The 57,163-nt window shown below is 72.7% G+C and carries 50 protein-coding genes and 1 tRNA gene (1 of these 51 cut by a window edge); 29 read left to right on the forward strand and 22 right to left on the reverse strand.

The genetic code is table 11. The features are described from left to right. The first annotated feature begins 190 nt into the window (after positions 1-190). Together ABZX67_RS11250 and ABZX67_RS11255 are read left to right on the forward strand one after the other, a co-directional pair. A complete protein-coding gene (locus ABZX67_RS11250) occupies positions 191-622 on the forward strand; it encodes a hypothetical protein (protein WP_355357300.1) in 432 nt (143 codons plus the stop codon). A gap of 31 nt (positions 623-653) precedes the next feature. Next, on the forward strand, positions 654-1,103 hold the full coding sequence (locus tag ABZX67_RS11255; protein WP_355357302.1) for a hypothetical protein: 450 nt from the start codon (positions 654-656) through the stop codon (positions 1,101-1,103). Between the two features lie 60 nt (positions 1,104-1,163). On the opposite strand, the gene ABZX67_RS11260 is transcribed toward ABZX67_RS11255, so the two are convergent. Then, the gene (locus tag ABZX67_RS11260) at positions 1,164-1,967 is read right to left on the reverse strand and encodes a helix-turn-helix transcriptional regulator (RefSeq protein ID WP_355357304.1); all 804 of its coding nucleotides are present in this window, start codon (positions 1,965-1,967) and stop codon (positions 1,164-1,166) included. Positions 1,968-2,081: 114 nt separating this feature from the next. Here ABZX67_RS11260 and ABZX67_RS11265 point away from each other — a divergent pair, with 114 nt between their 5' ends. Beyond that, positions 2,082-2,387, forward strand: a complete 306-nt coding sequence (locus tag ABZX67_RS11265) for a 4a-hydroxytetrahydrobiopterin dehydratase (RefSeq protein ID WP_355357306.1) — start codon at positions 2,082-2,084, stop codon at positions 2,385-2,387. 105 nt (positions 2,388-2,492) lie between these two features. Beyond that, entirely contained in the window at positions 2,493-3,368 is an 876-nt protein-coding gene (locus ABZX67_RS11270; RefSeq protein WP_355357308.1) for a class I SAM-dependent methyltransferase, read from the forward strand. 25 nt (positions 3,369-3,393) lie between these two features. Here the strand turns inward: ABZX67_RS11270 and ABZX67_RS11275 are convergent, their stop codons facing one another. Together ABZX67_RS11275 and ABZX67_RS11280 are read right to left on the reverse strand one after the other, a co-directional pair. Then, positions 3,394-4,155, reverse strand: coding sequence for a TIGR03943 family protein (locus ABZX67_RS11275; RefSeq protein ID WP_355357310.1), 762 nt, complete (start codon positions 4,153-4,155; stop codon positions 3,394-3,396). Beyond that, positions 4,152-5,186, reverse strand: a complete 1,035-nt coding sequence (locus tag ABZX67_RS11280; RefSeq protein WP_355357312.1) for a permease — start codon at positions 5,184-5,186, stop codon at positions 4,152-4,154. The genes ABZX67_RS11275 and ABZX67_RS11280 overlap by 4 nt, the downstream gene beginning before the upstream one ends. 114 nt (positions 5,187-5,300) lie before the next feature. Here ABZX67_RS11280 and ABZX67_RS11285 point away from each other — a divergent pair, with 114 nt between their 5' ends. Together ABZX67_RS11285 and ABZX67_RS11290 are read left to right on the forward strand one after the other, a co-directional pair. Beyond that, complete coding sequence (locus ABZX67_RS11285) at positions 5,301-5,843, forward strand: hypothetical protein (protein ID WP_355357314.1); 543 nt, start codon at positions 5,301-5,303, stop codon at positions 5,841-5,843. A gap of 11 nt (positions 5,844-5,854) precedes the next feature. Then, on the forward strand, positions 5,855-6,358 hold the full coding sequence (locus ABZX67_RS11290; protein WP_355357316.1) for a hypothetical protein: 504 nt from the start codon (positions 5,855-5,857) through the stop codon (positions 6,356-6,358). Positions 6,359-6,411: 53 nt separating this feature from the next. Here the strand turns inward: ABZX67_RS11290 and ABZX67_RS11295 are convergent, their stop codons facing one another. The 3 genes from ABZX67_RS11295 to ABZX67_RS11305 form a co-directional block, all read right to left on the reverse strand. Next, positions 6,412-7,245, reverse strand: a complete 834-nt coding sequence (locus ABZX67_RS11295) for an aldo/keto reductase (RefSeq protein ID WP_355357318.1) — start codon at positions 7,243-7,245, stop codon at positions 6,412-6,414. An 88-nt stretch (positions 7,246-7,333) separates the two neighbouring features. Continuing rightward, positions 7,334-9,133, reverse strand: coding sequence for a long-chain fatty acid--CoA ligase (locus ABZX67_RS11300; protein WP_355357320.1), 1,800 nt, complete (start codon positions 9,131-9,133; stop codon positions 7,334-7,336). A 262-nt stretch (positions 9,134-9,395) separates the two neighbouring features. After that, positions 9,396-10,268, reverse strand: a complete 873-nt coding sequence (locus ABZX67_RS11305) for a LysR substrate-binding domain-containing protein (RefSeq protein WP_355357322.1) — start codon at positions 10,266-10,268, stop codon at positions 9,396-9,398. Positions 10,269-10,422: 154 nt separating this feature from the next. Here ABZX67_RS11305 and ABZX67_RS11310 point away from each other — a divergent pair, with 154 nt between their 5' ends. Further along, the gene (locus tag ABZX67_RS11310; RefSeq protein WP_355357324.1) at positions 10,423-11,451 is read left to right on the forward strand and encodes a bile acid:sodium symporter family protein; all 1,029 of its coding nucleotides are present in this window, start codon (positions 10,423-10,425) and stop codon (positions 11,449-11,451) included. 10 nt (positions 11,452-11,461) lie between these two features. On the opposite strand, the gene ABZX67_RS11315 is transcribed toward ABZX67_RS11310, so the two are convergent. Then, a complete protein-coding gene (locus ABZX67_RS11315) occupies positions 11,462-12,385 on the reverse strand; it encodes a zinc-binding dehydrogenase (RefSeq protein WP_355357326.1) in 924 nt (307 codons plus the stop codon). 90 nt (positions 12,386-12,475) lie between these two features. Between ABZX67_RS11315 and ABZX67_RS11320 the strand changes: the two genes are divergently transcribed. Both ABZX67_RS11320 and ABZX67_RS11325 read left to right on the forward strand, forming a co-directional pair. Beyond that, on the forward strand, positions 12,476-12,922 hold the full coding sequence (locus ABZX67_RS11320) for a MarR family winged helix-turn-helix transcriptional regulator (RefSeq protein ID WP_355357329.1): 447 nt from the start codon (positions 12,476-12,478) through the stop codon (positions 12,920-12,922). A gap of 28 nt (positions 12,923-12,950) precedes the next feature. Continuing rightward, complete coding sequence (locus ABZX67_RS11325; RefSeq protein WP_355357332.1) at positions 12,951-13,352, forward strand: (2Fe-2S) ferredoxin domain-containing protein; 402 nt, start codon at positions 12,951-12,953, stop codon at positions 13,350-13,352. 19 nt (positions 13,353-13,371) lie between these two features. Here ABZX67_RS11325 and fdhD read toward each other — a convergent pair whose 3' ends face one another. Then, on the reverse strand, positions 13,372-14,220 hold the full coding sequence (fdhD, locus tag ABZX67_RS11330; protein ID WP_355357335.1) for a formate dehydrogenase accessory sulfurtransferase FdhD: 849 nt from the start codon (positions 14,218-14,220) through the stop codon (positions 13,372-13,374). A 233-nt stretch (positions 14,221-14,453) separates the two neighbouring features. On the opposite strand from fdhD, the gene ABZX67_RS11335 reads away from it, so the two are divergent. From ABZX67_RS11335 to ABZX67_RS11410, 16 genes are all read left to right on the forward strand, one after another. Further along, a complete protein-coding gene (locus ABZX67_RS11335; protein WP_355357338.1) occupies positions 14,454-15,392 on the forward strand; it encodes a beta-ketoacyl-ACP synthase III in 939 nt (312 codons plus the stop codon). Between the two features lie 159 nt (positions 15,393-15,551). Continuing rightward, positions 15,552-16,733: an ROK family transcriptional regulator gene (locus ABZX67_RS11340; RefSeq protein WP_355357340.1), complete on the forward strand. Its 1,182-nt coding sequence runs from the start codon at positions 15,552-15,554 to the stop codon at positions 16,731-16,733. Positions 16,734-16,876: 143 nt separating this feature from the next. Further along, positions 16,877-18,391, forward strand: a complete 1,515-nt coding sequence (locus ABZX67_RS11345) for a sugar ABC transporter ATP-binding protein (RefSeq protein WP_355357342.1) — start codon at positions 16,877-16,879, stop codon at positions 18,389-18,391. Positions 18,392-18,410: 19 nt separating this feature from the next. Further along, a complete protein-coding gene (locus ABZX67_RS11350; protein ID WP_355357345.1) occupies positions 18,411-19,424 on the forward strand; it encodes an ABC transporter permease in 1,014 nt (337 codons plus the stop codon). A 50-nt stretch (positions 19,425-19,474) separates the two neighbouring features. Further along, positions 19,475-20,512 (forward strand): substrate-binding domain-containing protein, encoded by a 1,038-nt coding sequence (locus ABZX67_RS11355; RefSeq protein ID WP_355357348.1) that lies wholly within the window; start codon positions 19,475-19,477, stop codon positions 20,510-20,512. A gap of 129 nt (positions 20,513-20,641) precedes the next feature. Then, positions 20,642-21,790 (forward strand): Gfo/Idh/MocA family oxidoreductase, encoded by a 1,149-nt coding sequence (locus ABZX67_RS11360; protein WP_355357657.1) that lies wholly within the window; start codon positions 20,642-20,644, stop codon positions 21,788-21,790. A gap of 10 nt (positions 21,791-21,800) precedes the next feature. Further along, positions 21,801-22,805: a sugar phosphate isomerase/epimerase family protein gene (locus ABZX67_RS11365; RefSeq protein WP_355357350.1), complete on the forward strand. Its 1,005-nt coding sequence runs from the start codon at positions 21,801-21,803 to the stop codon at positions 22,803-22,805. 274 nt (positions 22,806-23,079) lie between these two features. Next, positions 23,080-26,784, forward strand: coding sequence for a ThuA domain-containing protein (locus tag ABZX67_RS11370; protein WP_355357353.1), 3,705 nt, complete (start codon positions 23,080-23,082; stop codon positions 26,782-26,784). Between the two features lie 73 nt (positions 26,785-26,857). After that, entirely contained in the window at positions 26,858-27,988 is a 1,131-nt protein-coding gene (locus ABZX67_RS11375) for an inositol-3-phosphate synthase (RefSeq protein ID WP_355357356.1), read from the forward strand. An 89-nt stretch (positions 27,989-28,077) separates the two neighbouring features. Further along, positions 28,078-29,085 (forward strand): SCO3242 family prenyltransferase, encoded by a 1,008-nt coding sequence (locus ABZX67_RS11380; RefSeq protein ID WP_355357660.1) that lies wholly within the window; start codon positions 28,078-28,080, stop codon positions 29,083-29,085. Then, positions 29,082-29,954, forward strand: coding sequence for a sugar phosphate isomerase/epimerase family protein (locus ABZX67_RS11385; RefSeq protein ID WP_355357359.1), 873 nt, complete (start codon positions 29,082-29,084; stop codon positions 29,952-29,954). The genes ABZX67_RS11380 and ABZX67_RS11385 overlap by 4 nt, the downstream gene beginning before the upstream one ends. After that, positions 29,951-30,574, forward strand: coding sequence for an EboA domain-containing protein (locus ABZX67_RS11390; protein WP_355357362.1), 624 nt, complete (start codon positions 29,951-29,953; stop codon positions 30,572-30,574). The genes ABZX67_RS11385 and ABZX67_RS11390 overlap by 4 nt, the downstream gene beginning before the upstream one ends. After that, on the forward strand, positions 30,574-31,422 hold the full coding sequence (locus ABZX67_RS11395) for a TatD family hydrolase (RefSeq protein ID WP_355357365.1): 849 nt from the start codon (positions 30,574-30,576) through the stop codon (positions 31,420-31,422). The genes ABZX67_RS11390 and ABZX67_RS11395 overlap by 1 nt, the downstream gene beginning before the upstream one ends. A gap of 12 nt (positions 31,423-31,434) precedes the next feature. Beyond that, on the forward strand, positions 31,435-32,604 hold the full coding sequence (eboE, locus tag ABZX67_RS11400) for a metabolite traffic protein EboE (protein WP_355357368.1): 1,170 nt from the start codon (positions 31,435-31,437) through the stop codon (positions 32,602-32,604). Further along, entirely contained in the window at positions 32,601-33,980 is a 1,380-nt protein-coding gene (locus ABZX67_RS11405) for a nucleotide pyrophosphatase/phosphodiesterase family protein (RefSeq protein WP_355357371.1), read from the forward strand. Before eboE ends, ABZX67_RS11405 begins: the two co-directional genes overlap by 4 nt. A gap of 47 nt (positions 33,981-34,027) precedes the next feature. Then, positions 34,028-35,071, forward strand: a complete 1,044-nt coding sequence (locus tag ABZX67_RS11410; RefSeq protein WP_355357374.1) for a sugar phosphate isomerase/epimerase — start codon at positions 34,028-34,030, stop codon at positions 35,069-35,071. Between the two features lie 33 nt (positions 35,072-35,104). On the opposite strand, the gene ABZX67_RS11415 is transcribed toward ABZX67_RS11410, so the two are convergent. After that, on the reverse strand, positions 35,105-36,403 hold the full coding sequence (locus ABZX67_RS11415) for a DUF2254 domain-containing protein (RefSeq protein ID WP_355357663.1): 1,299 nt from the start codon (positions 36,401-36,403) through the stop codon (positions 35,105-35,107). A gap of 196 nt (positions 36,404-36,599) precedes the next feature. Between ABZX67_RS11415 and ABZX67_RS11420 the strand changes: the two genes are divergently transcribed. After that, a tRNA-Leu gene (locus ABZX67_RS11420) sits at positions 36,600-36,687 on the forward strand. 100 nt (positions 36,688-36,787) lie between these two features. Here the strand turns inward: ABZX67_RS11420 and ABZX67_RS11425 are convergent. The 10 genes from ABZX67_RS11425 to ABZX67_RS11470 all read right to left on the reverse strand — a co-directional run bounded on the left by ABZX67_RS11425 (position 36,788) and on the right by ABZX67_RS11470 (position 49,335). Continuing rightward, positions 36,788-37,027 (reverse strand): hypothetical protein, encoded by a 240-nt coding sequence (locus ABZX67_RS11425; protein WP_355357377.1) that lies wholly within the window; start codon positions 37,025-37,027, stop codon positions 36,788-36,790. A gap of 127 nt (positions 37,028-37,154) precedes the next feature. Then, the gene (locus tag ABZX67_RS11430) at positions 37,155-39,998 is read right to left on the reverse strand and encodes an NHLP bacteriocin export ABC transporter permease/ATPase subunit (protein WP_355357380.1); all 2,844 of its coding nucleotides are present in this window, start codon (positions 39,996-39,998) and stop codon (positions 37,155-37,157) included. 1 nt (position 39,999) lies between these two features. Further along, positions 40,000-42,174, reverse strand: coding sequence for an NHLP family bacteriocin export ABC transporter peptidase/permease/ATPase subunit (locus ABZX67_RS11435; protein ID WP_355357666.1), 2,175 nt, complete (start codon positions 42,172-42,174; stop codon positions 40,000-40,002). Positions 42,175-42,230: 56 nt separating this feature from the next. Then, a complete protein-coding gene (locus tag ABZX67_RS11440; RefSeq protein ID WP_355357383.1) occupies positions 42,231-43,037 on the reverse strand; it encodes an HlyD family efflux transporter periplasmic adaptor subunit in 807 nt (268 codons plus the stop codon). A gap of 101 nt (positions 43,038-43,138) precedes the next feature. Further along, the gene (locus ABZX67_RS11445) at positions 43,139-43,360 is read right to left on the reverse strand and encodes a type A2 lantipeptide (RefSeq protein ID WP_355357386.1); all 222 of its coding nucleotides are present in this window, start codon (positions 43,358-43,360) and stop codon (positions 43,139-43,141) included. 495 nt (positions 43,361-43,855) lie between these two features. Further along, positions 43,856-44,707, reverse strand: a complete 852-nt coding sequence (locus tag ABZX67_RS11450; protein WP_355357389.1) for a geranyl diphosphate 2-C-methyltransferase — start codon at positions 44,705-44,707, stop codon at positions 43,856-43,858. Next, on the reverse strand, positions 44,700-46,130 hold the full coding sequence (locus tag ABZX67_RS11455) for a family 2B encapsulin nanocompartment shell protein (protein ID WP_355357392.1): 1,431 nt from the start codon (positions 46,128-46,130) through the stop codon (positions 44,700-44,702). The genes ABZX67_RS11450 and ABZX67_RS11455 overlap by 8 nt, the downstream gene beginning before the upstream one ends. Positions 46,131-46,349: 219 nt before the next feature. Beyond that, positions 46,350-47,006 (reverse strand): LUD domain-containing protein, encoded by a 657-nt coding sequence (locus tag ABZX67_RS11460; RefSeq protein ID WP_355357669.1) that lies wholly within the window; start codon positions 47,004-47,006, stop codon positions 46,350-46,352. A 197-nt stretch (positions 47,007-47,203) separates the two neighbouring features. After that, on the reverse strand, positions 47,204-48,628 hold the full coding sequence (locus ABZX67_RS11465) for a LutB/LldF family L-lactate oxidation iron-sulfur protein (RefSeq protein WP_355357395.1): 1,425 nt from the start codon (positions 48,626-48,628) through the stop codon (positions 47,204-47,206). After that, a complete protein-coding gene (locus ABZX67_RS11470; protein WP_355357398.1) occupies positions 48,625-49,335 on the reverse strand; it encodes a (Fe-S)-binding protein in 711 nt (236 codons plus the stop codon). The genes ABZX67_RS11465 and ABZX67_RS11470 overlap by 4 nt, the downstream gene beginning before the upstream one ends. 337 nt (positions 49,336-49,672) lie before the next feature. On the opposite strand from ABZX67_RS11470, the gene ABZX67_RS11475 reads away from it, so the two are divergent. Continuing rightward, positions 49,673-49,993: an L-rhamnose mutarotase gene (locus ABZX67_RS11475; protein ID WP_355357401.1), complete on the forward strand. Its 321-nt coding sequence runs from the start codon at positions 49,673-49,675 to the stop codon at positions 49,991-49,993. 18 nt (positions 49,994-50,011) lie between these two features. Here the strand turns inward: ABZX67_RS11475 and ABZX67_RS11480 are convergent, their stop codons facing one another. The 3 genes from ABZX67_RS11480 to ABZX67_RS11490 all read right to left on the reverse strand — a co-directional run bounded on the left by ABZX67_RS11480 (position 50,012) and on the right by ABZX67_RS11490 (position 55,908). Further along, positions 50,012-53,119, reverse strand: coding sequence for a tetratricopeptide repeat protein (locus tag ABZX67_RS11480; protein ID WP_355357404.1), 3,108 nt, complete (start codon positions 53,117-53,119; stop codon positions 50,012-50,014). Next, positions 53,116-55,032, reverse strand: coding sequence for an HSP90 family protein (locus ABZX67_RS11485; protein ID WP_355357406.1), 1,917 nt, complete (start codon positions 55,030-55,032; stop codon positions 53,116-53,118). The genes ABZX67_RS11480 and ABZX67_RS11485 overlap by 4 nt, the downstream gene beginning before the upstream one ends. Before the next feature lie 396 nt (positions 55,033-55,428). Then, positions 55,429-55,908 carry a MarR family transcriptional regulator gene (locus tag ABZX67_RS11490; protein ID WP_355357409.1) on the reverse strand — a complete coding sequence of 160 codons (480 nt, stop codon included), beginning with the start codon at positions 55,906-55,908 and terminating at the stop codon, positions 55,429-55,431. 193 nt (positions 55,909-56,101) lie between these two features. On the opposite strand from ABZX67_RS11490, the gene ABZX67_RS11495 reads away from it, so the two are divergent. Further along, positions 56,102-56,866: a CoA transferase subunit A gene (locus tag ABZX67_RS11495; RefSeq protein ID WP_355357412.1), complete on the forward strand. Its 765-nt coding sequence runs from the start codon at positions 56,102-56,104 to the stop codon at positions 56,864-56,866. Continuing rightward, on the forward strand, positions 56,866-57,163 hold the 5' end (the start) of the coding sequence (locus ABZX67_RS11500) for a CoA transferase subunit B (RefSeq protein ID WP_355357415.1). Its footprint extends 338 nt past the window's final position; only the first 298 of its 636 coding nucleotides appear in the window; its start codon is at positions 56,866-56,868; the stop codon falls past the right edge of the window. Before ABZX67_RS11495 ends, ABZX67_RS11500 begins: the two co-directional genes overlap by 1 nt.

Below are 57,163 nucleotides of genomic sequence, written 5' to 3' on the forward strand. Positions count from 1 at the left end.
GTCGCCGAGCTGCCGCCGGCGGCGCGCATGTGCATGTAGCTGTCCAGGTCGGTCACCTGGTGACGGAGCAGGTTGGAGGCCTCATCACCGATGGCCGCCGCACTGCGGCCGGACCCCGGGCCTCGGGCTCCGGATCCCTCCGTACGCCCTCGCAATCGACCTCGACCCCGACCTCGATGGAGGCTCCGCCATGTCCCAGGCCCTGCTCGCCGGCATCTCCCGTACCACCGAGCCGCAGACCATGCTGCGCCGCTTCCTCGCGCTCGACGCCGTCGTCACCGGGGCCAACGGCCTGGCGTACGCCCTCGCCTCCCGGCCCCTCGCCCGGCTCCTCGGCGTCGACGCGGCGCTGCTGCTCGAAGTCGGCCTGTTCCTCACCGCGTTCGCCGCCGGAGTGGGCTACCTGGCCTCCCGGCCGCAGCCGTCCGCCACGGCCGTCAAGCTGGTCGTCGACGCCAATGTGCTCTGGGCGGTGCTGAGCGCCGTCGCGCTCGTCGCCTGGCTGTCGCCCAGCACCGCGGGAGCACTGTGGATCCCGATGCAGGCAGCCACCGTGGCCGGGTTCGCCGCCCTCCAGTGGTCCGCCCTGCGCGCCACGGCGGCCCGCTCGTGCTTGCTCTGACCGGGAAGGTGTCTGCCGTACTGTCCAGCGCATGCTGATCGTCAAAGGCGTGCTCGTTCTCCTCGGCGGCGTCTGCCTCTATCTCGCCTACATGTACATATCCACCGTTCCCAGCGAACGCGCCAAAGCCCGGAGGCTCCGGAGCCTGGAGGACGCCGGCATGGAGGCCGAGGCACTCATCGTGTCTCTGAGGCCGTTCGATGGTGACATCCGTGCCGAAGCCGTGTTCGAGGTTGAGATGCCGGATGGTCACACCGTCCGGGAGAAGAAGTACGTGCGCCTCACCCCGGAAATGGCGGTAGGCGTTGTCTATCCAATCGTCCGGCACAGCCGGTTTCCGGACCGCTTCGAGGTCGGCGTCAAGGAGGATGTGGCCCGCTCGCGCCTGCACCACGAGACCATGCCGAGGTGGCTGTGGCGCAGCACGACCATCGTTTTCGTGCTGGGCGTCGCACTGGTCCTGACCGGCATCTTCATCTAGAGCGTCGAAGAAACCGAAGCCCGGTGCCGTTCCACCATCACCAGCTCGCCGGTCACCGCACTATAGCGACTGGAGGTACGCGACCGTCGCCGGGTCGGCCGGGAGGAACGTCTCGATGGCCAGCTCGGCGACCGTCACGTCCATCGGCGTGTTGAACGTCGAGATCGACGACACGAAGGACAGCACGTGCCCGTCGTGCTCGATCCGCATCGGCAGCGCGAAGTACGGGTACGGACTCGGGTCCTCGCGGTCGCCCGGGTCTGTGGCCGTTTCCGGCAGGGGGTACGCCGAGACCTCGTCGTACAGCCGCCGCAGCGGCTCCGAGCGGGCCAGGGCGATCTGACGCTCCATCTGGGCCAGCAGGTGCCCGCGCCACTCGCGCAGGTTGCGGATCCGGGGCGCGAGGCCCTGGGGGTGCAGGGTGATGCGCATGGCGTTCATCGGCGGTGTCAGCAGGTGCTCCGGGATCCCGTCCAGCAGCATCGCGATGCCCCGGTTGGCGGCCACCACCGTGTACGAGCCGTCCACGACGAGCGCCGGGTACGGGTCGTACCCGGCGAGCAGCTGCTCGATGCCCTCGCGCAGGGTGCCGAGGGACGGGTCGTCCAGAGGCGTCTCGGCGTACCGGGGGGCGTAACCGGCCGCCAGGAGCAGCGCGTTGCGCTCGCGGACCGGTACGTCCAGATGGTCGGCGAGCCGCAGGACCATCTCCTCGCTCGGCCGCGCGCGGCCCGTCTCGATGAACGAGATGTGACGGGCCGACGAGTCCGCGCGCAGAGCCAGCTCCAGCTGGCTCAGCCGCCGCCGCTCACGCCAGCCGCGCAGCAGCGGGCCTATTCCGGTACCGGTCGCGAGAGTTGTCATACCGCAGACGGTAACCCACGTGTTGACCACGGGCCGGTGGCGTCGGACCGTATCGTCACGGTCACGTCGTCCACGTCGTCATCGTCCGTACCGCAACGAAACGGAGGGCCCAACATGCCCACTGAGCCGCTGTCGCAGAAGGAGATCGAGGACCGGCTGCGCGAGCTTCCCGGCTGGTCGCAGGAGGGCGACCGGATCGCCCGCACCTACCGCCTCTCCACCCACTTCGCCGCCACCGCGATGGTCGTCCACATCGCGCAGATCCAGGACGAGCTGGACCACCACTCCGACCTCACCCTCGGCTACAACACCGTCGGCCTCACCATGAACACCCACTCGGCGGGCGGCGCCATCACCGAACGCGACTTCGAACTGGCGTCCCGGGTCGAGGCCATCGCGCCCTCCCACGCCGCGAACTGAACCGGGCGACCGCGGACCGCGCACGACGAGCCGAGCGGGGCGGGCCGCGTTGCCGGAACGGCAACAGAGCTCGCCCCGGCGCCGTCCCCACCGCACGCTGTCCCCATGAGCCCTCACCACCACCATGACACCGACACCGCCACCGACATCGACTGGAACGAGATGCTGCCGCTCCTGGAGCGCGGCGCGGAGCTCCAGACCCCGCTGTACCGCCAGGCCGCGGCCTGGCTCGGCGAGCTCGCCCCGCCGACCGGCGTACGCCGCGTCCTCGACGTCGGCAGCGGCCCCGGCGTGCTGTCCTGCCTGCTCGCCGAGGCGTTCCCGTACGCCGAGGTCGTCGCCGTGGACGCCACGCCCGAGCTGCTGGAGCGCGCCCGCGACCGGGCGGCCGGCCTCGGCCTGACCCGCGTCACCACGCTCCACGCCCAGCTCCCCGACGACATCGCCGCGCTCGGCCCGGCCGACCTCATCTGGGCGGCCGGCTCCCTGCACCACCTGGGCGACCAGCGCGCCGCCGTCGCGGACCTGGCGGGCCTGCTGCGCCCCGGCGGCGTCCTCGCGGTCGCCGAGAGCGGCCTGGCGGGCCGGCACCTGCCGCAGCACACGGGGATCGGGCGCCCCGGCCTGGAGGCCCGGATGGAGGCCGCGCACGCCGACTGGTTCGCCGAGATGCGGGCGGCGTTGCCCGGGGCCAAGGAGGAGGTGGACGACTGGCGGGCACTGCTCGCCGGGGCGGGCCTCACGCCGAGCGGCACGCGCTCCTTCCTCCACGACGTCCCGGCGCCCGTCACCGACCCCGTACGCGAGTACGTCCTCGCCCACTTCACCCGGCACCGCCACACCCTCGGCGAACGCCTGAGCCCCGAGGATCGCGCGGCCCTCGACCGCCTGCTGGACCCGGCGGACCCGCAGGGCCTGCACCACCGGCCGGACCTGTTCCTGCTCACCGCCCGTACGGTGCACACCGCCCGCCGGGGCTGACCGCTCCCGGCACCGTCACGGCACGTCACGGCACGGGTGGCGTGTCCTTGTACGGACTGATCGGCTCCGGTGTCCGCCGCACGCTCCGCGCGTCCAGTGCCACCGCCGCCGTGGCCGTCCCCAGCTCGCCGCCCGGGTGCCAGGCCCCGGTGACCGCCACCCAGGTGTCGGCGGGCGGGGCCGGGGCGCCGTGGACGCGGACGCGCAGGGTCTGCGAGTCGGCGGCGCAGCAGCTCACGACGAGCCGGGTGAGGTACCAGGAGCCGTCCTTGGCGCCGGGGATCGGGGTGACGAACCCGGTCATCAGCACCGTACGGCCGGCGAGACTTCGCTCGCGGTCCTGCTGCACGCGCGCAATGAACCCGGAGAGGGCGAGCGGCGCCGGGTCCGCGTCCGGCAGCGGCTGGAACTCCGACACGGGGGCGATCACGTTGCCGGTCTCGCGCGAGGCGGTGTACGAGCCGAGGGCGGGCGGGGCGTACAGCAGCAGCGCGAGCACCGGCAGGAACAGCAGCCAGGCGACGCGCGGCCCGCCCTGGTGGTCGTGCCCGTGGGCCGACTCGGCGGCCTCCTCCTCCGGCTCGTCGTCCGGGCGCCGGGCCGCGAACGGCAGTCCGTCCCGTACGGCGCCGATCACGCCCAGGACCAGCAGCAGGACGCCGGAGGCGATCAGGTACGGCCGCAGGCCCTCCTTCACGTACCGCAGGTAGAGCTGGCTGAACAGCGCGATGTGCAGCACGGCCGACCCGGCGAGGAGCAGCAGGGCCGCCTGGACGTGGCGTCTCACAGCAGCCACCATCCCGTCAGGCAGGCGCACACCACGGCCACCACGGCGGTCGCCGCCGAGAAGCGCACGGCGAAGGCGCGGCCGAAGGTGCCGGCCTGGAGGGCGATGAGCTTCACGTCGACCATGGGGCCCACCACCATGAAGGTGAGCCGCGCGGTGGGGGAGAAGCCGGTGAGGGAGGCGGCGACGAAGGCGTCGGCCTCCGAGCAGACGGCGAGCACGATGGCGAGCGCCGCGAGGAAGAGGACCGACAGCCACGGCGAGTCGGCGAACAGCGCCAGCACGGAGCGCGGGACCAGGACGTTGAAGGTGGCGGCGGCCATCGCGCCGACCACCAGGAAGCCACCGGCGTGCAGGAAGTCGTGCTGGAAGCCGAGGCGGAACTCCTCCCAGCGGCTGTGCCCGGGCCGGTGCCCGGTGTGGCGGGCGGGCATCTTCAGCCACTCCGCCCTGCCCCACTTCAGCCACAGCCACCCCATGACGGCCGCCGTCACCAGCGACGCGACCAGCCGGGCGGCGACCATCTGCGGCTGCCCGGGGAAGGCGACGGCGGTCGAGACCAGCACGATCGGGTTGACGGCGGGCGCGGACAGCAGGAACGCGAACGCCGCGGCCGGGGTCACCCCCCGCCGGATCAGGCTCCCGGCGACCGGTACGGACGCGCACTCGCAGCCGGGCAGCACCACGCCGGCCGCTCCCGCGACCGGCACGGCGAGCGCGGGGTTGCGCGGCAGGGCCCGGCTGAAGACCCGTGCGGGCACGAAGGCGTTGACGGCGCCCGAGATCACGGTGCCGAACAGCAGGAACGGCAGCGCCTGCACGGTGAGCGCCACGCAGATGGTCTGCCACGCCCGGAACCCGGGATGGGAGAGCGCCGGGAAGGCGAGCCCCGCGATCAGCAGCAGCGAAACGCCGCCCGTGACGAGGACAGGCGTCGGTATCGCGGACGGCGCGGCTCCCCGCGAACCCTCACGCGGACCCTGACGCGAACGCTCGCGCGGGTGCCCGCGCTCGGGGACGGCTTCGGTCATGGGGCCTTACCTTAACGACCGGCGCCCCATGACAATCATTTCATCCCACTGCTCCGGTGCGGGTGGGGCTACGCTGGAGGAGGCATACCGGCCAGCAATAAGGGGGTCGGTCCGATGTCAACAGGGACCCTCCTGGCGATCATCATTCCCATCGTGGTGGTGCTCGCCGTCGTTGCCGCAGCAGCCTTCCTCATGGCACGCCGCCGACGCCTCCGCCAGCGCTTCGGCCCGGAGTACGAACGCACGGTGGAGGACACCGGCAGCCGGCGCGCCGCCGAGCGGGATCTGAGCGAGCGCGAGAAACGCCATGACGAGCTGGACATCAGGCCACTGACGGGCGATGCCCGGGAGCGCTACTCCCGGGACTGGCAGCGCGTGCAGGGCGAGTTCGTGGACCGTCCGGAGGACGCCGTGCAGGACGCGGACCTCCTGGTCGCGTCCCTGATGCGCGAGCGCGGCTATCCGACCGAGGACCTCACCCAGCGGATCAGGGACCTCTCCGTCGAGCACGGCCGCACCATCGAGCACTACCGCGCCGCCCACGAGGTCAACCAGCTCAGCATGAAGCACCAGGCGACGACCGAGCAGCTGCGCGGGGCCATGGTGCACTACCGCGCCCTCTTCGACGAGTTGCTGTCCGACCACGGGCAGAGGTGAAGGGAGGAGAGATGCAACGCGAGGACCTGCCGGAACCCACCGAGAGCGGCCTGTCCACCGAGGACCTGGCGCAGCCGCAGCCACCGCCGCAGGAGGAGTCGACCGGGATTCCCGCCTTCCCCGGCGAGAGCGCCGCGCCTGCGGCGCATACCGAGGGAGCCGCTGAAGGAACCGCCGAAGGAGCCGCCGAAGGATCCGCGGCAGCGGAAACCGCACCCGCCTCGGGGGGCGCGGAGGAGGAAGAGGCACCGCGGCTGCTGACCCCGGAGAACGAGGAGAGCTTCCGCGAGCGCTGGCAGGGCGTCCAGGCGCAGTTCGTCGACGACCCGCGCGAGGCCGTCCACAAGGCCGACGCGCTCGTCGCGGACGTCATGCAGCAGCTGGCCTCGACCTTCGCCGACCACAAGAAGGACCTGGAAGCCCAGTGGAACCGGGGCGAGGAGGTCGACACCGAGGACCTGCGCAAGGCGCTGCGCAAGTACCGGTCGTTCTTCAACCGCCTGCTCACCACGTGAGAAGCCGACGGCGCGGCCGCATCCGCGGCCGCGCCGTCATCGCGCCGCAGCGCTCAGCAGACGTCGTACGTCGCCGGGTCCGGGCCCAGGCGGCGCGCCTCGTCGAGGGCCGCGATGGCCGCCAGGTCGTCGGCGTCGAGCGCGAAGTCGAAGACGTCGATGTTCTCCCGGATCCGCGACGGCGTCACGGACTTGGGGATCACCACGTTGCCGAGCTGGAGGTGCCAGCGCAGGACCACCTGCGCCGGGGTGCGGCCGTGCTTGCGGGCGATCGCCACCAGCGCCGGGGCCTCCAGCAGGCCCTTGCCCTGGCCCAGCGGCGACCACGCCTCGGTCGCGATGCCGTGGCGGGCGTGGTACGCGCGGCTCTCGGCCTGCTGCAGGTGCGGGTGCAGCTCGATCTGGTTGACCGCCGGCACGATCGACGTCTCGCCGATCAGGCGCTCCAGGTGCTCCGGCAGGAAGTTCGAGACACCGATGGCCCGGGCGCGGCCGTCCGCGTGGATCTTCTCGATCGCCTTGTACGTGTCGACGTACAGGTCCTTCGACGGCAGCGGCCAGTGGATCAGGTACAGGTCGACGTACTCCAGGCCCAGCCGGCCCAGCGAGGCGTCGAAGGCGCGCAGCGTCGAGTCGTAGCCCTGCTCGCTGTTCCAGAGCTTCGTCGTCACGAAGAGCTCCTCGCGAGGCAGGTCCGAGGCGGCGATGGCCTGGCCGGTGCCCTTCTCGTTCTCGTAGATCGCGGCCGTGTCGATGGAGCGGTAACCGGCGTCGAGGGCCGTGCCCACCGCCTGCGCCGCTTCGTCGTCCGGGACCTGCCAGACGCCGAAGCCGAGCTGCGGCATGGAGACGCCGTTGTTGAGCGTGATGGAGGGGGCCTTGCTCACGAGCGGTTGTTCCTCACGTCGTCTTCTTTCCAGGTACGTGCGGGTGCAACGATCACCTGCCCGAACCTATTCCCCGGAGCCCCCCGAGTCATGGGTAGAGGGCGTCGATCTCACCCGCGTACGCCGTCTCGATCGCCCTGCGCTTCAGCTTCAGCGACGGCGTCAGCAGGCCGTGCTCCTCGGTGAACGGATGCGCCAGTATCCGGAACGTACGAATGGACTCGGCCTGCGACACCGCCGTGTTGGCGGCCACCACCGCCCGCCGGATCTCCGCCTCCAGCGACGGGTCCCGCACCAGCTCCGCCGGTGGCAGGGGCGGCCGGTTCTGCATGGCGAGCCAGTGGTCCACCGCCTCCCGGTCGAGGGTGACCAGCGCCGCGACGTAGGGGCGGTCGTTGCCGACCACGACGCACTGCGCCACCAGCGGATGGGCGCCGATCCGCTGCTCCAGGGCGGTCGGCGAGACGCTCTTGCCGCCCGAGGTCACCAGGATCTCCTTCTTCCGCCCCGTGATGGTCAGATAGCCGTCCTCGTCGAGCGCGCCGAGGTCGCCGGTGGCCAGCCAGCCGTCCCTCAGCACGGCGTCGGTGGCGGCGGGGTCGTTGAGGTACCCGGAGAAGACGTGCGGGCCGCGCAGCCAGATCTCGCCGTCGTCCGCGATGTGCACCGTCGTGCCGGGGACGGGCTGCCCGACGGTGCCGTACTTGGTGCGCTCGGGCGGGTTCGCGGTCGCCGCCGACGAGGACTCGGTCAGCCCGTACCCCTCGTACACGGTCACGCCGGCGCCCGCGAAGAACAGGCCGAGGTCCCGGGACATGGCCGAGCCGCCGGACATCGCGTGCCGCACCCGGCCGCCGAGGGCGTCGCGGACCTTGCCGTACACGAGCTTCTCGAAGAACTGGTGCTGCACGCGCAGGGCCGCCGACGGGCCCGGGCCCAGGCCGAAGGCCTTGTGCTCCAGCGCCTCGGCGTAGCGCACCGCCACCTCGACGGCCTTGTCGAACGGCGCCGCCTTCCCGGCGGCCTCCGCCGACCGGCGCGCCGCGTGGAACACCTTCTCGAAGATGTACGGCACGGCCAGGATGAACGTCGGACGGAACGCCGCCAGGTCCGGCAGCAGCGCGCTCGCCGTCAGCACCGGCTGATGGCCGAGCTTCACCCGTCTGCGGACCGCCGCCACCTCCACCATCCGCCCGAAGACGTGCGCCAGCGGCAGGAACAGCAGCGTCGACGCCTCATCGCCCGGCCGGGAGTGGAACACCTTCTCCCACCGGTCCACCAGCGTGTCCGCCTCGAACATGAAGTTGGCGTGGGTGAGCACGCAGCCCTTGGGACGGCCCGTCGTCCCGGAGGTGTAGATGACGGTCGCGATCGACTCGGGCGTCACCGCCCGCCGGTGGCGCTGCACCACCTCCTCGTCGATGCCGGCGCCCGCCGCCACCAGCTCGGCCACCGCGCCCGCGTCCAGCTGCCACAGCCGCTGGAGCCTCGGCAGCCGGTCGACCACCGAGCCCACGGTCATGGCGTGGTCCTCGTGCTCGACCACGCACGCGGTCACCCCGGCGTCGTGCAGCATCCAGTGCACCTGGTCGGCGGAGGCGGTCGGATAGACCGGCACGGACTGGGCGCCCACCGTCCACAGCGCGAAGTCGAAGAGCGTCCACTCGTAGCGCGTACGGGACATGATCGCGACCCGGTCCCCGAACCGTACGCCGTGCGCGATCAGCCCCTTGGCCAGCGCCAGCACCTCGTCGCGGAACTCCAGGGAGGTGACCTCGCCCCACTGCCCGTCGGCGCCCTTGCGGCCGAGCGCCACGCGGTGCGGATCGTCCACGGCGTGGTCGAACACGGCGTCGGCCAGCCCGCCGACCAGGGGAGCCGTCACCATGGGGGGGACAGAGAACTCGCGCAATGGCTGCTCCTTGTGGCGCTCCGCACAGCGGTGGGTGACGGTACCCCACGGACCGGTGCGACGGGAGGGCTTCGGCGTACCGGGACCCCGGCATCGCTACAGGTCAGACGCGCCCCACCCGGTTCCTGACTCCACGGTCAGCACGCCCTCCGCGAATCTCCACGGAATCTGTACGAGCCGCTCACGCGGGGGTGCGTACGCCGGGGCGTTCGGGCCACGGCGTTCGCGCCACGGCCGTTCACGCCGCGCCCTGGCCGTGCAGGCGGTCCCCGCCCGCCAGGATCGCCGAGGCGAGGGCGTCCGCCGCCTCCTTCGCCGGCCCCCGCGGATGGCCGTGGAGCAGGACGAAGTCCACGTCCCCGAGGTCCGGCAGCCCCGCCCGGGCCGGAAGCGGGACCAGGCCCGGCGGGACCAGCCCACGGGTGTGGGCCATCACGCCCAGGCCCGCGCGGGCCGCGGCGATCAGGCCGCTCAGGCTCGTACTCGTGCAGACGACACGCCAGGAGCGGCCGTGCGCCTCCAGGACCTCCAGGGCGCGGGCGCGCGTGATGCCCGGCGGCGGGAAGACGATCAGCGGAACCGGGCGGCCGGGGTCCAGCCGGAACCGGGGTGCGCCGATCCACGCCAGGGTGGAGTGCCAGACCAGACGGCCGTGGGTGTCGCCGCCGCGCCGCTTGGCCAGGACCAGGTCGAGGCGGCCCGCCGCCAGCTTCTCGTGCAGCGTGCCGGAGAGCTCGACCGTCAGCTCCAAATCCACCTCGGGGTGGTCCCGGCGGAACGCCTCCAGGACCTCCGGCAGCCGTGTCAGCACGAAGTCCTCCGAGACGCCGAAGCGGAGGCGCCCGCGCAGCCGCGTGCCGGTGAAGAAGGCCGCCGCCCGCTCGTGGGCGGCCAGGATCGTCCGCGCGAAGCCGAGCATCGCCTCGCCGTCCTCGGTCAGCTCCACGCTGTGCGTGTCCCGGGTGAAGAGCCGGCGCCCGGTCGCTTCCTCCAGCCGGCGCACGTGCTGGCTGACCGTCGACTGCCGCAGGCCCAGGCGGCGGGCGGCCTGCGTGAAGCTGAGCGTCTGCGTGACGGCGAGGAAGGTGCGCAGCTGGGCGGGGTCGTACACGGCGCAAGCCTAACGCCGCTCATCGGGGAACGTGATGGCAGTCAGCGCGGTGTGCGGGATTCCCGATCGCCGTCGCCGCGGGGACGATGGAGCGGGCACGACCCGACCGGAGGCACGACCCGACCGGAGACCTGACCGGAGAGCACAGGAGCACATGACCCGCCGAGCCATCGCCGTCCTCAGACCGCTGATCGACCCGTACGTCCTGGCGCTCCTCGGCACCGTGGTCCTGGCGGTCCTGCTGCCCGCCTCGGGCCGGGCCGCCGACGTCGTCGGCGGGGCGTCGACCGGGGCGGTGGCCCTGCTGTTCTTCCTCTACGGGGCGCGGCTGTCGACCGGCGAGGCGCTGGACGGACTGCGGCACTGGCGGCTGCACGCGACCGTGCTGGCGGCGACGTTCGCGGTCTTCCCCCTGCTGGGGCTGGCCGCGCAGGGCCTGGTGCCCTTCGTGCTGACGCCCGAGCTGTACGGGGGCCTGCTCTTCCTGTGCCTGGTGCCGTCGACGATCCAGTCGTCGATCGCGTTCACCTCGATCGCGCGGGGCAACGTGCCCGCCGCGATCTGCGCCGGGTCCTTCTCGTCGCTCGCCGGGATCGTGCTCACGCCGCTGCTGGTGGGCCTGCTCCTGGGGGCCCGGGGCGGCGGCTTCTCGGTGGACTCGCTGCTGCGGATCGTCGCGCAGCTGCTGGTGCCGTTCCTGGCGGGGCAGGTGCTGCGGCGCTGGGTGGCCGGATTCCTGGCCCGCCACAAGAAGGTGCTGGGGTACGTCGACCGGGGCTCGATCCTGCTGGTCGTCTACACGGCGTTCAGCCAGGGCATGGTCCAGGGCGTCTGGCACCAGGTCACCCCGCCGCGCCTGGCGGCGCTGCTGGCCGTGGAGGCGGTGCTCCTCGCCGTGATGCTGACGCTGACCTGGTACGGGGCGAAGCGGCTCGGCTTCGGCAGGGCGGACCGGATCGCGATCCAGTTCGCGGGCTCGAAGAAGAGCCTGGCCGCCGGCCTTCCGATGGCGAGCGTCCTCTTCGGCGCGCACGCCTCGCTCGCGGTGCTGCCGCTGATGCTCTTCCACCAGATGCAGCTCATGGTCTGCGCCGCGATCGCCAAGCGGTACGCGGACGGGGACCCGCCGCCGGAGCCCGGCCCGGCGCGCCGCCCGTCCGCCCCGGAGACCGCCCGCCGCTGAGCGCGTACGGTCACGGAATCAGGACCACCCTGCCCTGGTTGGCTCGGGACTCGATCAGCCCGTGCGCCTCGGCGGCCGACTCCAGCGGCAGCGCGGCGTGGACGGCCGCGCGCAGACGGCCCTCCGCGTGCAGGCGCCACAGCTCGTCGCGCCACGCCGCGTAGGCGGCGGGACGGGTGCGCACGAGGTGGGCCATCTGGAAGCCGATGACCGACTTGGCGCCGACGAGCAGGTCGTACGCCGCCACGGTGCCGCCGCCGGAGCTGTACGCGACGAGCCGGCCGCCCGGGGCGAGGGCGGCGACCGCGGGCGTGAGCAGGGCGCCGCCCACGGCGTCGAGCACGATGTCGACCGGCTCGCCCCAGGAGGAGTCCTCGTACACGACCACCTCGTCGGCGCCGAGCCCGTACAGGAACTCCGCCTTGGCCGCCGAGCCCGCCGCCGCGACGACCCGGGAGGCGCCGTTCAGCCGGGCCAGCTGCACCGCCAGCTGTCCGACCCCGCTCGCCGCGCCCGTCACCAGCACCGACTCGCCCGCCACCGGCCGCGCCGCCTCCCACGCGCCCCGCGCCACCAGCCCGCCGCGTACCAGCGCGACCGCGTCGACCGCCGTCGCGCCGTCCGGCACGACCGAGGCCATCGAGGTGTGCAGGACGGCCAGTTCGGCGTAGCCGTGGGTGAAGCAGATGCCCGTCACCCGGTCACCGGCCGCGAAGCCGGTCACGCCCTCGCCGACCGCCTCCACCGTGCCGGCCACCTCGCCGCCCAGCGGCAGGGGCTCGGCGGCCTCCCGCACCCGCTTCACGGCCGGGAGGCTGACCCCGATCGCCTCCACCCGCACCAGCAGCTCACCGGGTCCGGCCACCGGGGCCGCGACCTCCTCCAAGAACAGCACCTCGGGGCCGCCGTTGACCTCGTACCGCACACGCCGCATGGCGCCCACCACCCTCTCGGAATCGTTGGTATGCCCAACGGTAAGGGGAAAATCGTGGGAAAGTCCAACGGTTTCTCGTAAGCTGAGGGCATGGCAGACACCCCGCCCGCCCCCTCCCGCATCACCGCCCTGCCCAGCTGGCTCCTCGGTCGCGCCGCCACCCGCGGCCGCGCGCTCGTCGCCGCCGCCCTCGCCGAACAGGGCATGAAGATGTGGCACCACGCCGTCCTGTCCGCCGTGGCCGAACTCGGGCCGGTCGCCCAGGCGGAGCTCGGCCGCAGCCTGGCCATCGACCCCAAGGACATGGTCGGCATCCTCAACGACCTCCAGGCCGACGGCCTGGTCACGCGCGCCCCCGACCCCACCGACCGCCGCAAGAACGCCATCACCGTCACCCGCGACGGCGTCCGCCGCCTGCGCCGCTGCGAGCTCGCCGCCGACCGCGCCAACGACGAACTCCTGGCCGGTCTCGAACCCGCCGAACGCGACCGGTTCGTCGCCCTGCTGCGGCGGATCGCGCACCCCGCCCCCGAGTGATGATCACGAAGGCCGCTACCGTGAGGCCATGCCCGCACCCCACTCCGGCCGCACCCGGATACGCCCCGGCGCCTCCCGCCCCTGCTCTCTCGTCGTCTGCCGGGGCTGCTGCTGCGGTGACGCCCGCAAGAACCCCGGCACCGACCACGCCGGCCAGCTGCGGCGGCTGCGCGAGGCCGCGGCCGCGTCCGGCGGGCGCCTCGCCGTCCGTACCAGCGACTGCCTCGGCCCCTGCGGTCAGGCCAACGTCGTGGTCGTCCAGCCCTCCACGGAGGGCCGGCGGCGCGGCGCCCGCGCCGCGTGGGTGGGCTGGGCGCTGGACGACGACTGCCTGGACGACATCCTGGCGTGGGTCGAGGCGGGCGGCCCCGGCGTCGCGGCGCCCCCGGACACGCTCGCGCTCCAGATGATCGACGCGCCCAAGAGGTAGACCGGGCGGAACCGGGGCCTCAGCCCTGCGAGGCCGTCGCCGTCAGGGCGATGCGCTCCTCACCCGCGTACACGTTCATGTTCCGGCCGCGCAGGAACCCGACCAGCGTCAGGCCCGCCTCGGCGGCCAGGTCCACGGCGAGCGACGAGGGCGCCGACACCGCCGCCAGCACCGGAATCCCCGCCATCACCGCCTTCTGCGCCAGCTCGAAGGACGCCCGCCCCGACACCAGCAGGATCGCCCGGTCCAGCGGCAGCCGGTCCTCCCGCAGAGCGCGGCCGACGAGCTTGTCCACGGCGTTGTGGCGCCCCACGTCCTCCCGTACGTCGAGCAGCTCACCGGTCTCCGAGAAGAGGGCGGCCGCGTGCAGCCCGCCCGTCCGGTCGAAGACCTGCTGCGCCGCCCGCAGCCGGTCGGGGAGCTCCGCCAGCAGCGCGGGCTCGATCCGCAGCGGGGGAGTGTCGGAGATCGGGAAGCGGGCCGTGGTGCGGACGGCGTCGAGGCTCGCCTTGCCGCACAGCCCGCACGACGACGTCGTGTAGACGTTCCGCTCCAGCGTGATGTCCGGCACCGGGACGCCCGGCGCGAGCCGCACGTCCACCACGTTGTACGTGTTCGACCCGTCGTCCCGGGCGCCGGCGCAGTACACGATGGTGCGGACGTCCGCGGCCGAGCCGAGCACGCCCTCGCTGACGAGGAAACCGGCCGCGAGGGCGAAGTCGTCGCCCGGCGTACGCATGGTGATGGCGAGGGGCTTGCCGTCCAGCCGGATCTCCAGCGGCTCCTCGGCGACCAGGGTGTCCGGACGCGCCGAGACGGCCCCGTCCCGGATGCGGATGACGCGGCGGCGCTCGGTGACCCGTCCCATTGCTGATCAGCCCCGGTTCTGTCCGTGGTTCTGGTGGCTCGACGATCTCATTGTCCGTCTCATTGTCCTGCACCCGCGGTACCCCCGGTCCGGCCGTCCCGGCCGCCCCGACCGAACGATGTTGCGGAATCTCCAAGGTGCGGCCGTAATTCCTGTCGGAACGCCTGCCCGGTTACTCACCAGTCGCTGGCAAGACTGTGGGCACGCATCGCACAACCAAGGGGGTCCCGGGCATGACGGGCACTCGTATCGCCGCGCTCGGGCACTACCAGCCCGCCAAGGTGCTGACGAACCACGACCTGACCGCGCTGGTCGACACCAGCGACGAGTGGATCACCAGCCGGGTCGGCATCCGCACCCGGCACGTCGCCGGCCCCGACGAGCCGGTCGACGAGATGGCCGCGCACGCCGGCGCCAAGGCGCTCGCCTCCGCCGGGCTCACCCCCGCCGACGTCGACCTGGTCCTCGTCGCCACCTCCACGGCGATCGACCGCTCCCCGAACACCGCGGCCCGCGTCGCCGCCCGGCTCGGCATGGGCTCCCCCGCCACCATGGACCTCAACGTCGTGTGCGCGGGCTTCACCCACGCCCTCGCCACCGCCGACCACGCCATACGGGCGGGCTCGGCGACCCGTGCCCTCGTCATCGGCGCCGACAAGATGACCGAGGTCACCGACTGGACCGACCGCACCACCTGCGTCCTGATGGGCGACGGCGCGGGCGCGGCCGTCGTCGAGGCGGCCCCGGACGCCGGAATCGGCCCCGTCCTGTGGGGCTCGGTGCCCGAGATGGGCCACGCCGTCCGCATCGAGGGCACCCCGCCGCGCTTCGCCCAGGAGGGCCAGACGGTCTACCGGTGGGCCACCACCCAACTGCCGCCGATCGCCCGCCGGGTGTGCGAGCGGGCGGGCGTCGCGCCCAAGGAGCTCGCCGCGGTCGTGCTCCACCAGGCCAACCTGCGCATCATCGAGCCGGTCGCCCGGAAGATCGGTGCGGTCAACGCCGTGATCGCCCGCGATGTGACCGAGTCCGGCAACACCTCGGCCGCGTCCATCCCGATGGCCTTCTCCAAGCTCGTCGAGCGCGGCGACGTGCCCTCCGGGGCGCCCGCGCTGCTCTTCGGCTTCGGCGGCAACCTCTCGTACGCGGGCCAGGTCGTCCGGATCCCCTGACCAGGGCCCGGGGCGGCATCCCCGGGCTTTGTCCTCGCTGTGGAGAAAGTTCGCGCGGATTGCCGCGCAACTTCTTCCCCCTGCGGCAAAGCGCTGCTACGTTCCCCACCGAAAGCCGACGGAGGACAGCCACACGGCGGGGAGGGGCGCGTGAGACGGATGACGGCTCGACCCGCCAACGCGCACCAGGCGCGGCTGCTGCGGCTGTTGCGCGACGGCGGCCCCAACTCCCGCGCGCAGCTGGGCGACCAGGTGGACCTGTCCCGCTCGAAGCTCGCCGTCGAGGTGGACCGGCTCCTGGAGACCGGCCTCGTGGTGGCCGACGGCCTCGCCGCCTCCCGTGGCGGGCGGCGCTCGCACAACATCCGCCTCGCACCCCAACTGCGCTTCCTCGGCGTCGACATCGGCGCCACCTCGGTCGACGTGGCCGTCACCAACGCCGAGCTGGAGGTCCTCGGCCACCTGAACCAGCCCATGGACGTACGCGAGGGCCCCGTCGCCGTCTTCGAGCAGGTGCTCGCCATGGCGGCCAAGCTCAGGGCGTCGGGCCTCGCCGAAGGCTTCGACGGCGCCGGGATCGGCGTACCCGGACCGGTCCGCTTCCCCGAGGGCGTACCGGTCGCGCCGCCGATCATGCCCGGCTGGGACGGCTTCCCGGTCCGCGAGGCGCTCAGCCAGGAGCTCGGCTGCCCCGTCATGGTCGACAACGACGTGAACCTGATGGCGATGGGGGAGCAGCACGCGGGCGTCGCGCGCTCCGTGGGCGACTTCCTCTGCGTCAAGATCGGTACGGGCATCGGCTGCGGCATCGTCGTCGGCGGCGAGGTCTACCGCGGTACGACCGGCAGCGCCGGCGACATCGGCCACATCCAGGTCGTACCCGAAGGCCGCGCCTGCGCCTGCGGCAACCGGGGCTGCCTGGAGGCCCACTTCAGCGGCGCGGCGCTGGCCCGCGACGCCGAGGACGCGGCGCGCGCCGGCCAGTCCGAGGAGCTCGCCCGCCGCCTGGAGGCGGCGGGGCGCCTCACCGCCGTGGACGTCGCCGCGGGCGCGGCGGCCGGTGACGCCACCTCACTCGCCCTCATCCGGGAGGGCGGCAACCGCGTGGGCCAGGTCATCGCCGGGCTCGTCTCCTTCTTCAACCCGGGCCTGGTGGTGATCGGCGGCGGGGTGACCGGCCTCGGCCACAACCTCCTCGCCAGCGTCCGCACCCAGGTCTACCGCACCTCCCTGCCCCTGGCCACCGGCAACCTGCCCATCGTGCTGGGCGAGCTGGGCGCGGCCGCCGGAGTCATCGGCGCCGCGCGGCTCATCAGCGACCACCTGTTCTCCCCGGCCTGAGCCTCCCCGGCCGGGACCCGTCCCGCCCCGTACGCCCCACCTCGCACGTACAGCACCCACGCACAGCACGCGCACCTGGTACCTCGCCCTGCCCGCTCCGCTCACCGGCACCGCACCGCACCCGCCCGCCGAGGGGATTCGTCATGGCACCACCGGAACCACCGCTGCTCACCATGTCCCGCATCACCAAGTCGTTCCCCGGCGTCCGGGCCCTCGACGGCGTCGACCTGGAGGTCAGGGCCGGCGAGGTCCACTGCCTGCTCGGCCAGAACGGCGCCGGCAAGTCCACCCTCATCAAGGTGCTCGCCGGGGCCCACCAGCCCGACGGCGGCGAGATCACCTGGCGCGGCGCGCCCGTCGCCCTCAAGTCGCCCATCGCCGCCATGCGCCTCGGCATCGCCACCATCTACCAGGAACTCGACCTGGTCGAGGGCCTGTCGGTCGCCGAGAACGTCTTCCTCGGCCACGAGCCGACCACCGCCGGTTTCGTCGTACGCGGCAAGAGCGCCCGCACCGACACGGCCGCCCTGCTGCGCCGCCTCGGCCACCCCGAGATCGACCCGGCCCGTCCGGTCGGCGAACTCTCGGCCGCCCAGCGGCAGATCGTCTCCATGGCCCGCGCGCTCTCGCACGACGTACGGCTCATCGTGATGGACGAGCCGTCGGCCGCCCTCGACCCCGACGAGACCGCCAACCTCTTCCGGATCGTCGCCGACCTCACCGCCGACGGCGTCGCCGTCGTCTACATCTCCCACCGCCTGGAGGAGATCCGGCGCATCGGCGACCGGGTGACCGTCCTCAAGGACGGGCGGGCCGTCGCCGGGGGACTGCCCGCCAAGTCCACGCCGACCAGGGACATCGTTGCCATGATGACCGGTCGGAATGTGGAGTACGTCTTCCCCGAGCGGCCGCCCGCCGGCCGCGCCCTCACCGGGGCGCCCGTCCTGAAGGTCGAAGGGCTGACCCGCACCGGCGAGTTCGCGCCGGTCGACCTCGAGCTCCGCCCCGGCGAGATCGTCGGCCTCGCCGGGCTCGTCGGTTCCGGACGCTCCGAGATCCTGGAGACCGTCTACGGCGCACGCCGCCCGACCGCCGGCCGCGTCCTCGTCGACGGCAGGCCCCTGCGCCCCGGCAGCGTCCGCGCCGCCGTCCGCGCCGGGATCGGCCTCGCGCCCGAGGAGCGCAAGGCCCAGGGCCTGCTCATGCTGGAGTCGGTCACCCGGAACGTCTCCGTCTCGTCCCTGCCCCGCTTCGCCCGCGCCGGCTGGCTCGACCGCACCGCCGAACGCGAGGCCGCCCGCCGCGCCACCCGCGAGCTGTCCCTGCGTCCCGACAACCCCGACGCCCGGATCCGCACCCTCTCCGGCGGCAATCAGCAGAAGGCCGTACTCGCCCGCTGGCTGCTGCGCGGCTGCCGCGTCCTGCTCCTCGACGAGCCGACGCGCGGCGTCGACGTCGGCGCCCGCGCCGAGCTGTACGCCGTCATCCGGCGCCTCGCCGACGACGGGCTCGCCGTCCTGCTCGTCTCCAGCGAGGTCCCCGAAGTGCTGGGCCTCGCCGACCGGGTGCTGGTGCTCCGGGAGGGCCACGTCGTGCACACGGCGCCCGCCCGGGAGCTCGACGAGCACCGCGTACTCGATCTCGTGATGACCTCGTGAGGGAAGGGAGCCCGACGCCATGACGCAGCACGCGCCGGTCACGACCGCCGAACCACCCGTCGAGAAGGGGGCGCCGCGCCCCCTGGGGCTGCGGGCCGACGTCCGCAACCTCTCCCTGCTCGGCGTCCTCGCCGTCCTCGTCGCGGTCGGCGGCATCACCAAGCCGGACCAGTTCCTCGCCGGCTCCAACCTCCAGTTGGTGCTGACCCAGGCGTCGGTCATCGGTGTCGTCACCGTCGGCATGACCTTCGTCATCACCAGCGGCGGCATCGATCTGTCCGTGGGCGCGATCGTCGCCCTCGCGTCCGTGTGGGCCACCACCGTCGCCACCCAGGAGTACGGCTTCGCGGGCATCCTCTTCACCGCCGTCGTCGTGGGCCTGGGCTGCGGACTGGTGAACGGCCTGCTCATCGCGTACGGCGGGATGGTGCCGTTCATCGCCACCCTCGCCATGCTCGCCTCGGCCCGCGGCCTGGCCCTCCAGATCACCGACGGCAGGACCCAGATCGTCACCGTCCAGTCGGTGCTCGACCTCGGCGTCCCGGACGCGTACCTCCTCGGCGTGCCGCCGCTGGTGCTGGTCTTCGCCGCCGTCACCGTCGTCGGCTGGCTGGTGCTCAATCGCACCACCTTCGGGCGGCGCACGGTCGCCGTCGGCGGCAACGCCGAAGCGGCCCGGCTCGCCGGCATCGACGTACGCCGCCAGCGCCTCTACCTCTACCTGCTGTCCGGGCTGTGCTGCGGCATCGCGGCCTTCCTGCTGATCATCCTCTCCGGCTCCGGCCAGAACACCAACGGCAACCTGTACGAACTCGACGCCATCGCCGCCGCGATCATCGGCGGCACGCTGCTGAGCGGCGGGCGCGGCACGATCGCCGGATCGGTGCTCGGCGTCCTCGTCTTCACCACGATCACCAACATCTTCGCCCTGAACAACCTCCAGAGCGACGTCCAGCAGATCGCCAAGGGCGCGATCATCGTCGCCGCCGTCCTGGTCCAGCGCCGCACCGCCCGCGGCACCGGCGAGGTCTGACGCCCCGTCACTCCCTCGCGACACCGCCCTACCGGAAGGGTTCCACCGCCATGCCAGAAACCAGCCGCAGAGGACTGCTGTTCGGCACGGCCGCCGTCTCCGCCGGCGCCCTGCTGTCCGCCTGCACCAGCAACGAACCCAAGGACTCCACCCCCGCCACCCACAACGTCCCGGCCGCCGACGACAAGCCGGGCGAGCCCGTCACCATCGGCTTCGCCGGGCCGCAGGCCGACCACGGCTGGCTCAACGCCATCAACGTCAACGCCAAGGAGCGGGCGAAGAAGTACTCCGAGGTGACCCTGGAGATCACCGAGGGGTCGAACGACACCGCCACCCAGATCGGCCAGATCCAGACCCTGATCAACAAGAAGGTCGACGTGCTGGTGATCCTGCCGGCCGACGGCAAGGCCCTCACCCAGGTGGGCCTCCAGGCCATGAAGGCCGGCATCCCGGTGATCAACCTCGACCGGATCTTCGCGTCCCCGCAGGCGTACCGCTGCTGGATCGGCGGCGACAACTACGGCATGGGCCTCAACGCCGGCCGGTACATCGGCGAGCAGCTCAAGGACAAGCCGAACGCCAAGGTCGTCGAGCTGGCCGGGCTCGACAACCTGGAGCTGACCAAGCAGCGCACCCAGGGCTTCGACGACGCGCTGAAGAACTACCCCAACATCAGGAAGGTGGCGCGGCAGGCCGCCGACTTCACCGTCGAGTCCGGCCAGGCCAAGATGGCCCAGCTCCTCCAGGCACAGCAGCGGTTCGACGCCCTGTGGAACCACGACGACGACCAGGGCGTGGGCGCGCTGCGCGCCATCCAGCAGGCGGGTCGCGACGACTTCCTGATGGTCGGCGGCGCCGGGGCCAAGTCGGCGATGGACGCCATCAAGGCCGGCAACAGCGTGCTGAAGGCGACCGTCCTCTATCCGCCGACCATGGCCGCTTCCGCCATCGACCTGGCCCGCGCGCTGGGCCAGAAGAAGGGCATCGGCGGCATGTCGGAGCTGGAGATCCCCGCCTCGATCACCCTGTACTCGGCGGTGGTGACCAAGGAGAACGTCGACGAGTACCTGCCCACGGGCTTCAGCTGACCCCCGGCCCGCCCGCCCCCACCGCGCACACGACGAGGAGGAACCCGTATGGCCCAGCAGGAGGCACCGCAGGAAGGACCGCAGAAGGCACAGCAGGACGCCCGGCAGGAACGGACTATCGGCATCGGCATGGTCGGGTACGCGTTCATGGGCGCCGCCCACTCCCAGGGGTGGCGCACCGTGGGCCGGGTCTTCGACCTGCCGCTGAGGCCGGTGCTCGCCGCGGTCTGCGGACGCGACGCCGCGGCCGTGCGGGCGGCCGCGGACCGACACGGCTGGGCCGCCGCCGAGACCGACTGGCGGGACCTCGTCGCACGCGACGACGTCCAGGTGGTGGACGTCTGCACCCCCGGCGACAGCCACGCCGAGATCGCCATCGCCGCCCTGGAGGCGGGCAAGCACGTGCTGTGCGAGAAGCCCCTCGCCAACTCGGTCGCCGAGGCGGAGGCCATGGTCGCGGCCGCCGACCGGGCGCGGGCCCGTGGCCAGGTGGCGATGGTCGGCTTCAACTACCGCCGTGTGCCCGCCATGGCGTACGCGCGCCGGCTCATCGCCGAGGGCCGCCTCGGCGCCCTGCGCCACGTACGGGTGACCTACCTCCAGGACTGGCTGGTCGACCCGGACTTCCCGCTCACCTGGCGGCTGCGCCGCGAGCACGCCGGGTCGGGCGCGCTCGGCGACCTCGGCGCCCACGTCGTGGACCTCGCGCAGTACCTGGCGGGGGAGCCGCTGGTGGGGGTCTCGGCGCTCACGGAGACCTTCGTACGGGAGCGGCCCCTGCTCGCCGGGGCGTCGGCCGGGCTCGCGGCCGTGGGAGGGGCCGGTCGCGGCGCCGTGACCGTGGACGACGCGGCCGTGTTCACGGGGCGGCTGGCGTCGGGGGCCCTCGTGTCGTTCGAGGCGACCCGGATGGCGGCGGGCCGCAAGAACGCCCTGCGCCTGGAGCTCAACGGGGAGCGCGGCTCGCTCGCCTTCGACCTGGAGCGGCTCAACGAACTGTCCTTCTACGACGGGTCCGACCCCGCCGAGTCGGCCGGCTTCCGCCGGATCCTCGTCACCGAACAGGACCACCCCTACCTGGAGGCGTGGTGGCCGCCGGGCCACGCCCTCGGCTACGAACACACCTTCACGCACCAGGCGCGCGACCTGGTGCACGCCATCGCCTCGGGCACCGACCCGGTCCCGTCCTTCGCCGACGGGCTCCAGGTGCAGCGGGTGCTCGCGGCCGTGGAGGAGAGCGCGGAGAAGAACGCCGTCTACACCCCCGTACCGCTGTAGGAGGTCCGCTGTGCCCCGTCCCTTCACCCTCTTCACCGGCCAGTGGGCCGACCTGCCCCTGGAGGAGGTGTGCCGGCTCGCCCGTGACTTCGGCTACGACGGCCTGGAACTCGCCTGCTGGGGCGACCACTTCGAGGTCGACAAGGCGCTCGCCGACCCCTCCTACCTGGACGGGCGGCGGGCCCTGCTCGACAAGTACGGCCTGCGGTGCTGGGCGATCTCCAACCACCTCGTGGGCCAGGCCGTCTGCGACCACCCCATCGACGAGCGGCACCAGGCCATCGTGCCGGGGCGGATCTGGGGCGACGGCGACCCCGAGGGCGTACGGCAGCGGGCGGCGCGCGAGCTCGCGGACACGGCGCGGGCGGCCGCCGCCTTCGGCGTCCGGACCGTCATCGGCTTCACCGGCTCGTCCATCTGGCACCTGGTGGCGATGTTCCCGCCGGTGCCGGAGCGGATGATCGAGCGCGGGTACGAGGACTTCGCCGAGCGCTGGAACCCGATCCTGGACGTCTTCGACGCGGAGGGCGTGCGCTTCGCCCACGAGGTCCACCCGAGCGAGATCGCGTACGACTACTGGACCACGCACCGCGCGCTGGAGGCCGTGGACCGGCGCCCGGCCTTCGGGCTCAACTTCGACCCCAGCCATTTCGTCTGGCAGGACATCGACCCCGTCGGCTTCCTGTACGACTTCCGGGACCGGATCTACCACGTGGACTGCAAGGAGGCGCGGCGCCGGCTGGACGGCCGCAACGGCCGCCTCGGCTCGCACCTGCCGTGGGGCGACCCGCGGCGCGGCTGGGACTTCGTGTCGGCCGGGCACGGGGACGTGCCGTGGGAGGACGTGTTCCGGATGCTGCGCTCCATCGGGTACGACGGGCCGGTGTCGGTGGAGTGGGAGGACGCCGGCATGGACCGATTGTCCGGCGCTCCGGAAGCGCTTGCCACGCTGAAGCGGTACGACTTCGACCCACCGGCCGCCTCCTTCGACGCCGCCTTCGGGGGCGGTGAGTAGGGCATAACCGCAGGCCAAGGCCCGATGGTCGGGAGGCCGTCGGGCCGGTCCGGCCTGCCCGCGCCGGGCTTTGTCCTGCCCTGGGAGAAAGTCCAACCGAACTGATGCGTAAGGGCTTTCGGCGCAGGATCAACCCCGCTACGGTCCCTGAGGTGTACAGGACACGACACGACGTGACCAGCGTGACGGCGCACGCCGGTCCCCGGACGACCCCGGCCCCTCGACACGTACGACCCGTGAGCCCCGTACGACCGGCCCTTTCCGGAGGACATTCGTGCACAGAAAACGGCTCGGAGGGCGCAAGGCCCTCGCACTCCTCACCGGCGGCCTGCTCGCCCTGACGTCGTTCACCCTCGGCGCGTCGCCGCCCGGCGCTTCCCCGCCCGGCGGCGCGGTCACCGGCACCGCGTCCGCCGAGGAGCAGTTCCAGCAGGTCACCCTCGCCAAGGGCGGCGAAGAGGTCGGCGAACCGATGTCGCTGGCCGTACTGCCGGACCGCAGCGTGCTGCACACCTCGCGCAGCGGCGAGCTGCGGCGCACCGACGCCGCCGGCAACACCACGGTTATCGGCACCGTACCGGTCTACTCCCACGACGAGGAGGGCCTCCAGGGCATCGCCCTCGATCCCGACTTCGCGCGGAACCGCGCGATCTTCCTGTACTACGCGCCCCCGCTCGACACCCCGCCGGGGGACGCGCCCAACGACGGCACGGCAGCCGACTTCGCGAAGTACGAGGGCGTCAACCGCCTCTCGCGCTTCACCCTCAAGGCAGATGGCACGCTCGACAACGCCAGCGAGAAGAAGGTCATCGACATCCCGGCCACCCGGGGCATCTGCTGCCACGTCGGCGGCGACATCGACTTCGACGCGCAGGGCAACCTGTACCTGTCGACCGGCGACGACTCCAACCCCTTCGCCTCCGACGGCTACACCCCGATCGACGACCGCCCCGGCCGCAACCCCGCGTACGACGCCCGCCGCACCTCCGGCAACACCAACGACCTGCGCGGCAAGATCCTGCGCATCAAGGTCGCCGACGACGGCTCGTACACCGTCCCGGAGGGCAACCTCTTCGCCCCCGGCACGGCGAAGACCCGGCCCGAGATCTACGCCATGGGCTTCCGCAACCCCTTCCGCTTCAGCGTCGACCGGAAGACGGGCGTGCTGTACGTCGGTGACTACGGCCCCGACGCGGGCGCCGCCGACCCCGCGCGCGGCCCGGCCGGCCAGGTCGAGTTCGCCCGCGTCACCAAGCCCGGCAACTTCGGCTGGCCCTTCTGCACCGGCGACAACGACCCGTACGTCGACTACGACTTCGCCACCAAGGTCTCGGGCGCCGCCTTCGACTGCGCCGCGCCCAGGAACGACTCGCCGCTCAACACGGGCCTCGTCGACCTGCCGCCGGCCGAGCCCGCGTGGATCCCGTACGACGGCGGCTCGCTCCCCGAGTTCGGCTCCGGCTCGGAGTCCCCGATGGGCGGACCGGTCTACCGCTACGACGCCGCTTCGACGTCTCCCGTGAAGTTCCCGGAGGCCTACGACGGCGACTTCTTCGCCGGTGAGTTCGGGCGGCGCTGGATCAAGCGCATCGAGCACGGCGCCGACGGAGCGGTGCAGTCCATCAACCCGGTCCCGTGGACCGGCACCCAGGTGATGGACATGGCCTTCGGCCCGGACGGGGCGCTGTACGTCCTCGACTACGGCACCGCCTGGTTCGGCGGCGACGAGAACGCGGGCCTGTACCGCATCGAGAACGCCACCGGCGGCCGCTCGCCGGTCGCCGAGGCGTCGGCGAACAAGACCTCCGGCAAGGCGCCGCTGCGGGTCGCCTTCTCGTCGGCGGGCACGACGGACGCCGACGGCGACGTGCTCACCTACCGCTGGGACTTCGGCGACGGCACCGGTACCTCGACGGCCGCGAACCCGACGTACACGTACCGGAAGAACGGCACCTACACCGCGACCGTGACCGCCACCGACCCGACCGGACGGACCGGCTCCGCCAGCGTTCGCGTGGTCGTCGGCAACACCGCCCCCAAGGTGACGCTCGACCTCCCGCAGGACGGCGCGCTGTTCGCCTTCGGGGACGAGATCCCGTTCAAGGTGACCGTCACCGACCCGGAGGACGGCACGATCGACTGCGCCAAGGTCAAGGTGACGTACATCCTCGGCCACGACAGCCACGGCCACCCGGTGACCTCGGCCCACGGCTGCTCGGGCACCATCAAGACGTCGGCGGACGGCGGGCACGACCCGAACGCCAACATCTTCGGCGTCCTCGACGCCGAGTACACCGACGGCGGAGGCGGTGGCCAGGCCGCGCTGACCAGCCACGACCAGGCCCAGCTGCAGCCGCGCCACCGGCAGGCCGAGCACTTCTCGGCGCAGTCGGGGATCCGGACGTACGACAAGGCCACCGCGCACGGCGGCCGGACGGTCGGCGACATCGACGACGGCGACTGGATCTCCTTCACGCCCTATCTGCTCGCCGGTACCACCAAGCTCACCGCCCGGATCTCCTCCGGCGGCGCGGGCGGCTTCCTGGAGGTACGCGCCGGGTCGGCCACCGGCACGCTGCTCGGCTCCGCGTCGGTGCCGGTGACGGGCGGCTGGGAGACCTTCCAGGACGTCGACGTACCCCTGCGGTCGGTGCCGAAGCGGACCACCGAGCTGTTCCTGGTGTTCAAGGGCGGGACGGGAGCCTTGTACGACGTGGACGACTTCGAGCTGTCGAACACTCCGGTCGACCGGACCGCCAAGCGGGTCCTGGTCTTCTCCAAGACGGCGGGCTTCCGCCACGACTCCATCCCGGCCGGGGTCGCCGCCCTGAAGGAGCTGGGCGCGACCAGCAACCTCACGGTCGACGCCACGGAGGAGGCGCGTCAGTTCACCACCAGCAACCTCGCGCGGTACGACGCCGTCGTCTTCCTCTCGACGACGGGCGACGTGCTGAACGCCGAACAACAGAAGGCGTTCGAGCACTACATCGCCTCGGGCGGCGGGTACGTCGGCGTCCACGCGGCCGCCGACACCGAGTACGACTGGGAGTTCTACGGCGGGCTCGTCGGCGCGTACTTCGCCTCGCACCCGCGGATCCAGCCCGCCACGGTGCGGGTGGAGGACCACGACCACCCGGCCACCGCCCACCTTCCGGCGGCCGGCTGGGAGCGGAACGACGAGTGGTACAACTACCGCACCAACCCGCGCGGCCAGGCCCGCGTCCTCGCCACCCTCGACGAAACCACCTATCAGGGCGGCACCATGAAGGGCGACCACCCGATCGCCTGGTGCCAGAGCTACGAAGGCGGCCGCGCCTTCTACACCGGAGGCGGCCACACCGCCGAGTCCTACGCCGAGCCCGCCTTCCGACAGCACCTGCTGGGCGGCCTGCGCTACGCCACCGGCCAGGTCCGCGCCGACTGCGCGCCCCGGACCGGCTACCGGGACCTCTTCAACGGGCACACCCTGGAGGGCTGGAAGCAGGCCGGACCGGGCAGCTTCACGGTCGTGGACGGAGAGCTGCGCACCGAGGGTGGCATGGGGCTGCTGTGGTACCAGGCGAGGTCGTTCGCGTCGTACTCGCTGAAGCTGGACTGGAAGGCGGAGGGCGACGACAACTCGGGTGTCTTCGTCGGCTTCCCCGCCTCCGACGACCCCTGGTCGGCCGTGACCAAGGGCTACGAGATCCAGATCGACGCGACGGACGCCGCGGACCGTACGACCGGGGCCGTCTACGGCTTCAAGTCGGCGAACATCAAGGCCCGCGACCAGGTCCTCCGTCCCCCCGGCCAGTGGAACAGCTACGAGATCCGGGTCCGGGGCGAGCGCCTCCAGGTCTTCCTCAACGGCGTGAAGATCAACGACTTCACCAACACCGACCCGGAGCGCAGTCTGAAGGACGGTCACATCGGCCTGCAGAACCACGGAGCCGAGGACCAGGTGTCCTTCCGCAACATCCAGCTCAAGGAGCTGACCTGAAGCCGGCGGCGGGCGGGGAGGCGCCGTACCCCCCGCCCGCCGCCTTCCACGCACCCCATGGAGGAGGCTGGCCATGTCATCCGCTGATCGACGTGCCGATCGACGAGTCGGGGTCTGGCTCGTCGGAGCGCGAGGCTCCGTCGCCACGACCGCGGTGGCCGGATGCGCGGCGGTCGCCGCCGGACTGCACCCACCGACGGGCATGGTCACCGAAACACCCCCCTTCCTGGACAGTGGGCTGCCCGCCCTGTCCTCCCTCGTCTTCGGCGGCCACGACACGGCGGCGTGCCCGCTGCCCAAGCGGGCGGAGGAGCTGACGGCCGCCGGCGTCCTGCCGCACGGCCTGGCGGCCGCCGTACGGACGGAACTCTCCGCCGCCGACGCGGAGATCCGCCCCGGCGGCCCGGCGGCCGGCGACACGCGCACCGACGAGGAGCTCATCGCCGCGTTCGCGGCCGACCTCGCGGACTTCGCCGCCCGCCGGGACCTGGCCCGCACGGTCGTCGTCAACGTCGCCTCCACCGAGCCGGTACCCGGCCCCGACGACGTACGGCTGCCGCCCAGCTCCCTGTACGCGGCCGCCGCCCTGCGGGCCGGCTGCCCCTACGTGAACTTCACCCCCTCCACCGGGCTGCGCGCCCCGGCGCTCGCCGACGCCGCGGCCGCGAGCGGCCTCCCGCACGCGGGCCGGGACGGCAAGACGGGCCAGACGCTGCTCCGCTCCGTCCTCGCCCCGATGTTCGTGCAGCGCGCCCTGTCCGTACGGGCCTGGTCCGGCACCAACCTGCTGGGCGGCGGCGACGGCGCGGCGCTGGCCGACCCGGCGGCCGCCGCCGCGAAGAACGCCGGCAAGGAACGGGTCCTCGCCGAGACGCTGGGCCGCGCCCCGGAGGGCGAGGTCCACATCGACGACGTCCCGGCGCTGGGGGAGTGGAAGACCGCCTGGGACCACATCGCCTTCGACGGCTTCCTCGGTTCCCGGATGATCCTCCAGACCATCTGGCAGGGCTGCGACTCCGCCCTCGCCGCCCCGCTGATCCTGGACCTGGCCCGCCTGCTGGCCCGCGCCCACGAGGCCGGCCTGTCCGGGCCCCTGCCCGAACTCGGCTTCTACTTCAAGGACCCCGACGCGGGCCCCGCGGCTCTCGCGGACCAGTACGCGGCGCTCCTCGCCTTCGCGACCCGCCTGCGGAACGCCCGGTGAGGGGCGCGGGGCCGGTGGCGCGGCTGCGGGCGGCGCTCATGGGCGGCGGCGGCTCGGGCGCGCGGGCGCGTGCGCTGCCGGGCCGCCGCATGGCGGGGGCGCGGGCGTGGGCGGAACTCCTGCGCGTCTCCGCGCTGTTCAGCGTGCCGGGCGACGCGCTCGCGGGCGCCGCGGCGGCGGGCCTGCGCCCGAACCGGCGCACCGCGCTCGCCGCCGGTGCCTCGCTGTGCCTGTACGAGGCGGGCATGGCCCTCAACGACTGGGCCGACCGCTGCGAGGACGCCCGTGACCGCCCGCACCGCCCCCTCCCGTCGGGGCGCGTCACCCCGCGCGCAGCCCTGGCCGCCTCGGCGGCGCTGACCGCCACGGGCCTGGCCCTCGCCGCCCGCGCCGGCCGCGCCCCCCTCGCGGTCGCATCGGCCCTGGCGGCGGCGGTCTGGTCCTACGACCTCCACCTCAAGCACACCCCCGCGGCCCCCGCCACCATGGCGACGGCCCGCGCCCTGGACCTCCTCCTCGGCGCGACGGCGACGGCGACGGCGACGGCGGCCACGGCGGCCACGGTGGCCACGGTGGCGGGCCCGCGGCGCGCGGACCCCGCCCGGGCGGCGCTGGCCGCGCTGCCGTCCGCCGCCGCGCTGGGGGCGCACACCTACGCGGTGACGGCGGTCTCCCGCCACGAGACGCACGGCGGCTCGACGGCGACCCCGCTCGCCGCCCTCGCGGCGACCACGGCCCTGGCGGCCCTCGCGGCCCGGGAGGCGCTGGTACCGGCCCCGTCACGGCTCCGCGCGGTGAGCGGCCCAGGGGGTGTCTTGTCGATCAGGCCCGGTCAGGGGACGGCGGGGCGCGCCGCCGCACTCGTCACGGCTCTCACCGCCGCCGCCTACCTCCGCACCGCTGCCACCCCCTTCCTGCACGCCGCGCTCAACCCCTCACCACCCCTCACCCAACGCGCCGTCGGGGGCGGCATCCGCGCCATGATCCCGCTCCAGGCCGCGCTCACCGCCCGCGGCGGCGCCCCCGGCGCCGGGCTCGCCGTCCTGGGGCTCACCCCACTCGCCCGGGCGCTCGCACGGAAGGTGAGCCCCACATGACCGCCGCCCCCACCCTCGCGGGCCTCCGCTTCGGCTACGGCACCAACGGCCTCACCGACCTCCGTCTCGACGACGCCCTCGCCCTGCTCGCCGACCTCGGGTACGACGGCGTCGGACTGACGCTCGACCACATGCACCTCGACCCCCTCGCCCCCGACCTCGCCGCCCGCACCGACCGCGTCGCCCGCCGCCTGGACGCACTCGGCCTGGGCGTCACCGTCGAGACCGGCGCCCGCTACGTCCTGGACCCGCGCCGCAAGCACGGCCCGTCCCTGCTGGACCCCGACCCGGACGGACGGGCCGCCCGCACCCGGCTGCTGCTGCGTGCCGTGCGGGTCGCCGCGGACCTCGGCGCCCACGCCGTGCACTGCTTCAGCGGCACCACCCCCGACGGCACGTCCACCCCCACCGCGTGGAAGCGGCTCGAAGAGTCGCTCACCCCCGTTCTGGACGCCGCGGCCGCCGCCGGCGTCCCCCTCGCCATCGAACCCGAACCCGGTCACCTCCTCGCCACCCTCGACGACTTCCACCACCTGCGCCGCACCCTCGGCGACCCCGCTCCCCACCTCCTCGGTCTCACCCTCGACATCGGCCACTGCCAGTGCCTGGAGCCCGCACCGCCCGCCGACTGCGTCCGCGCCGCCGCGCCCTGGCTGCACCACGTCCAGATCGAGGACATGCGCCGCGGCGTCCACGAGCACCTGCCGTTCGGCGAGGGCGAGATCGACTTCCCGCCCGTCCTGGAAGCCCTCACCGCCACCGGCTACCAGGGCCTGACCGTCGTCGAACTGCCCCGCCACTCCCACGCGGGCCCCGAACTCGCCCGCGCGTCCATCGAGTTCCTCACGAAGGGAGCGCCGGCACCGTGACGCCGATCCGCAAGGAACTGGACGACCTGCTCGGCGGCGCCGCCCGCGCCTGGCTGGACGAGGCCCTCGCCGAAGCCGCCCACGCCGCTGCCGCCCCCGCGCCGCGCCCCGGCCCCGTCGGCGGCCCGCCCTCCTGGGAGGTGCGGTTCGCCTCCGCCGGCCGCCACTGCGGACAGGAACACGCCGACTCCGTACGCACCCTTCTCCTCCAGGAGGCCCGCGCCGGCACGGACACCCTCACCCGCCTGTACCACCACGGCACCGCCGCCGAACGGCGTGCCGTCCTGCTCGCGCTCCCCTCGCTCGTCTCCGGACCGGAGGCACTGCCCCTGGTCGAGGACGCCCTGCGCACCCACGACACCCGGCTGGTCGCCGCCGCCGTCGGCCCGTACGCCGCAGCCCACCTCCCAGCGCACCCCTGGCGCCACGCCGTCCTCAAGTGCCTCTTCACCGGCGTCCCGCTCGACGCCGTCGCCGCCCTGCCCGAGCGCGCCCGCGGCGACGCCGAACTGGCCCGGATGCTCGCCGACTACGCCGCCGAACGCACCGCCGCGGGCCGCCCCGTCCCCGCCGACCTCCACCGCGCCCTCGCCCTGACCGTCCCCCCGGAGGAGTCCTGATGCGCATCTTCGACCCGCACATCCACATGACCTCCCGCACCACGGACGACTACCAGGCGATGTACGACGCCGGGATCCGCGCCCTCGTCGAACCCTCCTTCTGGCTCGGCCAGCCCCGCACCTCGCCCGCCAGCTTCTTCGACTACTTCGACGCGCTGCTCGGCTGGGAGCCCTTCCGCGCCGCCCAGTACGGCATCGCCCACCACTGCACCCTCGCCCTCAACCCCAAGGAGGCCAACGACCCCCGCTGCACCCCCGTCCTCGACGAGCTGCCCCGCTATCTCGTCAAGGACTCCGTCGTCGCCGTCGGCGAGATCGGCTACGACTCCATGACCCCCGCCGAGGACACCGCCCTCGCCGCCCAGCTCCAGCTCGCCGCCGACCACGGGCTGCCCGCCCTCGTCCACACCCCGCACCGCGACAAGCTCGCCGGACTGCGCCGCACCCTCGACGTCATCCGCGAATCCCACCTCCCCCCGGAGCGGATCCTGCTCGACCACCTCAACGAGACCACCGTAAAGGAGGCCACTGACAGCGGCACCTGGCTCGGCTTCTCCATCTACCCCGACACCAAGATGGACGAGGAGCGCATGGTCGCGATCCTCAAGGCGTACGGGACAGAGCGGGTCCTGGTGAACTCGGCCGCCGACTGGGGCAAGAGCGATCCGCTCAAGACCCGCAAGGTCGGCGACGCCATGCTCGCCGCCGGATTCACCCCCGACGACGTCGACCAGGTCCTGTGGCGCAACCCCGTCGCCTTCTACGGCCTCAGCGGACGCCTCCAACTCGACCTCCCCGATCCGGGCCCCCTCCACGAGGGCAACTCCATCCTCCGCGGCGGGGAATGAGAGGAGCCGGCCATGCGCTTCCGCCACCCGGACGGCTCCACCATCCACCTCGCCTACTGCACCAACGTCCACCCCGCCGAGACCCTCGACGGAGTCCTGGCCCAGCTGCGGGACCACTGCGAACCCGTCCGCAGGCGCCTCGGCCGCGACCGCCTCGGCATCGGCCTCTGGCTGGCCAAGGACGCCGCCCACGCGCTGACCACCGACCCCGCCGCCCTCCGCGCCCTGCGCGCCGAACTCGACCGGCGCGGTCTGGAGGTCGTCACCCTCAACGGCTTCCCGTACGAGGGCTTCGGCGCCCAGGAGGTCAAGTACCGCGTCTACCAGCCCGACTGGACCCGGCCCGAGCGCCTCGCCCACACCACCGACCTGGCCCGTCTCCTCGCCGCGCTCCTCCCCGACGACGTAACCGAAGGCTCCGTCTCCACGCTGCCGATCGCCTGGCGCACCCCCTTCGACACCGCCGCCGCCGACACCGCCCGCGCCGCCCTCACCACCCTCGCCGAGCGCCTGGACGCCCTCGAGGAACTCACCGGGAAGTCGGTACGCATCGGCCTCGAACCGGAGCCCGGCTGCACCATCGAGACCACCGCCGACGCGATCGGCCCGCTCACCGGCGTAGCCAGCCCCCGCATCGGCGTCTGCGTCGACACCTGCCATCTCGCCACCTCCTTCGAAGACCCGCACACCGCACTCGACGCCCTCGTCGCCGTCGGCATCCCCATTCCCAAGGCCCAGCTGTCCGCCGCCCTGCACGCCGAACACCCCCACCTTCCCGAGGTACGCGCGGCACTCGCCGCCTTCGCCGAGCCCCGCTTCCTCCACCAGACCCGCACCCGGACCGCCGCCGGCCTGCGCGGCACCGACGACCTTCCCGAGGCGCTCGACGGCGAGACCCTCCCCGACGGCGCCCCCTGGCGCGCCCACTTCCACGTCCCCCTGCACAGCCCGCCCGCCCCGCCGCTCACCTCCACCCTCCCCGTACTCCGCGACGCCCTGGCCCGGCTCGTCGGCGGCCCGGCGCCGCACACCCGCCACCTGGAGGTCGAGACCTACACCTGGCAGGCCCTGCCGCCCGAGCTGCGCCCCCGCACCCGCGGCCGGCTCACGGACGGGATCGCCGCCGAACTCACCCTGGCCCGCGACCTCCTCACCGACCTCGGCCTCAAGGAACTCCCATGACGCGCCCCACCCCCCTCCTGGTCCTGGACGTCGTCGGCCTCACCCCCCAGCTCCTCGACCACATGCCGCACCTCAAGCGGCTCGCCCGCACCGGCTCCCACGCCCCCCTCGACACCGTCCTGCCCGCCGTCACCTGCACCGCCCAGTCCACCTTCCTCACCGGAACCCTCCCTTCCGAACACGGCATCGTCGGCAACGGCTGGTACTTCCGCGAACTGGGCGACGTCCTGCTGTGGCGCCAGCACAACCGGCTCGTCTCCGGTGACAAGCTCTGGGACGCCGCCCGCCGCGCCCACCCCGGCTACACCGTCGCCAACATCTGCTGGTGGTACGCCATGGGCGCGGACACCGACATCACCGTCACCCCCCGCCCCATCTACTACGCCGACGGCCGCAAGGAACCCGACTGCTACACCCGGCCGCCCGCCCTGCACGACGAACTGACCGGTAAATTCGGCACCTTCCCCCTCTTCCACTTCTGGGGCCCCGGCGCCGACATCGTCTCCAGCCAGTGGATCACCGACGCCACCCGCCACATCCTCCGCACCCGCACCCCCGACCTCGCCCTGTGCTACCTCCCGCACCTCGACTACGACCTCCAGCGCTACGGCCCCGACGACCCGCGCTCCCACCAGGCCGCCACCGACCTCGACACCGTCATGGCCCCCCTCCTGGACGACGCCCTGGCCGAAGGCCGCACCGTCGTCGCCCTGTCCGAGTACGGCATCACCCGCGTGACCCGGCCCGTCGACATCAACCGCGCCCTGCGCCGCGCCGGCCTGCTGGAAGTCCACACCCAGGACGGCATGGAGTACCTCGACCCCACGGCCTCCCGGGCCTTCGCCGTCGCCGACCACCAGCTCGCCCACGTCTACGTACGCCGTGCGGAGGACCTCGCCGCCACCCGCGAGGCCCTCGCCGGCCTGCCCGGCCTCGACCGGTTCCTCGACGACGAGGGCAAGAAGGCCCACGGCCTCGACCACCCGCGCTCCGGCGAACTCGTCGCCATCGCCGAGCCCGACGCCTGGTTCACGTACTACTACTGGCTCGACGACGCCCACGCCCCCGACTTCGCCCGGCTCGTCGAGATCCACCGCAAGCCCGGCTACGACCCCGTCGAGCTGTTCATGGACCCCCTTGACCCGTACGTACGGGTCAAGGCGGCCACGGCGATCGCCCGCAAGAAACTGGGCCTGCGCTACCGCCTGGCGGTGGTGCCCCTCGACCCCTCGCCTATTCGCGGCAGCCACGGCCGCCTCCCCCTGAGCGATGACGAAGGTCCGCTCATCGTGTGCTCCACCCCCCGCGCCGTATCGGGCCGCGTCGCGGCCACCGATGTGAAGTCCCTGCTGCTTGAACTCGCCGGTCTCCACTGACCTGACCTCAGTGAAGCAGACGCCACTGACAACGAGGAGTTATCCACATGCCGCGCACGACCCGGACCACCGACCCCGAGCTCGCCCACCGCCTCAGCAGACGCACCATGCTGGGTGTCGCCGCCGGCGCCACCGCCACCGCGCTCCTCGGCGGCACCACGGCCGCCGCCTCGGCCGCCGAAGCCACCACGACCAGCAGTGGCCGCGGCCGGCCCGTCCTCCCACCCGGCCGGCTCGGCATCCAGCTCTACTCCCTGCGCGACAAGGTCTCCACCCTCGGCTTCGGCCCCGTCTTCGAAGAGCTCCGGCGCCACGGCTACGACGAGGTCGAGTACGCCGGCTACACCCAGGGCTCCGCCGGCCCCATCACCCTCTCCGAACTCAAACGCCTCACCCGCGACCACGGCCTGCGCGCCATCGGCAGCCACGTCGGCTACTACTCCTCCGACCCGAAGGCGTACACCTTCGCGCAGAACCTCACCAAGGTCCTCGACGACGCCCAGGCCCTCGGCCTGAAGCACATCGGCACCGCCTCCGGCCCCTGGCGCTACGGCGCCACCGTCGACGGCTGGAAGCGCTGCGCCGAGGAGTTCAACCACTACGGCGCCGAGGCGAGGAAGCGCGGCATGAAGTTCTACCAGCACAACCACGCCGAGGAGTTCTCCTTCGCCACCGACCGCCCCGACGTACGCCTCTACGACGTCCTGCTCGCCGAGACCGACCCCGACCTCGTCTACCTGGAGATGGACATCTACTGGGCCTACGCGGGCCGGTTCCGGTTCGGCAAGCGCGCCGACGGCACCCCCGCCCCCTTCGACCCGCTCGACTACGTGCTGCGGCAGCCCGACCGCTATCCGCTCTTCCACGTCAAGGACGGCGAGCGCGACGACTCCGCCCGCGACGGCTACCGGATGGTGGACGTCGGGGACGGGGACATCGACTACCAGCGCTTCATCTCGGCGGTCACCCGTACCCCCGGCGGCCGCCGCGACCACCACTGGCAGGCCGAACACGACAACCCCGTCGAGTCCCTCACCTTCGCCCGCAAGGCCGCCGCGCACCTCCACTCACTGCGCGAGAAGGACTGCTAGGGCCCGTCCTCAGGACCTGGTCGGGACGGCCGCCTATCCGATGCCCTGCCGGTCGGGCTCCAGCGCGAACACCCGGTCGGCGGGCTGCGCCACCGTACGCGCCACCGCCTCTTCCAGAAGCGCGCGGTGGCGCAGCAGCGGCTCCCGTCGCCCCTCCGGGACGAGCAGCAGCAGGTCGTCGAGCCCGGCCAGCATCCGCCGCGTGACCTGAGGGCTGCCCGCCGCGCAGGCCCTCAGCTCCGCGAACCCGAGATCGACCATGTCCTCCCAGTCCGGCACGGCCTGGACCAGCCGCACCGCTCCGCGGCGGTCACGGTGCACCACGGCCCCCAGCGGCCGCGCCGCGACGACCGCCAGGAACTGCACGATCCGGTCGAGGCACTGCACCGCGGTCGTGGGATCGTTCACCGCCGCCGACATCGCCCGCAGCGCGATGTCCACCAGCTGCCGCAGCCCGAACGCCACGTCCTGGTGGAAGGTCCGGTCCACCCCCACCGACACCGCCGACCGCAAGATCCCCGCGTCCGGCGGCCGCCCGCCGTGCACCCCCAGCACCGGCGTACCCGGTACCACGTGGTCCCCGATCCGCGGAATGAGCCGCAGCACCGCGTCCTGCCGCCGCGCGGCCCGCACCAGCCGTGCCACGTCCACATCCCGCAGCACCCCAGCCCGCCCCCGGTGCGCCACCCGGCCGGTCTCGGGCGGCAGCGCCACCCCCTCCGTCCCCCCGGCCGGCTGCCGGGCCAGCACCCGAAGCGCCTCCCGGGTGATCCGGTCCACCACCGGGCCAACCTGCATCATCCGCAGGGTGGTCGTCACGTACGCGATGAAGAGCAGCAGACTGAGCCCCACCAGCATCAGCGTGACCACCGACTGCACCAGCGGCACCGCCGTGACCCGCTCCGGCTCCGCCTCGCTCTCGTACGAGGTCATCACCAGCAGCGAGAACAGGAACGTCGACAGGAACACCGTCAGCGTCAGCTTGCTGATCCGGCTCCGTACGAAGATCCGCACCACCCGCGGCGTGAGCTGCCCGGCGGCCATCTGCACCGCCACCAGGGAGATGCTGAAGACGACGCCGATGAAGGTCAGCATCGCCTGGCTGACCGTCGTGACGATCGTCTTCGCGTCCTCGGCGATCGCCGTGAGATCACCGATCTCGTCGTACGCCCGCCGCTCCCGCAGCAGGTCGACGATCGCGGCGTCGGCCGTCGCGGCCGCCGCCCAGAGCACGAACGCGCACACCAGCCCGGCGGTCGGGGCGAACCAGAAGGTGTCCCGCAGATGCTCCCTCAGCGGTGACAGCACGCGGGGCCTGCGGTGTTCCGACACAAAGCTCACCCCCCGCACGCTATCCGCACGCTCCGTACGCCCGTGGCGACGCGGTGTGTGTGTCGCCACGGCGACCCCGCCGGCGAGCCGCCCCACCCGCCTGACCACGGGATATGCGGGTGAAGGGCACCTCAAACCCCTGGTAGAGTTATCCATGTCGCCGCGGGGAACACCCCCGCGAAACGGCAGACACCTTGTCCGGGTGGCGGAATGGCAGACGCGCTAGCTTGAGGTGCTAGTGCCCTTTATCGGGCGTGGGGGTTCAAGTCCCCCCTCGGACACCAGATGGGACCCCTGATTTCGATCAGGGGTCTTCCGCTTTTCCGGAGCCGCCAGACGCGAGGTCACCCCTCGCCCCTGGCGGCTTCCTGCAGCGGAGGCGGGTTACCAGCGGGCGCCGAGGAACTCGCCCTTGTGGAAGCCGCCGCTCGTGATGGAGTCACCGCTGTCGTGCTCCAGGTGGTGGAACTTGCCCTTCTTCCACTCACCCGACCAGAAGCCGGCCTGGCAGCTGGTGTCGCAGGCCTCCTTGTCCTCCTTGTCGCCGTACGCGGCGGCGGGGACGGTACCGAGTGCCGTGGCGGCGGCCACGAGGGCCGCGCAGGCGAGGGCCTTCTTGAGCATCTGTTCCTCCGGATCGCAGGGAGCTCCGCCCGGTGGGTCCGGGCGGGATTCGAAGACAGGGGTTCCCCTCGGCCTTCGCTTCCGTGCGCTAGGCGGGCCGAAGCCCACCCTTTCGAGGGCGGTCCAGTCAGCTCATCTGACGGTATACCAATTCACGCAAATGGCCCCCCGGCGTCGCCAGCAGCGTGGTCGGCGGGCCCTGCTCCACGATGCGGCCGGCCGACATGACGATCACCCGGTCGGCGTCCATGACCGTGGACAGCCGGTGGGCGATCACCAGGCGCGTGGCGTTCAGGCGCCGTGTGGAGTCGATGACGATGCGCTGCGTCTCGTTGTCGAGGGCGCTGGTCGCCTCGTCGAAGAAGAGGATCCTTGGGCGGCGGATCAGCGCCTGGGCGATCATCAGCCGCTGGCGCTGGCCGCCCGAGATGGCGCCGCCGCCGGCGATCATCGTGTGCAGGCCCATCGGCATGCGCTTGATGTCCTCCGCGAGGCCCGCCATCTCGGCGGCCGCCCAGACCTCCTCCTGCGAGAAGGTCTCCGCGCCGCAGATGCAGTCCAGGATCGAGCCGGTGAGCGGCTGCGCATTCTGCAGGACGACCCCGCACTGGCGGCGCACCGCCGCCTGGTCCAGCGCGGCCAGGTCCTGGCCGTCGTACAGGACGCTGCCCGAGGCCGGCCGGTCGAAGCCGATGAGCAGGCGCAGCAGGGTCGACTTGCCGCAGCCGCTCGGGCCGACGACGGCCACGAACTCGCCCGGGCGGATGGCGAGCGACACGTCGTCGAGGACGAGCGGCGCGTCGTCGGCGTACCGGAAGGAGACGTTACGGGCCTCGATGGCACCCGACAGCACGCCCGGCTGGGCCGTGGAGCCGCGCACCTCCGGGGCCGCGTCCAGCACCGGCTTGATCTGTTCGAACAGCGGCAGCGCGGCCGCCGCCGACACCAGCGCCCCGGTCAGCTGCGTCACCGACGTCAGCAGCATCGTCACGGACGTGCTGAACGTCAGGAACGCGCCCGCCGACATCGAGCCCCGCGCCGGGCCCGCCAGCAGCATGAACATGATGAGCGAGCAGAGCGGCAGGTACACCGCGTCCAGGACGGTGGTGATGTTCCTGATCCGGCCCGCCCGCTGCTGCAACTCGCGCGAGCGGGCGAACTCCCGCGCCCACGCCGCGTACGCGAAGCTCTCCGCCGCCGCCACGCGCAGCTTCGGCAGCCCTCGCAGCGTCTGGAAGGCCTGGTTGTTCAGCTTGTTGCCCAACTCCACCAGCCGCCGCTGCCAGCGCACCTGCCACAGCCCCAGCCCCAGGAAGACCACCCCGATGACCAGCAGCATGGCGATCGCCGCCAGCGCCAGCGGCACGCTGTAGCAGAACAGCAGCACCAGGTTCATGGCGCCGATCGTGGACGCCTGGAGCGCCACCGGCCCGACGCCGGTCATCACGCGGCGGACCGCGCTGATGCCCATGGCGGCGCTCGCCAGCTCACCCGTGGAGCGCTCGGTGAAGAACCGTGTCGGCAGCCGCAGCAGCCTGTCCCACACGGCCGGTTGCAGCACGCTCTCGACGCGGCCCTCCATCCGCAGCAGCGTGAGGTTCTGCAGCAGCATGAACGCCGCGGACACCACACTGGTGACCATGACCGCCAGCGACACCTGCGTGATCAGGCTCTTCTCGGCCGCCGGGACGTACGAGCCGAGCACCTTGCCCGTCGCGATCGGCACCAGCGCCCCCAGGCACACGGTCACCAGACCGGCGAGGGCCAGGTTGCGTACGTCGCCGACAGTGCCGCGCATGCTGAACCGCAGCAACCCCCAGGGCGACAGCGGGCGGTCGGGCAGCGGGCGGTAGAACATCACCGCGCGCGGCTCCAGTTCGGCTGCCTTCTGGGCGCCGAGCCGGATCCGCAGGCCCGACGCCGGGTTCACCGCCTCGTACCGGCCGCGCCGCCACAGCAGTGCCACCGGCGCCCCCGACTTGGCCCAGTGGCCGACGAGCGGCCCGGCGTCCGTGCGCCACCAGTCCCCGTCGAGCCGGACCGCGCGGGTGCGGACGCGGGAGGCGACCGCGATGCGCTCGACGGGACCCATCCGCTCGTCGGCCGTGCCGTCGCTCCGCACCGTCTCGGCCAGCGCGATCCCCGCTGCCCGCGCGACCCGGCGGCACACGGCGTACGTGGCGTCGTCGCTCGCGCCGACCCCCGCGCCGGACTTCCGCCCGGCGCGGTCCGGGCCGCCGATGGACGCCAGCAGCGCCTGGTCCGCCCGCGCGCGGACGGCCTCGCCCGCCCTGATGCCGGCCGCGGCCCGGTCCTCGTGCGCCCGCTCCGACTGCTCGATCCAGCGGTCCACGGCGGACAGCAACCGGTACTGCTGGTTGACCATCTGCTGCCACAGGCCGCCGTCCACCAGCAGATCACCCGCCGCGTCCGCGCCGTACGCGGCGCCGTACTGGACGCTCCCCGGGGGCACCGGCATCCACAGCATGTCGTCGTCGGCGACCGCCTCCCCCTCCTCGGCGGCCGGGCGCCCGTCCAGCGGAGCCTCGAACAGCACGCCCAGACTGCGGGCCGTACCGAGCGCGAAGGCCTGCTCCAAGGGGCTTTGTTCACCGTGGGGACCGTGCGGCGCATACGGGTCGTACGAGGTGTACCCGTTGCCTCCGTACAGCTCCCGCAGCGCGATGCGGCGCAGCGCGCAGTCCTGGGTCGGGCGGCCGACCAGCGTGTGCTGCGGGCCCTCCACCGGGCCGAGCAGCAGGCTGCCCGCCTCCAGGCGGCCCAGGAAGTGCCAGTTGCCCTGCTGCGCCGCGTCGACCGCGAAGAGGTCCAGGCCGCCGCCGACGACCAGCCACAGCGCGTGCGGGCCCTCCAGATGCACACTGCGCAGCCCGGTGCAGTCGACAGGCGTGCCCAGCCCGCCGAAGGCGTGGGTGACGGGGTCGTAACCGACCACGGGGGGAAGGGACACGTCAGCGCTCCCGTACCAGCTCGGCGTACGCGCCGCCGGCGGCGATCAGATCCTCGTGGCGGCCGCGTTCGACGACCGTGCCGTGGTCCAGCACCACGATCTCGTCGCTGTCACGGACCGTGGACAGCCGGTGGGCGATGACGACGCAGGCGCAGCCGCGCCGCCGCAGGTTGTCGATGATGACTTCCTCGGTCCGGGCGTCCAGGGCGCTCGTCACCTCGTCGAGGACGAGGATCGACGGCCGCCGCACCAGCGCCCGGGCGATCTCCAGCCGCTGCCGCTGCCCGCCCGAGAAGTTGCGCCCGTCCTGTTCGACGCGGCTGTGGATGCCCTCCGGCCGCCGCGCGATCACGTCGTCGTACAGGGCGGCGTCGCGCAGCGCGGCGACGACCGCCTCGTCCGGAATGGAGGGGTCCCACAGGGCGACGTTGTCGCGGACGGTGCCCTCGAAGAGGAAGACGTCCTGGTCGACGAAGGAGACGGAGGCGGCCAGCGCGCTGCGCGGAATGTCCTCCAGGCGCTGCCCGTCGATGCGGATCGTGCCCTCCCACGGGGCGTACAGGCCGGAGATCAGGCGGGAGACGGTGGACTTGCCGCTGCCGGAGCCGCCGACGAGCGCCACCTGCTGCCCGGGGCCGACGGTCAGCGAGAAGCCGGTCAGCAGCGGCTTGTCGAGCGGGCTGTAGCCGAAGGTGATGTCCTCCAGCTCCACGTGCCCCTTGAGGCGGCGGGTGCTCGTGTCCGCCTCCACCCGCGCGTAGAGGGTGTCGGCGGGGAAGTTCTCGACGTCCTTGAGCCGGGTCACGTCGGCCGCGAAGTCCTGGATGCGGCCCGCCACACCGTTGAGCCGGGTGAGGGGAGCGGTGAAGCGCGTCACCAGAGCCTGGAAGGCGACCAGCAGGCCGATGGAGATATGGCCCTCGACCGCGCGCAGCCCGCCGATCCACAGAATCAGCGCGCTGTTCAGCGTCGCGAGGGTGGGCGCGACCACCGCGAGGACCGCGCTCGGCACGCCGAGCCTCTGCTGCACCTCCAGGGTGGTGGCGTGCTGCCCGGCCCAGCGGCGGAAGTAGCCGTTCTCGCCGCCGGTGGCCTTCATGGTCTCGATCAACTGCAGGCCGGTGTACGAGGTGTTGGTCAGCCGTGCGCTGTCGGCGCGCAGCTTCTGAGTGTGGGTCGAACGCAACCGGATCACGATCCGCATCGCCACCACGTTGAGGAGCGCGATCCCCACGCCCACCACCGTCAGCTGCGGGTCGTACGTCCACAGCAGCAGCGCGTACAGGACGACCACGATGCCGTCCACGCCGGCGGCGGCGAGGTCCCGCGCCAGGGTCTCGGCCACGGCGTCGTTGGACTGGAGCCGTTGGACCAGGTCGGCGGGGCTGCGCTGGGCGAAGAAGGTCACCGGCAGCCGCATCAGGTGCCGGAAGAAGCGGGCGCTGCCGAGCGTGGACGAGATGATCCGCCCGCGCAGCAGGTTCGCCTGTTGCAGCCCGGTCAGCACGGCGGTGAGCGCGACCATCGCGGCCATCGACGCGAACAGCGGCGTGAGCACCGAGCTCTGCCCGCCGATCAGGAACATGTCGATGTACGTACGGCTCAGCGCCGGCACCGCCGCCCCGACCGCCACCAGCAGCAGGCTGGCGAGGAACGCGGCCAGCAGAGTGCCGGTCGTACCGCGCAGCCGCGCGGGCACGGCGCGCAGCACGCCCGGCCTGCGCCCGCCCCGCCGGAAGGACTCGCCCGGCTCCATGACCAGGGCCACCCCGGTGAAACCGGTGTCGAACTCCTCCATCGAGACGAAACGGCGGCCCTTGTCGGGGTCGTTGACGTGCACGCCCCGGCGCCCGAACAGGCCGAACCGGCGTCCCATGCCGTCGTACACGACGTAGTGGTTGAACTCCCAGAAGAGGATGGCCGGCGCTCGCACCTCGGCGAGGGCGGCCGGCTCCATCTGCATGCCCTTGGCCTGGAGTCCGTAGCCGCGCGCCGCCTTCAGGACGTTGCTGGCCCGCGAGCCGTCGCGGGAGACACCGCACGCGATGCGCAGTTCTTCCAGCGGTACGTGCCGCCCGTGGTGCGCGAGCACCATGGCGAGGCAGGCGGCGCCGCACTCCACGGCCTCCATCTGGAGGACGGTCGGCGTGCGGACGGCCTTGGGCCTCCGGACCATGGGCCTGCGTCCCTTGGGCGTCGGCCGGGCGCGGCGCCGTCCGCCGGTCGCGGTGCTCACGGCAGGAGCCAATCGATCGGGTGCTGCTCGGCGAGATGGACCGAGCCGGTGGTCAGGGTCATGGAGTCGAGGGGGTACGAAGGGCCGTCCGACGTCGACCACGCGTACCCGGTCTTTGTCGAGGAGGACCGCTCCAGGCGGACCAGAACGGATACCGGGGGGCCCTGCCGGGAGAACTCCTCACCGAGCTGGCCGCTGCCGAGGAAGGCGGTGATCCGCTGGCGCGTCTGCGCGGTCCGTCCGACCGCCTCCACCCGTCCGCGCAGCACGCCGTACTGCTGCGCCGGCACGGACTGGACGGTGAGGTCCACGGAGGCGCCCACGGGTACGGCGGCGCCACGGTCGGCGGGGACGTACAACACGGCCATCAGCGGGTCGTCCTCACGCCCGGCCCGCTCCACGGCGGCCACGTCGGCGCCCGTGGTGACCACCGAGCCGATCGTGGCGACGAGAGCCGTCAGCCGGCCGGCGGCGATGGCGCGGACGACGGCGGTGCCCTCGGGGGTGCGCACCTCGACCAGCGGGGCGTCGTCGGTGACGTACTCGCCCTCCTTGGCGCGTACGTCCACGACCTGGCCCGAGACGGGGCTCTGGAGGATGTAGCTGCCCTGGGCGTGCGTGAGGATGCCGGGCGCGGAGAGTGTGGAGGAGACGGAACCGGTCACGGCCCAGACGGAGGCGGCGATCACGGCGAGCACCGTGACGGTGAGGACGAGCAGGCCCTGCGGACGCGCGAAACGCACCGGCAGGTCTATTTCCTCCGGAGATTGCAGCTTGGAAAGGGCCTTTTGGCGGAACTGCACGTAACTCTTCCCTCGACTGCATATGTCCGTTCGGGGAGTGAAACAAGGAAAAGCCGGGTGAGCCCCGGAACGGATGAGTTCCGGGGCTCACTCAAGCCGTCTCAGAGGCCGGCGGCGAAGCCGGTGAGGGCCGACGAGTTGAGGCCGGCGAACGACTCGACGGCGCCGACGGCGGAGGTGGCGACACCGGAGACCGGGGCGATGGAGTCCACCGTGGCGGTCACGTTGGCCACGGCGGAGCTCGCCACGGCGGAGTGCAGACCGCCCGACACGTTGTCGAGGTCGGCGTCGGAGATTTCCAGGGTCTGGATCTCGGGGTTCATGCGGAGGTTCCCTTCACACGGATAACTCGAAAGCACGGCGGGTTACCGGCACTTTGTGCGGCAGCCCGCAGTGCGATGGATCAAAGCACGGGGGCGCGCCGCTCAGCCAATCGGCCGGACGGCGTTCCGAGTGGTATCCCGCCGATGAATTACCACCGTGTGCAGGGGCGTTCATGAATTGGTGCCGGGTTCTTCACAGGCCCCTCGGTTCCCGGTGTCCGGCGCGCTCGGGCCGAGCGATGCGGAATTGGACATTCCGGCACCAACGCGCAGAGGTGACGCCGCGTCGGGTGAGCGGTGATGGGAGAAGGTGTGACGCCTGTACATTCGGTGTGCAGATTCGCTGGCATCGCGCCATAACGGACGCGACGCGGACGCGACATGGGCGTGACGCGGCCCCCTCACGGACACGACGTGGACCGCGTCACGGACGCGAAGAAGCCCCCTGCGGCCCCGGCTGCCGGCCAGGGCCCCCAGGGGGCGGGGCGCGACACGTCAGACGCGGTCGGCGGCGATGAGCAGGTAGTGGAGGCTGCCCTCCTCGTACGCCGTGAGGAACGGCTCCTCGATGCCGGTGGCCAGCGACGACGTGGCGCGCAGCTCCCAGTACGGAATGGTCTGCGCCGTCAGGTCGACGACGTTGATCGGCACCAGGTTGTTGGCCGCCATGGCCTTGAAGTACGCGCTGCGCGGGTGGATGTTGCACGTGTAGTGCTCGTCGATGCGGCTGACGGCCATGGAGCGGCCGCCGGTCACGTCGTTGGAGCAGCCGGTGACGCAGACGTAGCGGCCGCCGAACTCCAGGACCCTGGACACCTCGGCGTACAGCTCGAACAGGTCGACGTACATGGTGGTTTCGTTGGTCCACGCGCCCCGGCGCGAGGCCGTTTCGAAGCGGGTGTCGAGCATGTTCCGGAAGTGGAACCTCACCCGGTCGGAGACACCGCGCTCCTCGGCCTGCGTGTTGGCGAAACCGACCTGGTACTCGGAGATCGACACCCCGTCGACCTGGCAGCCGAAGCGCTGGTGGGCCATGAAGCTGGTGCCGCCGCGCCCCGAGCCGCAGTCGAGCAGCATGTCGTCGGCCGTGACGGCGCCCAGGTGGTCCAGCAGGACATCGGCCTGGGCGGTCTCCAGACGGTGGAGTTCGCGGGTGATGCGTTCCTGGCGCGTCTCCTCCGGCCCCTCCAGTACGGAAGGGTCGTACTCGCCCAGCCCGTAGTGGTGGTGGTAGAGGCCGTCGACCTCACCGAGTCGAAGATTGACCGGGTCCTGCTGGTGGGTGTTCCCGTACGCGGCGACGGACTTCTGGTAGTCGGTGCGCAGTACCTCCCGGGTGTCACGCACGCGGACGGACCTCGATGTTCTCGAGGATGCCGATGGCGTCCGGCACGAGGATCGCGGCCGAGTAGTAGGTGCTGACGAGGTACGAGATGATCGCCTTCTCGTCGATCCCCATGAACCGGACGTTGAGCCCGGGCTCGTACTCGTCGGGCAGACCCGTCTGGTAGAGGCCGATGACGCCCTCGTTGTCCTCGCCCGTACGCATCGCGATCATCGAGGACGTCTGGTGCTCGGTGATCGGGATCTTGCCGCAGGGCAGGATCGGGATGCCGCGCCACGCGGGGATGTGGTGGCCGCCGATGTCCACGCTGCCGGGGTTCACGCCCCGCTTGGTGCACTCCTTGCCGAAGGCGGCGATCGCGCGCGGGTGGGCGAAGATGTACTGCGTGCCGCGCCGCATGCTGATCAGGTCGTCGAGGTCGTCCGGGGTCGGCGGACCGGCGGGGCTCTGGATGCGCTGGTTGTAGTCCGTGTTGTGCAGCAGCCCGAAGTCCGGATTGTTGACCAGCTCGTGCTCCTGGCGCTCGCGCAGCGCCTGGACCGTCAGCTTGAGCTGCTGCTCGGTCTGGTTCATCGGCTTGTTGTAGAGGTCGGCGACCCGGCTGTGCACCTTCAGGATCGTCTGCGCGACGCTCAGCTCGTACTCGCGCGGCTCGAGTTCGTAGTCCACGAACGTGGTCGGCAGCGGCGGCTCGCCCTCGTGGCCCGAGAGGAAGCTGATCTCCACCTCGCCGTACTTGTTCGTCGGCCGGTGGCCGTTGGAGGTGAGCCCCTGGACGTGGTCGCGCAGCGTCTCGTACTGCGACGCCACCGTCTTGTACGCCGACTGGGGGAGCGTCAGCACGGTGGTCGTGGTCAGCGCGCGGACGGAGAACTCCCACTTGGCGTCGGCGTCGCCCGCCAGCAACCGGCCGCCGAACGAGTCGCCGTCGGCGAGCATGCCGAGGCGCGTCTCGGAGTCGTCGTACTTGCCCTTGCCGACCTTCTCCACCTTGCCGTGCGCGATCAGGAAGACCGTGTCCAGCTTGCGGCCCCTCTCGACGAGGAGCTGGCCCGGCTCGTACGTCTTCTGGACGAACTTGTCGGCCAGCGCCGCGAGGGCGGTGGGGTCGTTGAAACCGCGCAGCAGCGGCAGTTCGCACAGCTCGGCCGGAATGACCTGCACCTTGGAACCGGTCTGTACGAAGGTGACGCGGCCGTCACCCACGGAGTACGACAGGCGGCGGTTGACCCGGTAGGCGCCACCGGGGACGTGCACCCACGGCAGCTTGCGCAGCAGCCAGCGCGAGCTGATCTCCTGCATCTGCGGTTCGGACTTGGTGGTCGTGGCGAGATTCCGCGCTGCCCGGGTGCTCAGGCTGAGCTGGATGCTCTCCTGGGTCTGGATCTGCGGCGGCTCGGGAGCGGGACGTGTCTCGACGGCCATGGAAGCCTTCCCTTTCATACGGTGATCCACCTGGCTCCTCATGGCGGGCACCGACCCGACTCCACCAGGCGTCATCACGCGTAGTGAATATGCGTGACACATGGTGAGACCGGATTGCCGTGCGCGTGCGCGTGTCGCGCCGCAGCGCGCTGCCTGCGCGTACGCCCCCGCCGCGCGCCCGCGCTCCCCCGGGCTGCGGTCCCGGGGGAGCGCCGGGCGTCACCCGGTGGAGGCGGGCGTTCTCTCGTCCTGCTCGTCGCCGAGGACCAGGACCACATGGAGGGTGCGTGGCCCGTGCACGCCCTCGACCCGGTCGAGCTCGATATCGCTCGTCGCGGACGGTCCGGAGACCCAGGTCAGCGGACGGCCCGGCACCAGGCGCGGCAGCGCCTCCGGGAGCGACGCGACGACCTGCCCCGGCGCGCGTACGACGCACACGTGGAGGTCCGGCACCAGCGTGAGGGCGCGGCGGCCCTGGCCCTCGGTGCCGTCCAGGACGAGGGTGCCGGTCTCGGCGATCGCCAGGGCGCAGCCGGTGACGACGGCGTCCGTCGCGTCGAGCTGCCGGGGCGTCAGCGGCTCGGCGCGGGTGTCGTGGCGCTGTTCGGCGCCGGTTGCGGCGAGCCAGGCGGCCGGCAGCCCGGGCGGCACGGCGAGCGAGCGTACGCCGTGCTCGGCGAACACGGCGGCGACGACCTCGGGGAGGTGCGCCTCGGTCGTGCGGTGCACATGGGCGCGGTAGTCGGCGAGGTTGTGGTGGAGGAGGTCCAGCAGCGCGGCCGGGTCGTCGGAGGGGGCGTGCGCGGTGAGGTAGTCGCGAGCGGGCTCCGGCGCTTCGGGCGCGTCGGCGACGGCCGCGCGGATACGGGCCAGGATCCGGTCGCGGGAGCTCGTGCCGGGTCCGGCGTCGCCCGTCCGAGGCGCGGCGTTCGTCCCCGAGGCGGCTTTCGTCCGCGAGGCGTCGCCTGTCCGTGGGTCGGCGTTCGTCCCCGAGGCGGCGTTCGCCCGCGAGGCGTCGCCTGTCCGTGGGTCGGCGTTCGTCCGCGATGTGGCGCCGGCGCGTGGTTCGGTGTTCATCCGTGGTTCTTCCTCCACCAGTCCCGGAAGGACTGCTCCGGCATCTCCGGCAGTTCCCGGCCCTCGGTCCAGGCGCCCGCGCCCGGCAGCCGCGACGGGTGCGCGCGGCGGGTCGCGGAGGCGAGGCGCTCACCGGCGGCGAGGGCGGTCGGGTGGTCGAGCAGCCAGGTCGCCGCCCGGACGGCGGCCTTCTCCAGCCGGTGCCCCTTGCCGCCCTGTGCTGCGACGCGCCCGCGCAGGTGCACCAGCACCTCGGGGATGTCGATGGCCACCGGGCACACCTCGTAACACGCCCCGCACAACGACGACGCGTATGGCAGCGAGGCGTCGATCCCGCTCGCCGTGCCGCGCAGCTGGGGAGTGAGGATGGCGCCGATCGGGCCCGGGTAGACGGAGCCGTACGCGTGGCCGCCGGCCCGCTCGTACACCGGGCAGACGTTCAGGCAGGCCGAGCAGCGGATGCATCGCAGCGCCTGCCGGCCGACCTCGTCGGCGAGCGCGTCGGTGCGGCCGTTGTCGAGCAGCACGAGGTGGAAGGTCCGCGGGCCGTCCCCGTCGCTCGTACCGGTCCACATGCTGGTGTACGGGTTCATCCGCTCGGCCGTCGACGAACGCGGCAGGGTCTGGAGGAACACCTCCAGATCGCGCCAGGTCGGCACCACCTTCTCGATCCCGACGACCGAGATCAGCGTCTCGGGCAGGGTCAGGCACATCCGCCCGTTGCCCTCGGACTCGACCACCACCAGGGTGCCCGTCTCGGCGACCATGAAGTTCGCGCCGGAGATCCCGACCTTCGCGCGCAGGAACTTCTCCCGCAGGTGCAGGCGCGCCGCCTCGGCCAGCTCGGCGGGCGTGTCGGTCAGGCCCTCGGGCGCGGGCCGGCCCCACGCGCCCATCCGGTCGCGGAAGATGTCGCGGATCTCGCCACGGTTGCGGTGGATCGCCGGGACCAGGATGTGCGACGGCCGGTCCTCGCCCAACTGCACGATCAGCTCGGCGAGATCCGTCTCGTACGCCGCGATGCCCTCGGCCTCCAGGGCTTCGTTGAGGCCGATCTCCTGCGTGGCCATGGACTTGACCTTGACGACCTCGCGCTCGCCGGTCGCCTTCACCAGGCCGGTGACGATCCGGTTCGCCTCGTCGGCGTCCGACGCCCAGTGGACCGTGCCGCCCGCCGTCGTGACCGCCTCCTCCAACTGGAGCAGGTACGCGTCCAGATGGCGCAGCGTACGGTCCTTGATCCGCTTGCCCGCCTCCCGCAGCTGCTTCCAGTCCGCGAGCTCCGCGACCGCCCGGGCCCGCTTGTCGCGGATCGTGTGCGTCGCGTGCCGCAGATTGGCCCGCAGCCGCTCGTCGCGTACGGCCGTGGCCGCCGCCTGGGGAAACGCCGGCATTCCGACGAACGTCGTCGTCCCGCTCATCGCAGCGGCTCCTCTTCCGTGCTCGCCAGGATCTCGGCGATGTGCACCGCCCGCATCCGCTCACCCTCCCGCCGCAGGATCCCGCCGATGTGCATCAGACACGAGTTGTCCGCGCCGCACAGCACCGCGGCGCCCGTCCCGGCCGCGTTGCGCACCTTGTCGCGGCCCATCGCCACGGACACCGCGGCGTTCTTCACCGCGAACGTCCCGCCGAAACCGCAGCACTCCTCCGCGCCCGGCAGCTCCACCAGCTCCAGGCCCTTGACCGCCTCCAGCAGCCGGCGCGGCCGGTCCCCGAGCCCCAGCATCCTCAGACCGTGACAGGAGGGGTGGTACGTGACGGTGTGCGGGAAGTACGCGCCCACGTCCGTCACACCCAGCACGTCGACCAGGAACTCGGTGAGTTCGTACGTCCGGGGCCCCAGCTCCGGCGCACCCAGCTTCGGGTAGGCGTCCCGCACCATCGCCGCGCACGAACCCGACGGCGTGACGACGTACTCGTACCCCTCGAACGCCCGCACCGTCCGGCGCACCAGGGGCAGCGTCTCGCGCCGGTAGCCGGTGTTGTACTGCGGCTGGCCGCAGCACGTCTGCTGCGCCGGGAAGTCCACCTCGATCCCCAGGCGCCGCAGCAGTCGCACCACGGCGATGCCGGTGGCGGGGTACACCGCGTCATTGACGCAGGTCACGAACAGCGCGACGCGCATCCTGGCTCCTCCCTCCCTCTCGACCTTCTCGACCACGCGGAAATCCGGGCGTCGGCCTCGTCCCATGCCTGTGCCTGTGCCTGTGCCTGTGCCACCGCGCCGCGCGGAGTGTAGTGGCGCAGCGGCTGCGCCGTGGCGACCAGGTGCCTCGCGAGCCGCCCTGGCGGTCTTGAAACGATTCACTCCGTGCGCACACGATGGCTGCTGGACTGGCAGGCAGTCAAGCTGCTCCAGCACGCGGGTTGACGCCCCCTCCTGTTGAAAGCTTTCATCTAAGTGGTCGACCGCGTCCGCGACCTCGACCGCAACCGCAACTGCCACAGGGGGGTGTCGCGCCGTGCAACGCGTCTGCTTTCTACTGAGGGTCCGTCAGGACCGGCTCGCCGAGTACCGGGAACGGCACGCGGCCGTCTGGCCCGAGATGCGCGACGCGCTCACCGCCGCCGGATGGCACAACTACTCGCTCTTCCTGCGCGACGACGGCCTGCTCGTCGGGTACGTGGAGACGCCCGACTTCGAAGCGGCCCGGGCCGCGATGGCCCGGACCGAGGTCAACGCCCGCTGGCAGGCCGAGATGGCGGGCTTCTTCGAGGAGTTGGACGGACGGGGGCCGGACGAGGCGATGACACCTCTCACCGAGGTGTTCCACCTCGCCTGACCCCCGTCGCATCCGGGATCAGGTCCCGGAGCCGAGCTGGTCGAGCGTGTGCTCCAGCTGCGGCAGGCAGGCGCGGGACTCCTCCGTGTCCAGGGCGCGCACCTCGGCGATCAGCGACCGCAGCCGTGCGGCGGCCGCGTCCGTACGGCCCGACCCGTGCTCGGCCCACGCCGCCTGGACGGCGCACCGCGCGCGCTCGTCCAGCGCGCCGGGGCCCAGCGAGGCGAAAGCCGCCCCGGCCTGCTCCAGCAGGAGCACCGCCTCCCGCCGGACGCCGTCGGCCGCGGTCGCGGCCCGCTGTGCCGAGTCCGCGGTCGCGTTCTGCTGCGCCTGGTCCGCGTCCTCCTCGCCTTCGTCTTCCTCGTCTTCCTCGTCCTCCTCGTTCTCCTCTGCGTACAGCTCGTCCAGGAGCAGCTCGGCCGTCTGCGCCCAGGTGCGCGCACGCTCCACCAGCAGCTCGGCCCCCTCGCCCTCGACCGCCGCGAGTGCCCCCGCCATCAGCTCCTTGGCGGCGGCAGGGTCGCCGCCGCGCATCTCCAGCCAGGCGAGCGAACGCAGCGCGCGGGCGAGGGAGACCGGATCGCCCACGCTCTCCCACAGCTCGACGGCCCGGCGGTACGCGGCGGCCGCCTCGTCGCGCAGGCCCGCGCCCGAGAGGCACTCCGCGGCGAGCGTCGCGAGCTGGGCGTGCGCCCCGGGGTGCTCCCAGCCCTTGGCCACCTCGGCGGCGAGGAGGTACTGCTCCGCCGCGGCCCGCCGGTCGCCCAGCGCGCGCAGGTTCCGCGCGAGCGTGTCCCGGGCGCGTACGGCCTGCTCGTCGCCGTGCTCCAGCAGGTCCGGCAGCGCGGACTCCAGCACCTCGGCCGCCTCGGCGGAGCGCCCCGTCTCGCCGAAGGCCTGGGCGAGGACCAGCCGGGCGTACGCGCCCGCTCCCGCGGAGTCGCCCGCCGCGTCGAACCAGTGCGCCGCCTCGAGGGCGTACTGCGCGGCCTCGGCCTCCTTGCCGTCCTGCTGGTACAGCACCTCGGCCAGCGTCAGCCGTATCCGGCCGAGCTCGTGCGCGTCCACGAGTTCCGCGCTGTGCGTCACCGCGGCGCGCGCCGCCTCCTCGGCGTCGTCCAGGCGGCGGAGCCGCATCAGCAGCCGGGCCCGCCGCGCCAGCGGCTCGGCCGCGTCCCAGGGGAGGCCCGCGGCGAGGACGCGCCGCGCGGCCAGGGCGAGCAGTTCGTCCGCCGTGTCCGGGTCACCCGCCCGCCAGGCCAGGTCGGCGCGTATCCCGTCCGCCTCGGCGAGCAGGTCGTCCACGCCGCTGCCGTCCCCGTGGTCCCGCCCGAACTGCTGGGTGAACGCGGCCAGATCGGCTTCGAGGCGTGCGTCGCCGTGGTCCTCCTCGCCGTGGTTCTCGTGGTCGTGGTCCTCCTGGTCGTGCCGCAGCGCCGCGTCGATCTTTATCTTCAGCAGGGCGGCCGTCGCGATCCGCCGTGTCCTGGTGGGGTCGGCCGGGTCCAGGTCCTGCGCCGCGGCGGCGGCCGCCGCCACCAGGTCGCGGATCTCCTCCGGCTCCGCGCCCGCCCGCACCGCCGCGGTGGCCACGCGCAGGTCGGCGAGCGCGGCACGGCTCGGCTCACCGGCGGCGCGGTAGGCGGCGGCGGTCCGCTCGAAGAGCTCCCGCGCGCGCTCGTCGCCCGCGTGCCCGGCGCGGATGGCCCGGTGGTCCAGCAGATCGGCCGCGAGCAGCGGATCGACGGCCGCGCCATCGCCGCCGTCACCGTCGTCGGAGCCGTTGGGGTGACCCGTGCCGTCCGGGTCGCCCGCGCCCGCCGCGTCGACGAACGCCTCGACCCGGTCCCACGCGGCCGTCGCCCCCGGATGGCCCTGGGCGCGCAGCTCCCGTGCCTCGGCGACCAGTTCCGGCAGGGCGGAGGCCGGGGCCGCCGCCTGCTCCCCGCCACGGGGGACCGGCACCGCCGGTGCCGCGGCGGGCGGGCCCGCGAGCCGGGCGGCCCGCACGCCCAGGGGCAGGCTCTCCAGCAGCGGCTCACGCTCCAGGCGGTGCTTCAGCCGCCCGGACACGACATCGCTGCCGTTGCGCTCGTCGAAGCGGCCCGCGATCCCGGCGGCCTCGGCGTCCAGCAGCTCGTGCAGCTCCCGCACCGTGCGCTGCCGTCCCGCGTACGCGACCGCGGGCTGCTCGCCGATGCCGAGCGCCAGCAGCCGGCGCAGCAGGACCAGGGTCCCGGTGAGCAGCTCCAGCCGGGCCCACGGGTTCCCTTCGGACGCGAGGTGCGACGCGTGCTCGGAGAGGATCTCCAGGCCCCGGCCTTCGTTGCCGGTCAGCGCGCAGAACTCGATGTGCAGGCCGATCGAGGGCAGCAGGCTCTCGTTGCCCCGGGCCATGCGGTAGCCGCGCAGGTGGTGGGCGCGTGCCTCGTCCGGCCGGCCCGTCCGCACCAGCGGGAGCAGCGACTTGGCCAGGACCCGGTGGGGCTCCTCCATGCAGCTGGAGCTGCCGTCGAGGACGGGCCCCCACGTGCGCAGGGCTTTGTCGTCCTGCCCTCGGCTCAGCCAGTAGTGGCCCTGGTCGTTGAGTTCGCAGGCGTGGCAGTTGGCCATCCGGTCACGGTCCGCCGCCGTCCACGCGGCGAACGCGCGCGCCGCCCGCTCGGTGTCGCCGGTGTCCTCGGCCAGCTCGAACTCGGCCTGCCGTACGGCGCGCTCGCTGTATCCGGCGACCCTGTAGCGGCGCTCCATCTCGCCGAGCCACCGCTCCATGGTGGCGAGGGGGATCTCCGGAAGCGTCAGCATCCCGGAGCTGACCCACTTGAACATCCAGTGGAAGGTGTGGGTGTCGCCGCCGTCGAACGCGGACGGGTCACGGTCCCACTCCTGCATGAGCCGTGCGAACGGCACCAGCATCTTGCCGCGCTCGGTGCTGTACTCGTACGCCCTGACGAGCCCGAAGAGCGCGTGCCGCAGCAGGTCGCGGTCCCCGGTGGCCTCGGCTGCCGCGACCAGCTCCTCCGCCCGCGCGTTGCGCAGCAGCCCGTTGGGCGCGGACTCGTTCTCCCACAGGGCCCGGCGGATGTCTTCGGGGTCGGGCCGGCCCGCGTGCTCGGCGGTGGTCACTTGTCGTCCTCCCGGGTGGGGCCCTCGGCGGGGGTGGTGGTGGGGTGCGTCGCCCATTCCAGGAGCCCGAGGAAGGCCCGGTTGAGCAGTGAGGTGTCGGCGGGGCGCAGCGGGCGCTGCGCCATCAGCAGGGCCTGCCCGTACAGCGACTCGACCGCCGTACCGGCCAGCTCCGGGTCGGTGATCGCCGCGACACGGCGCACCAGCGGGTTGTTGTGGTTCAGCACCAGCCGGGCGCGGGGCGCCGAGCCGCGCAGGGCGCCGAGGATGTCGCTCCACAGGGTGTCGGCGCCCTCCTCGGCCGCCGCGCGGTCCCGCTCGTGGCGGGCCTCCCGGTCGTCCAGGTAGAGCGCCGGCACGGTGACGGGCTGGAAGGCGCGCAGCGCCACGTCGCAGCCCAGGGCGTTGAGCCGTGTCCGGGCCGTGGCGAGGAACGCGGCCAGGGCCAGCTCCTGCTGCGGCTCGACCGGGTCGAGGTGCGCGGTGACGGCGCCCGCGTCGAGCTCGCCGACGGTGACCCCGTCCCGGACCTGCGGCAGCAGGGCGATGAGGTCCGCGTCGTAGGTGTACCCGCCGTTGACGACGCCCAGGCCGTGCGCGGCGGCGATGGGGGAGACCTGCCGGAACTCCTCCACCGTGCGCGTGAAGTGGACCTGCGGATGGGCCCGTACGAACTCGTCGAGCGTGACCCGGCCGTCGCTGGTCTCGAACGGCAGCCACGGCAGCATCAGCGCGAACAGGTCCGCGTCGTGCCGCGCCATCGACTTCACGCCCAGGTGGTGCACGGTGAGGAACGCCGCCAGCCGGTCGGGGTCCCCGGCCGCGAGCTCGGCGAGCCACTCGCGGATGCGGACGCCGAGCGCCTCGCGCACGGCGGCGAGGGTCTCGTCGTCGTACAGGTTCTCCCGGGACGCCGTGGGGCGCAGGGTGTCGGTGTCCAGCACGACGCGGACGAAGAACGCCCAGTCGGGCAGGAGGTTGTCCGCCCGGTCGGTGAGCAGCATGCCCTTCAGGTAGACCCGGTGCGCCGCCCGGTGGGCGGGGCTGGTGGCCGAGGGGAGGACGTACGCCACACCGCGTACGCCCGCGACCGGCAGGTCCAGGTCGATGGAGTCCAGCGGCGTGAACCCGAAGACCCGCGCGCAGTGCCCGGCGAGCGCGACGCGCCGCGCGGTGGGCGTCGGGTAGGGCCGGTCCCACACGGCGGGCCGCTCCGTCAGCGGGCGGTCGGTGGCGTCCGGCCCGGTGAAGGTGACCTCGTGGGGCAGCAGGGACCCGAAGTCGCGGGCGAGCTCGGCCACGCGCCCCGGCTCGGTCCACTCCTCCGCCCCGGGGCGCGGCTCCAGCCGCACGGTGGTGCCCGGCTCCGGACGCGCCTCGTGGGGCAGCGTCCGTACCGTGTACGACCCGTCGTCGCTCGCCAGCCACTCCACCGGCGGCTCGTCGGGCTTGCGGGCGGAGCGCGACACCACGCGTATCCGCCGGGCGACGACGAAGCAGGCGAGCAGCCCGATGCCGAACTGCCCGAGGAACTCCTGCCGGGCGCCGTCCAGCTCGTCGCGCTTGGAGCTGCGGCCGATGGTGGCGAGGAGGGTGTGCACCTCCTCGGAGGTCAGACCGATGCCGGTGTCCTCCATGACGACGGCGTCGCCGGTGGCCGTCAGCCGGATGCCGGTGGGCGCGGCGGGGTCGTGGGCGAGGCGGGCGGTGACGGCGTCCACGGCGTTCTGCAGCAGCTCGCGGACGTACACGCGCGGGCTGGAGTAGAGGTGGTGCGACAGCAGGTCGACGAGGCCGCGCAGGTCCACCTGGAAGGTGTTCACGGCCGGTTCGGCGGTGGGCCGGGACTGGGGCTGGGAGGAGGGCTCGGAGGGAGCGGACGGATCGGATGGATCGGACGGGCGAAGGTTCATGGGCACAAGGGAGCACCCTCACGGCCCCGGACGGCAGCCGCGGGTGCGGGTCGGGCGATCGCGGGGTCCCCCCCTCACGAATCGCGACGGGCCCGGCCTGACCCCGGCGCCGTACGCGGGCATACGCGCACGCCACCGAGCAGGACTCGGAATTGATGACCATCGTAGGGAGGGCCGCTGACAATGCCCAGGTACTTTCCCCGCGAGGGAGCCGACGCAGCCCGTCCAACCGCCCTAGGGGGTGTCTTGCCGATCTTGCCGGGCTCGCGGCGTCTGGCACGCGCGCTCGCCGCGTTGTCGTCGGTCGCCGATGCTCCGCATGGACTCCCTCCTCCGCCTTGCGATCGCACGCACCAGACGCCGCTCGCTGATCCGGCCTGATCGACAAGACACCCCCTACGACCCCCCGCCCCCCGCCACCGCGTAGTCCGGCGGCGCCGGGTTGCGGAGCCCCTCCGCCGCGTCCGAGACACGGCGGAGCAGCTCCAGGAAGACCGTCTGCTCGGCGGGGTCCAGGGGGGCGAGGAAGACCTGGTTCATCCGGGCCGTGCGGACCGCGAGGCGCTTGTGCACGCGTACGCCCTCCTCCGTGGCGTGCAGCACGGAGCGGCGGCCGTCGCGCGGGTCGCGCACCTTGTCGAGGAGGCCGCGGTCGGCCAGGCGGCGGACGACCTCGGCGATGGTGGAGCGGTCGAGGCCGACCCGCTCGCCGACCGTGCGCTGGTCCAGGGCGTCCTCGCCCACCAGGGCGTTGAGCACGGCGAACTGCGGTGAGGTGACCTCCTCCGAGACCATCGTGGTCCACAGCAGCGTGTGCGCCTGCTGCAACCGCCGGGCGAGATGGCCCGGATGGCTGCCGAGGTCGAGTGCGGGCACGGTGCACTCCTCTCTCCCGATGTGTCCCCTGGGGCCATGTGCTCCCCAGGGGTACCTGAGCCGGAACAGTGTCTCATGCATGCGCCGTGCACTGAGGGTCTTGACCAGCGCCGAGCGCGGTGTCAGTCTGCTCCCCGACGACAGATGCTCAGTGTACTGAGCATTTCTTTCTGCTCGGGGAGGAACCAGCCGGATGGACAAGGTGGTGGCCACAGCCGCGCAAGCAGTGGCCGACATACACGACGGAGCGTCCCTCGCGGTCGGCGGCTTCGGCCTCAGCGGCGTACCGAACACGCTCATCCAGGCGGTGTACGAGACCGGCGTCAGGCGTCTCGCCGTCGTCTCCAACAACTGCGGAGCCATGGAGTCCGGCCTCGCCGTCCTCCTCGCCGCCGGGCGCATCGCCCGCGTGACCGGCTCGTACATCGGTGGCAACAAGGAGTTCGCCCGCCAGTACCTCGGCGGCGAGCTGGAGCTGGAACTGATCCCCCAGGGCACCCTCGCCGAGCGGCTGCGCGCCGGCGGCGCGGGCATCCCCGCCTTCTACACACCGGCCGGCGTCGGCACCCAGGTCGCGGACGGCGGCCTGCCCTGGCGGTACGACGGCGACGGCGGCGTCGCCGTGGCGTCCCCGCCCAAGGAGGTGCGGGAGTTCGACGGCGTACCGCACGTCCTCGAACACGGCATCCGCACCGACTTCGCGCTCGTCCGCGCCGCCAGGGGCGACCGCCACGGCAACCTCGTGTTCGCCAAGTCGGCCCGCAACTTCAACCCGCTCGCGGCGATGGCCGGGCGCGTCACCGTCGCCGAGGTCGAGGAGCTGGTCGAGCCCGGCGCGATCGACCCGGACCACGTGCACCTGCCGGGCGTCTTCGTCCAGCGCGTCGTGGCCCTCACCCCGGAGCAGGCCGCCGACAAGAAGATCGAGAACCGTACGACGCGAAAGGCACGCGGCTGATGCCCTGGACCCGCGACCAGATGGCCGCCCGCGCCGCCGCCGAACTGCGCGACGGCGAATACGTCAACCTCGGCATCGGGCTGCCCACCCTCATCCCCGACCACCTCCCCGACGGCGTCCACGTGGTCCTCGAATCGGAGAACGGCATCCTGGGCACCGGCCCCTACCCGTACGAGCACGAGGTCGACCCCGACCTCATCAACGCGGGCAAGGAGACCGTCACGGTCCTGCCCGGCGCCTCCTACTTCGACTCGGCGCTCTCCTTCGCGATGATCCGCGGCGGCCACATCGACGTCG

This window comes from Streptomyces sp. NPDC003036 (assembly GCF_040611175.1).
GTDB lineage: Bacteria > Actinomycetota > Actinomycetes > Streptomycetales > Streptomycetaceae > Streptomyces.

Excerpts from the sequence above, each read along its gene's own strand:
- ABZX67_RS11345 (WP_355357342.1), top strand. The coding sequence starts at position 16,877 with ATGGCACCACCGGAACCACCGCTGCTCACCATGTCCCGCATCACCAAG.
- ABZX67_RS11280 (WP_355357312.1), bottom strand. The coding sequence starts at position 5,186 with ATGACCGAAGCCGTCCCCGAGCGCGGGCACCCGCGCGAGCGTTCGCGT.
- ABZX67_RS11410 (WP_355357374.1), top strand. The coding sequence starts at position 34,028 with ATGCCGCGCACGACCCGGACCACCGACCCCGAGCTCGCCCACCGCCTC.
- ABZX67_RS11285 (WP_355357314.1), top strand. The coding sequence starts at position 5,301 with ATGTCAACAGGGACCCTCCTGGCGATCATCATTCCCATCGTGGTGGTG.
- ABZX67_RS11495 (WP_355357412.1), top strand. The coding sequence starts at position 56,102 with ATGGACAAGGTGGTGGCCACAGCCGCGCAAGCAGTGGCCGACATACAC.
- ABZX67_RS11375 (WP_355357356.1), top strand. The coding sequence starts at position 26,858 with ATGTCATCCGCTGATCGACGTGCCGATCGACGAGTCGGGGTCTGGCTC.
- ABZX67_RS11310 (WP_355357324.1), top strand. The coding sequence starts at position 10,423 with ATGACCCGCCGAGCCATCGCCGTCCTCAGACCGCTGATCGACCCGTAC.
- ABZX67_RS11250 (WP_355357300.1), top strand. The coding sequence starts at position 191 with ATGTCCCAGGCCCTGCTCGCCGGCATCTCCCGTACCACCGAGCCGCAG.
- ABZX67_RS11270 (WP_355357308.1), top strand. The coding sequence starts at position 2,493 with ATGAGCCCTCACCACCACCATGACACCGACACCGCCACCGACATCGAC.
- ABZX67_RS11300 (WP_355357320.1), bottom strand. The coding sequence starts at position 9,133 with ATGGTGACGGCTCCCCTGGTCGGCGGGCTGGCCGACGCCGTGTTCGAC.
- ABZX67_RS11340 (WP_355357340.1), top strand. The coding sequence starts at position 15,552 with ATGACGGCTCGACCCGCCAACGCGCACCAGGCGCGGCTGCTGCGGCTG.
- ABZX67_RS11315 (WP_355357326.1), bottom strand. The coding sequence starts at position 12,385 with ATGCGGCGTGTGCGGTACGAGGTCAACGGCGGCCCCGAGGTGCTGTTC.
- ABZX67_RS11385 (WP_355357359.1), top strand. The coding sequence starts at position 29,082 with ATGACCGCCGCCCCCACCCTCGCGGGCCTCCGCTTCGGCTACGGCACC.
- ABZX67_RS11425 (WP_355357377.1), bottom strand. The coding sequence starts at position 37,027 with ATGCTCAAGAAGGCCCTCGCCTGCGCGGCCCTCGTGGCCGCCGCCACG.
- ABZX67_RS11360 (WP_355357657.1), top strand. The coding sequence starts at position 20,642 with ATGGTCGGGTACGCGTTCATGGGCGCCGCCCACTCCCAGGGGTGGCGC.
- ABZX67_RS11325 (WP_355357332.1), top strand. The coding sequence starts at position 12,951 with ATGCCCGCACCCCACTCCGGCCGCACCCGGATACGCCCCGGCGCCTCC.
- ABZX67_RS11470 (WP_355357398.1), bottom strand. The coding sequence starts at position 49,335 with ATGCGCGTCGCGCTGTTCGTGACCTGCGTCAATGACGCGGTGTACCCC.
- ABZX67_RS11445 (WP_355357386.1), bottom strand. The coding sequence starts at position 43,360 with ATGAACCCCGAGATCCAGACCCTGGAAATCTCCGACGCCGACCTCGAC.
- ABZX67_RS11465 (WP_355357395.1), bottom strand. The coding sequence starts at position 48,628 with ATGAGCGGGACGACGACGTTCGTCGGAATGCCGGCGTTTCCCCAGGCG.
- ABZX67_RS11380 (WP_355357660.1), top strand. The coding sequence starts at position 28,078 with ATGGCGGGGGCGCGGGCGTGGGCGGAACTCCTGCGCGTCTCCGCGCTG.
- ABZX67_RS11395 (WP_355357365.1), top strand. The coding sequence starts at position 30,574 with ATGCGCATCTTCGACCCGCACATCCACATGACCTCCCGCACCACGGAC.
- ABZX67_RS11485 (WP_355357406.1), bottom strand. The coding sequence starts at position 55,032 with ATGAACCTTCGCCCGTCCGATCCATCCGATCCGTCCGCTCCCTCCGAG.
- fdhD (WP_355357335.1), bottom strand. The coding sequence starts at position 14,220 with ATGGGACGGGTCACCGAGCGCCGCCGCGTCATCCGCATCCGGGACGGG.
- ABZX67_RS11335 (WP_355357338.1), top strand. The coding sequence starts at position 14,454 with ATGACGGGCACTCGTATCGCCGCGCTCGGGCACTACCAGCCCGCCAAG.
- ABZX67_RS11435 (WP_355357666.1), bottom strand. The coding sequence starts at position 42,174 with ATGGTCCGGAGGCCCAAGGCCGTCCGCACGCCGACCGTCCTCCAGATG.
- ABZX67_RS11355 (WP_355357348.1), top strand. The coding sequence starts at position 19,475 with ATGCCAGAAACCAGCCGCAGAGGACTGCTGTTCGGCACGGCCGCCGTC.
- ABZX67_RS11290 (WP_355357316.1), top strand. The coding sequence starts at position 5,855 with ATGCAACGCGAGGACCTGCCGGAACCCACCGAGAGCGGCCTGTCCACC.
- ABZX67_RS11405 (WP_355357371.1), top strand. The coding sequence starts at position 32,601 with ATGACGCGCCCCACCCCCCTCCTGGTCCTGGACGTCGTCGGCCTCACC.
- ABZX67_RS11320 (WP_355357329.1), top strand. The coding sequence starts at position 12,476 with ATGGCAGACACCCCGCCCGCCCCCTCCCGCATCACCGCCCTGCCCAGC.
- ABZX67_RS11265 (WP_355357306.1), top strand. The coding sequence starts at position 2,082 with ATGCCCACTGAGCCGCTGTCGCAGAAGGAGATCGAGGACCGGCTGCGC.
- ABZX67_RS11350 (WP_355357345.1), top strand. The coding sequence starts at position 18,411 with ATGACGCAGCACGCGCCGGTCACGACCGCCGAACCACCCGTCGAGAAG.
- ABZX67_RS11260 (WP_355357304.1), bottom strand. The coding sequence starts at position 1,967 with ATGACAACTCTCGCGACCGGTACCGGAATAGGCCCGCTGCTGCGCGGC.
- eboE (WP_355357368.1), top strand. The coding sequence starts at position 31,435 with ATGCGCTTCCGCCACCCGGACGGCTCCACCATCCACCTCGCCTACTGC.
- ABZX67_RS11455 (WP_355357392.1), bottom strand. The coding sequence starts at position 46,130 with ATGGCCGTCGAGACACGTCCCGCTCCCGAGCCGCCGCAGATCCAGACC.
- ABZX67_RS11255 (WP_355357302.1), top strand. The coding sequence starts at position 654 with ATGCTGATCGTCAAAGGCGTGCTCGTTCTCCTCGGCGGCGTCTGCCTC.